The sequence below is a fragment of the Sphingomonas sp. P4_G2 genome, assembly GCF_056401155.1.
The window spans coordinates 345,001-401,562 of record NZ_JBFUJY010000001.1; the positions used below are offsets into that span (position 1 = coordinate 345,001).

49 protein-coding genes and 1 tRNA gene (2 of these 50 cut by a window edge) are annotated in these 56,562 nt (G+C 65.4%); 27 read left to right on the plus strand and 23 right to left on the minus strand.

The window, feature by feature from the left end; all coding sequences use genetic code 11:
• Both AC1DRD_RS01530 and AC1DRD_RS01535 read right to left on the minus strand, forming a co-directional pair.
• Nucleotides 1-608, minus strand: partial view of a glycosyltransferase family 2 protein gene (locus tag AC1DRD_RS01530; RefSeq protein ID WP_478039797.1) — the 5' portion only. Its footprint begins 463 nt before the window's first position; 608 of the gene's 1,071 nt are visible here — the first part of the coding sequence; the start codon lies at nt 606-608; its stop codon lies beyond the left edge, outside the window.
• A complete protein-coding gene (locus AC1DRD_RS01535; RefSeq protein WP_478039799.1) occupies nt 605-3,073 on the minus strand; it encodes a DegT/DnrJ/EryC1/StrS family aminotransferase in 2,469 nt (822 codons plus the stop codon). The genes AC1DRD_RS01530 and AC1DRD_RS01535 overlap by 4 nt, the downstream gene beginning before the upstream one ends.
• 100 nt (nt 3,074-3,173) lie before the next feature.
• Between AC1DRD_RS01535 and AC1DRD_RS01540 the strand changes: the two genes are divergently transcribed.
• From AC1DRD_RS01540 to AC1DRD_RS01570, 7 genes are all read left to right on the plus strand, one after another.
• Complete coding sequence (locus tag AC1DRD_RS01540; RefSeq protein WP_478039800.1) at nt 3,174-3,641, plus strand: (2Fe-2S)-binding protein; 468 nt, start codon at nt 3,174-3,176, stop codon at nt 3,639-3,641.
• Complete coding sequence (locus AC1DRD_RS01545) at nt 3,638-5,791, plus strand: xanthine dehydrogenase family protein molybdopterin-binding subunit (RefSeq protein WP_478039801.1); 2,154 nt, start codon at nt 3,638-3,640, stop codon at nt 5,789-5,791. Before AC1DRD_RS01540 ends, AC1DRD_RS01545 begins: the two co-directional genes overlap by 4 nt.
• Nucleotides 5,788-6,420 (plus strand): Isoquinoline 1-oxidoreductase subunit, encoded by a 633-nt coding sequence (locus AC1DRD_RS01550; protein ID WP_478039803.1) that lies wholly within the window; start codon nt 5,788-5,790, stop codon nt 6,418-6,420. Before AC1DRD_RS01545 ends, AC1DRD_RS01550 begins: the two co-directional genes overlap by 4 nt.
• 177 nt (nt 6,421-6,597) lie before the next feature.
• A complete protein-coding gene (locus tag AC1DRD_RS01555) occupies nt 6,598-6,945 on the plus strand; it encodes a poly(R)-hydroxyalkanoic acid synthase subunit PhaE (protein ID WP_478039804.1) in 348 nt (115 codons plus the stop codon).
• Between the two features lie 98 nt (nt 6,946-7,043).
• Entirely contained in the window at nt 7,044-8,120 is a 1,077-nt protein-coding gene (locus AC1DRD_RS01560; protein ID WP_478039806.1) for a PHA/PHB synthase family protein, read from the plus strand.
• On the plus strand, nt 8,117-8,650 hold the full coding sequence (locus AC1DRD_RS01565; protein ID WP_478039808.1) for an N-acetyltransferase family protein: 534 nt from the start codon (nt 8,117-8,119) through the stop codon (nt 8,648-8,650). The genes AC1DRD_RS01560 and AC1DRD_RS01565 overlap by 4 nt, the downstream gene beginning before the upstream one ends.
• A 35-nt stretch (nt 8,651-8,685) precedes the next feature.
• Nucleotides 8,686-9,471, plus strand: a complete 786-nt coding sequence (locus AC1DRD_RS01570) for an esterase/lipase family protein (protein WP_478039810.1) — start codon at nt 8,686-8,688, stop codon at nt 9,469-9,471.
• Between the two features lie 87 nt (nt 9,472-9,558).
• On the opposite strand, the gene AC1DRD_RS01575 is transcribed toward AC1DRD_RS01570, so the two are convergent.
• The 4 genes from AC1DRD_RS01575 to AC1DRD_RS01590 form a co-directional block, all read right to left on the minus strand.
• Nucleotides 9,559-10,266, minus strand: a complete 708-nt coding sequence (locus tag AC1DRD_RS01575) for a hypothetical protein (protein WP_478039812.1) — start codon at nt 10,264-10,266, stop codon at nt 9,559-9,561.
• Between the two features lie 8 nt (nt 10,267-10,274).
• Nucleotides 10,275-10,739 carry a phasin family protein gene (locus AC1DRD_RS01580; RefSeq protein WP_478039814.1) on the minus strand — a complete coding sequence of 155 codons (465 nt, stop codon included), beginning with the start codon at nt 10,737-10,739 and terminating at the stop codon, nt 10,275-10,277.
• Nucleotides 10,739-12,292, minus strand: a complete 1,554-nt coding sequence (locus tag AC1DRD_RS01585; protein WP_478039816.1) for a WS/DGAT/MGAT family O-acyltransferase — start codon at nt 12,290-12,292, stop codon at nt 10,739-10,741. The genes AC1DRD_RS01580 and AC1DRD_RS01585 overlap by 1 nt, the downstream gene beginning before the upstream one ends.
• A 282-nt stretch (nt 12,293-12,574) precedes the next feature.
• On the minus strand, nt 12,575-14,446 hold the full coding sequence (locus AC1DRD_RS01590) for an ABC-F family ATP-binding cassette domain-containing protein (protein WP_478039817.1): 1,872 nt from the start codon (nt 14,444-14,446) through the stop codon (nt 12,575-12,577).
• A 199-nt stretch (nt 14,447-14,645) separates the two neighbouring features.
• On the opposite strand from AC1DRD_RS01590, the gene AC1DRD_RS01595 reads away from it, so the two are divergent.
• Together AC1DRD_RS01595 and AC1DRD_RS01600 are read left to right on the plus strand one after the other, a co-directional pair.
• Nucleotides 14,646-15,551: an ATP-grasp domain-containing protein gene (locus tag AC1DRD_RS01595; protein ID WP_478039819.1), complete on the plus strand. Its 906-nt coding sequence runs from the start codon at nt 14,646-14,648 to the stop codon at nt 15,549-15,551.
• Entirely contained in the window at nt 15,551-16,567 is a 1,017-nt protein-coding gene (locus tag AC1DRD_RS01600; protein WP_478039821.1) for an LLM class flavin-dependent oxidoreductase, read from the plus strand. The genes AC1DRD_RS01595 and AC1DRD_RS01600 overlap by 1 nt, the downstream gene beginning before the upstream one ends.
• A 139-nt stretch (nt 16,568-16,706) precedes the next feature.
• On the opposite strand, the gene AC1DRD_RS01605 is transcribed toward AC1DRD_RS01600, so the two are convergent.
• Complete coding sequence (locus AC1DRD_RS01605) at nt 16,707-17,297, minus strand: bifunctional transcriptional activator/DNA repair enzyme AdaA (protein ID WP_478039823.1); 591 nt, start codon at nt 17,295-17,297, stop codon at nt 16,707-16,709.
• Nucleotides 17,298-17,423: 126 nt separating this feature from the next.
• On the opposite strand from AC1DRD_RS01605, the gene AC1DRD_RS01610 reads away from it, so the two are divergent.
• Nucleotides 17,424-17,825 (plus strand): SRPBCC family protein, encoded by a 402-nt coding sequence (locus tag AC1DRD_RS01610; protein ID WP_478039825.1) that lies wholly within the window; start codon nt 17,424-17,426, stop codon nt 17,823-17,825.
• Nucleotides 17,826-17,938: 113 nt separating this feature from the next.
• A complete protein-coding gene (locus tag AC1DRD_RS01615) occupies nt 17,939-19,000 on the plus strand; it encodes a class I SAM-dependent methyltransferase (protein WP_478039827.1) in 1,062 nt (353 codons plus the stop codon).
• A gap of 33 nt (nt 19,001-19,033) precedes the next feature.
• Here AC1DRD_RS01615 and AC1DRD_RS01620 read toward each other — a convergent pair whose 3' ends face one another.
• From AC1DRD_RS01620 to AC1DRD_RS01635, 4 genes are all read right to left on the minus strand, one after another.
• On the minus strand, nt 19,034-20,617 hold the full coding sequence (locus AC1DRD_RS01620) for a sodium:solute symporter (RefSeq protein ID WP_478039829.1): 1,584 nt from the start codon (nt 20,615-20,617) through the stop codon (nt 19,034-19,036).
• Nucleotides 20,617-21,861, minus strand: a complete 1,245-nt coding sequence (locus tag AC1DRD_RS01625) for an exo-beta-N-acetylmuramidase NamZ family protein (RefSeq protein ID WP_478039831.1) — start codon at nt 21,859-21,861, stop codon at nt 20,617-20,619. The genes AC1DRD_RS01620 and AC1DRD_RS01625 overlap by 1 nt, the downstream gene beginning before the upstream one ends.
• On the minus strand, nt 21,858-23,060 hold the full coding sequence (locus AC1DRD_RS01630) for a serine hydrolase domain-containing protein (protein WP_478039833.1): 1,203 nt from the start codon (nt 23,058-23,060) through the stop codon (nt 21,858-21,860). Before AC1DRD_RS01630 ends, AC1DRD_RS01625 begins: the two co-directional genes overlap by 4 nt.
• Nucleotides 23,061-23,251: 191 nt before the next feature.
• Nucleotides 23,252-24,124, minus strand: coding sequence for a glucosamine kinase nucleotide-binding domain-containing protein (locus AC1DRD_RS01635; RefSeq protein ID WP_478039834.1), 873 nt, complete (start codon nt 24,122-24,124; stop codon nt 23,252-23,254).
• Nucleotides 24,125-24,362: 238 nt separating this feature from the next.
• On the opposite strand from AC1DRD_RS01635, the gene AC1DRD_RS01640 reads away from it, so the two are divergent.
• Nucleotides 24,363-25,259, plus strand: a complete 897-nt coding sequence (locus AC1DRD_RS01640; protein ID WP_478039836.1) for an N-acetylmuramic acid 6-phosphate etherase — start codon at nt 24,363-24,365, stop codon at nt 25,257-25,259.
• Nucleotides 25,260-25,427: 168 nt separating this feature from the next.
• On the opposite strand, the gene AC1DRD_RS01645 is transcribed toward AC1DRD_RS01640, so the two are convergent.
• Complete coding sequence (locus AC1DRD_RS01645) at nt 25,428-26,801, minus strand: FAD-containing oxidoreductase (protein WP_478039838.1); 1,374 nt, start codon at nt 26,799-26,801, stop codon at nt 25,428-25,430.
• Nucleotides 26,802-26,892: 91 nt separating this feature from the next.
• Here AC1DRD_RS01645 and AC1DRD_RS01650 point away from each other — a divergent pair, with 91 nt between their 5' ends.
• Complete coding sequence (locus AC1DRD_RS01650) at nt 26,893-27,255, plus strand: UBP-type zinc finger domain-containing protein (protein ID WP_478039840.1); 363 nt, start codon at nt 26,893-26,895, stop codon at nt 27,253-27,255.
• A gap of 41 nt (nt 27,256-27,296) precedes the next feature.
• A complete protein-coding gene (locus AC1DRD_RS01655) occupies nt 27,297-28,913 on the plus strand; it encodes an FAD-dependent oxidoreductase (RefSeq protein ID WP_478028227.1) in 1,617 nt (538 codons plus the stop codon).
• A gap of 94 nt (nt 28,914-29,007) precedes the next feature.
• Here AC1DRD_RS01655 and AC1DRD_RS01660 read toward each other — a convergent pair whose 3' ends face one another.
• From AC1DRD_RS01660 to AC1DRD_RS01670, 3 genes are all read right to left on the minus strand, one after another.
• Complete coding sequence (locus tag AC1DRD_RS01660; RefSeq protein ID WP_478027633.1) at nt 29,008-29,388, minus strand: nuclear transport factor 2 family protein; 381 nt, start codon at nt 29,386-29,388, stop codon at nt 29,008-29,010.
• A 164-nt stretch (nt 29,389-29,552) separates the two neighbouring features.
• The gene (locus AC1DRD_RS01665) at nt 29,553-30,122 is read right to left on the minus strand and encodes a cation efflux transmembrane domain-containing protein (protein ID WP_478027634.1); all 570 of its coding nucleotides are present in this window, start codon (nt 30,120-30,122) and stop codon (nt 29,553-29,555) included.
• 559 nt (nt 30,123-30,681) lie between these two features.
• Nucleotides 30,682-30,758, minus strand: a tRNA-Pro gene (locus tag AC1DRD_RS01670).
• Nucleotides 30,759-31,144: 386 nt separating this feature from the next.
• Between AC1DRD_RS01670 and yajC the strand changes: the two genes are divergently transcribed.
• Genes yajC through AC1DRD_RS01695 form a run of 5 tightly spaced genes read left to right on the plus strand, consistent with a single transcriptional unit; the run spans nt 31,145 to nt 35,780 of the window.
• Complete coding sequence (gene yajC / locus AC1DRD_RS01675) at nt 31,145-31,489, plus strand: preprotein translocase subunit YajC (protein ID WP_478027635.1); 345 nt, start codon at nt 31,145-31,147, stop codon at nt 31,487-31,489.
• Nucleotides 31,489-33,114: a protein translocase subunit SecD gene (gene secD / locus AC1DRD_RS01680; protein ID WP_478039842.1), complete on the plus strand. Its 1,626-nt coding sequence runs from the start codon at nt 31,489-31,491 to the stop codon at nt 33,112-33,114. Before yajC ends, secD begins: the two co-directional genes overlap by 1 nt.
• A gap of 13 nt (nt 33,115-33,127) precedes the next feature.
• Nucleotides 33,128-34,102, plus strand: a complete 975-nt coding sequence (secF, locus tag AC1DRD_RS01685; RefSeq protein ID WP_478027637.1) for a protein translocase subunit SecF — start codon at nt 33,128-33,130, stop codon at nt 34,100-34,102.
• On the plus strand, nt 34,102-34,473 hold the full coding sequence (locus tag AC1DRD_RS01690; protein ID WP_478039843.1) for an Mth938-like domain-containing protein: 372 nt from the start codon (nt 34,102-34,104) through the stop codon (nt 34,471-34,473). Before secF ends, AC1DRD_RS01690 begins: the two co-directional genes overlap by 1 nt.
• Before the next feature lie 56 nt (nt 34,474-34,529).
• Complete coding sequence (locus tag AC1DRD_RS01695) at nt 34,530-35,780, plus strand: DUF3089 domain-containing protein (protein ID WP_478039845.1); 1,251 nt, start codon at nt 34,530-34,532, stop codon at nt 35,778-35,780.
• Here AC1DRD_RS01695 and AC1DRD_RS01700 read toward each other — a convergent pair.
• Both AC1DRD_RS01700 and AC1DRD_RS01705 read right to left on the minus strand, forming a co-directional pair.
• Complete coding sequence (locus AC1DRD_RS01700; protein WP_478039847.1) at nt 35,767-36,936, minus strand: glycosyltransferase; 1,170 nt, start codon at nt 36,934-36,936, stop codon at nt 35,767-35,769. The two genes, AC1DRD_RS01695 and AC1DRD_RS01700, sit on opposite strands and share 14 nt — an antisense overlap.
• A 50-nt stretch (nt 36,937-36,986) precedes the next feature.
• Nucleotides 36,987-37,811, minus strand: a complete 825-nt coding sequence (locus AC1DRD_RS01705; protein ID WP_478039849.1) for a class I mannose-6-phosphate isomerase — start codon at nt 37,809-37,811, stop codon at nt 36,987-36,989.
• A 165-nt stretch (nt 37,812-37,976) separates the two neighbouring features.
• Here AC1DRD_RS01705 and AC1DRD_RS01710 point away from each other — a divergent pair, with 165 nt between their 5' ends.
• The 3 genes from AC1DRD_RS01710 (at nt 37,977) to AC1DRD_RS01720 (ending at nt 41,425) form a co-directional block, all read left to right on the plus strand.
• Complete coding sequence (locus tag AC1DRD_RS01710; protein WP_478027642.1) at nt 37,977-38,927, plus strand: outer membrane protein assembly factor BamD; 951 nt, start codon at nt 37,977-37,979, stop codon at nt 38,925-38,927.
• 238 nt (nt 38,928-39,165) lie between these two features.
• Complete coding sequence (gene recN / locus AC1DRD_RS01715) at nt 39,166-40,830, plus strand: DNA repair protein RecN (protein ID WP_478039851.1); 1,665 nt, start codon at nt 39,166-39,168, stop codon at nt 40,828-40,830.
• Nucleotides 40,831-40,876: 46 nt separating this feature from the next.
• Nucleotides 40,877-41,425 carry a hypothetical protein gene (locus AC1DRD_RS01720; protein ID WP_478039853.1) on the plus strand — a complete coding sequence of 183 codons (549 nt, stop codon included), beginning with the start codon at nt 40,877-40,879 and terminating at the stop codon, nt 41,423-41,425.
• A 44-nt stretch (nt 41,426-41,469) separates the two neighbouring features.
• Here AC1DRD_RS01720 and AC1DRD_RS01725 read toward each other — a convergent pair whose 3' ends face one another.
• Nucleotides 41,470-41,874, minus strand: coding sequence for a hypothetical protein (locus AC1DRD_RS01725; protein WP_478039855.1), 405 nt, complete (start codon nt 41,872-41,874; stop codon nt 41,470-41,472).
• A gap of 20 nt (nt 41,875-41,894) precedes the next feature.
• Here AC1DRD_RS01725 and ligA point away from each other — a divergent pair, with 20 nt between their 5' ends.
• Together ligA and AC1DRD_RS01735 are read left to right on the plus strand one after the other, a co-directional pair.
• Nucleotides 41,895-44,033, plus strand: coding sequence for an NAD-dependent DNA ligase LigA (ligA, locus tag AC1DRD_RS01730; protein ID WP_478039857.1), 2,139 nt, complete (start codon nt 41,895-41,897; stop codon nt 44,031-44,033).
• A gap of 150 nt (nt 44,034-44,183) precedes the next feature.
• Nucleotides 44,184-46,760, plus strand: a complete 2,577-nt coding sequence (locus tag AC1DRD_RS01735; RefSeq protein ID WP_478039858.1) for a TonB-dependent receptor — start codon at nt 44,184-44,186, stop codon at nt 46,758-46,760.
• A 145-nt stretch (nt 46,761-46,905) separates the two neighbouring features.
• On the opposite strand, the gene AC1DRD_RS01740 is transcribed toward AC1DRD_RS01735, so the two are convergent.
• Genes AC1DRD_RS01740 through AC1DRD_RS01750 form a run of 3 tightly spaced genes read right to left on the minus strand, consistent with a single transcriptional unit; the run spans nt 46,906 to nt 50,924 of the window.
• Nucleotides 46,906-48,222 (minus strand): PepSY-associated TM helix domain-containing protein, encoded by a 1,317-nt coding sequence (locus AC1DRD_RS01740; protein WP_478039860.1) that lies wholly within the window; start codon nt 48,220-48,222, stop codon nt 46,906-46,908.
• Nucleotides 48,219-50,465 (minus strand): TonB-dependent receptor, encoded by a 2,247-nt coding sequence (locus AC1DRD_RS01745; protein ID WP_478039862.1) that lies wholly within the window; start codon nt 50,463-50,465, stop codon nt 48,219-48,221. Before AC1DRD_RS01745 ends, AC1DRD_RS01740 begins: the two co-directional genes overlap by 4 nt.
• A 48-nt stretch (nt 50,466-50,513) precedes the next feature.
• On the minus strand, nt 50,514-50,924 hold the full coding sequence (locus AC1DRD_RS01750; RefSeq protein ID WP_478039864.1) for a hypothetical protein: 411 nt from the start codon (nt 50,922-50,924) through the stop codon (nt 50,514-50,516).
• A gap of 119 nt (nt 50,925-51,043) precedes the next feature.
• Between AC1DRD_RS01750 and AC1DRD_RS01755 the strand changes: the two genes are divergently transcribed.
• The 3 genes from AC1DRD_RS01755 (at nt 51,044) to AC1DRD_RS01765 (ending at nt 53,861) form a co-directional block, all read left to right on the plus strand.
• A complete protein-coding gene (locus AC1DRD_RS01755; protein WP_478039865.1) occupies nt 51,044-52,204 on the plus strand; it encodes a sensor histidine kinase in 1,161 nt (386 codons plus the stop codon).
• Complete coding sequence (locus tag AC1DRD_RS01760) at nt 52,201-52,998, plus strand: LytR/AlgR family response regulator transcription factor (protein ID WP_066826631.1); 798 nt, start codon at nt 52,201-52,203, stop codon at nt 52,996-52,998. Before AC1DRD_RS01755 ends, AC1DRD_RS01760 begins: the two co-directional genes overlap by 4 nt.
• 113 nt (nt 52,999-53,111) lie before the next feature.
• The gene (locus AC1DRD_RS01765; RefSeq protein WP_478039867.1) at nt 53,112-53,861 is read left to right on the plus strand and encodes an isocitrate lyase/PEP mutase family protein; all 750 of its coding nucleotides are present in this window, start codon (nt 53,112-53,114) and stop codon (nt 53,859-53,861) included.
• Between the two features lie 80 nt (nt 53,862-53,941).
• Here AC1DRD_RS01765 and pyrE read toward each other — a convergent pair whose 3' ends face one another.
• Together pyrE and AC1DRD_RS01775 are read right to left on the minus strand one after the other, a co-directional pair.
• Nucleotides 53,942-54,535 (minus strand): orotate phosphoribosyltransferase, encoded by a 594-nt coding sequence (gene pyrE / locus AC1DRD_RS01770; protein WP_478039869.1) that lies wholly within the window; start codon nt 54,533-54,535, stop codon nt 53,942-53,944.
• Between the two features lie 90 nt (nt 54,536-54,625).
• Nucleotides 54,626-56,562, minus strand: partial view of an alpha/beta hydrolase family protein gene (locus AC1DRD_RS01775; protein ID WP_478039871.1) — the 3' portion only. 82 nt of this gene lie beyond the right edge of the window; 1,937 of the gene's 2,019 nt are visible here — the last part of the coding sequence; its start codon lies off the right edge, out of view; its stop codon occupies nt 54,626-54,628.

Consider the following 56,562-nt stretch of genomic DNA (forward strand, 5'->3'; position numbering starts at 1 on the left):
GGATCGTCGATCCGGGCGATCCCTCCCTGACGTGCCATCCGGTGATAGAGGTCGAAATCCTCGGCATAGAGATAATCGGGCCGGGTGAATTCGTCATTCGACGAAACGCGGTCGCGGCGCAGCATGACGGTTGACCAGACCAGCGGATTCTCGATCCATAACAGCCATTCGACCAGCCGCGGCGTCGTCACCGGCGACTTGATGCTCGACGTAACCGCGCCGTTCTCGAGAATCGCGGCGCTCGCCGCGACCAAGGCGATGCCGGGATGTGAGTCGAGAAAGGCGACCTGGCGCTCGAACCGGCCGGGCAGGCAGATATCGTCCTGGTCGAGCCCGGCGATATAGCGCCCGCGCGCCTCGGCGAAAGCGCGGTTGCGGCTGCGCACCGGGCCGGCATTCCGCTCGGCCGCGATGACGCGGAGGCGAGGGTCGGGACAGGCACGCAGCACCGCGAGGGTGTCATCGGTCGAGCAATCGTCGACCACGATCACTTCGAAATCGGCGAAGCTCTGCGCCCACAGGCTGTCGAGCGTCTCCCCGATCAGCGTCGCGCCGTTATAGGCGGCCATCACCACGCTGACGGTCGGGTCGGTCTGCGGGCCGCTCATGCCACTGCCCTTTGCCGCTCACCCAGCACCTGATCGACGATCATCTGGCCGACATCGTTCTGCCATTGCCACAGGCCATTGGCCTGACCGCGGAAGCTCGCCTCGCCGCCCATCCGACCCCAGGGCACGAACCCGGCCGCGAGCCCGATGCCGAACGCGCCGGGGATCGGCTGGTCGTGGGCGTCGAGGATGCGGCAATAGCGGTCGACCATCGGCCGCCCGGCATGCGCCGCGAGCGCGACCGGCGTTCCGTCGGTGTCGAGCAGAGATAAGGCGCGCGGGCGATAGCCCAAGGCGGCGATCACCAGATCGGCGGTCTCGACGATCGTCCGCGCCTCGACATCGTCCTCCGCGATGCGATGAACCGCCACGCGGGGATCCGGCACACGGCCGTCGACCTGCAACATGCGCAGCACAAGTTCGCGGGCTTCCAGGCGAAAACCGCCGAGGCGATAGACGAACCCCGAGACCGGGCAGATGTCGTCGGAGCCGAAATCGGTGAAATTGTCCGCCCGCGCCGCGGCTTCGCTATGGTAGAACGGCCGCAGCGGCCGGCGATGGAGCAGGGTGATGCCGCCGGCGCCGAAGGCGATCCCGGGACGGCTGCGCAACAGCAACGCGACGCTGGCGAGCGCGCTGGTCGAGCCGCCGATAACGACGACTTTCGGATTGCGTTTGCTGCGCAGCAAATCGGCCGCACGATCGAGCCCGCCCAAGGCGAGCAATTCGTCGGACTGGATCAGCCGGCCGGCCGCGAGGCGGTGCAACGGGGCGCCCGCGACGTCGCACGCCACCAGCCCGTCGAGCGGTTGGTGCCCGCCGGTCGCGATCACGATGTTATGCGATCGCCGCTCGCTCTCGCTGCCGTCGGCCAGCCGCCGCAGCCGCGTCGTCCAGCCGCCCTGCGGCGAGCGCCGCGCTTCGAGCACTTCGTGCCCGGTCGCGACATTGCCGCCATTGGCCGCGACGATCGCACCGAGCCGGTCGCCGGTCACGCGCAGCAACGGACCGGCATCGCTCAGCGGTACTCCGAGCGCGTCGACGAACCTGGCGACCTGCCGTGCCGCCGGATGATCGATCAGCGCGGCGATCTCCGGGTGCGGATTATTCCTGACCGCCGACAAAAAGGTCTCTGCGGTCGAATCCGACGAAATCGCATATTGCCCCAGCCGCCCGCCGCCGAGCGCATCGTCGCGTTCGACGACGGTCAGGCCCGCCCGCGCGAGCGCAACCAGCCGATCCTGTTTCGACGCGGCGGTGAGGAGCGCGGTCCCGGCCGGACCACCACCGACGATCAGCATCGCGTCGACGTCGCGCGCGCTCGCCGGCGTGCCCTGGGCGCGGATCGCAGCATTGACCCGCGCCGCGATGTGGTGCGCGTCGGCCGCGGTCATGCGATCGGAAATGGGGAGCGAGACGATGCGATCGGCGACACGGTCGGCGGCCGGGGTCGGACCGACAACGGCATGATCGCGGATCCACGGCTGCTGGCCGAGATGCGGACTGAAATAGGTGCCGCAGCCGATGCCGTCGGCGGCCAGTGCGGCGACGAAACGGTCGCGATCGATCTGGTCTGGGAGCAAAGCCGGCATGAATTGCAGAGCTCGGCGCGCCCCCTCGACCGCTTGCAACATCATGCCGTCGAGCGTTTGACGATAGCTTGCTTCGATCTCCGCGCGGCGTGCGGCCACATCGTCCAATTGGGCGAGCTTCAGCCGCGCCATCGCCGCGACCAATTCGGACATTTTGGCGTTCATTCCCGGCATCGCCGCCGAGCGGCTGCCGGCGAAACCGAAATTCGCCATCGCGCGCAGTTCGTCGATCAGGGTCGGGTCGCCGCAATGGATCAACCCACCCTCGGCGACCGCGAAGGTCTTGGTGGCGTGCAGCGAATAGACGATTGGAAAGGGTGCGCCCGCGCCGAATCCCTGGCCGCCGGTATCGATCGTGCCGAGTGAGGCGGCGGCATCCACGACCACGCCAACCTGGTGCCGCCGCATCATCCAGGCATAGCGGTCGAGGTCGATCGCATTGCCGAATGTCGCATAGGGTACCACGACCGCGATCTGCCCGGCATGCTTCTGAAGCAGGCGCTCCTCGGCGGCGGCGCACATCGACCAGTCGTCGGGGTCGATATCGGCGAGCAGCGGGGTCAGTGCGCACCATTCGGCGGCTTGCGCGGTCGCGGCGAAGGTGAAGGCGGGCATCAGCGCGAGCTTGCCCGCGCCGCGCTCGCGCCCCATCGCCTGACGGATTGCGAGCATCAGGCCCAAGGTCGCGTTGGCCACGCCGAGGCACGCGCCCTGGCCGCCGAACAGGCGATCGGTCGCTTCCGCCTCGAAGGCGCGAAGTTCCGGCCCGTTGTTCGAATAAATGCCCGATTGCTCGACGCGCGTCAGCACGTCGAGATGCTCGCTGAGACGCGGCGGATTGGGATCGACCAGCGGGTAGCGGAGTTGAACCATCGCCGTCCGGCTTAGCGGCGTGGACCTAAAAACAGGTTACTCTTGGCGGCGGACAGTTGCGTGGCTAACCTTCTCAAGAGAACACCAAGGAGACGCTGGCATGGCGGTCGAATTCCTCCTCAACGGTAAGCACATGTCGTTCGACGGCGATCCCGACACGCCGTTGCTCTGGGTGATCCGCGATCATGCCGGGCTGACCGGTACCAAATATGGCTGCGGCATCGCGCAATGCGGCGCCTGCACCGTCCATCTCGACGGCAAGAACCGGCGGTCGTGCGTGACGCCGATCGATACGGTCGCCGGCAAAACCGTGACAACGATCGAGGGCGTTTCGGGCCCGATCGCCGAGGCGGTGCAAAAGGCCTGGGTCGCGATCGACGTGCCGCAATGCGGCTTCTGCCAATCGGGCCAGGTGATGAGCGCGATCGGGCTGCTCAAGCAGAAGTCAAAGCCAACCGATGCCGATATCGATGCTGGGATGGCGGGCAATATCTGCCGTTGCGCGACCTATGTCCGCATCCGTCAGGCGATCAAGGACGCGGCCGCCGGCCCGAAGGTGTCGGCATGACCGCCGTCGCGACCGACCGCCGCCAGTTCCTCGCCGGGTCCGGCCTGGTGCTCGGCCTGGTGCTGCCGATGCGCGGTGCGAAAGCAATGGCTCCCGCCGGGCCGACCTTCGCGCCCAACGCCTTCGTTCGGGTTCTGCCTGACAACACGGTCAGCGTGGTGATCAAGCATGTCGAGTTCGGCCAGGGGCCGGCGACCGGCCTGACGACGATCGTCGCCGACGAGATGGATGCCGATTGGACCCAGATGCGCGTCGAATTCGCGCCGGCCAACGACCCGCTCTACAAGAACCTTGCCTTCGGCACGATGGGCACTGGCGGCTCGACCGCGATGGCCAATAGCTGGATGCAGATGCGCAATGCTGGCGCCGCGGCGCGCGCGATGCTCGCCGCCGCCGCCGCCAAGACCTGGGGCGTTCCGGTCGGCGAGATCAAGGTTGCCAAGGGCGTCGTCAGCCATGGCGCGAGGAAAGCGAGCTTCGGCGATCTCGCCGCGACTGCCGCGACGATGCCCGTCCCCGACAAGCCAATGCTCAAGACGCCCGAACAATGGACCCTGATCGGCACCGACGTTCCCAAGATCGACAGCCTGATCAAATCGACCGGCGCTGCGCAATTCACGATGGACATCAAGCGCCCGAACATGGTCGTGTCGGTGATCCAGCATCCGCCTGCGTTCGGCGGCAAGGTCAAGTCGGTCGACGACAAGGCGGCGCTGGCGGTGCCCGGAGTGGTCGCGGTCAAGCCGATCCCGCAAGGTGTGGTCGTCTATGCCAAGGACACCTATGCGGCGATGAAGGGCCGCAACGCGCTCACGGTCGACTGGGATCTTAGCCAGGCCGAGACGCGGTCGACCGAGGCGATGCTGCGCGACTATATGGCGCAGGCGGCGAATCCCGGCACGCAATGCGAAGCCAATGGCGACGCCGCCAAGGCGCTGGCCGGCGCCGCCAAGACGATCGAGGCGACCTATGTCTTCCCGTTCCTGGCGCACGCGCCAATGGAACCGATGGACGCTGTGATCGAATCCAAAGCGGGCGGCGCCGATTTCTGGTGCGGCAGCCAGTTCCAGGTCGGCGACACTGCTGCGGTGGCGGGCGTGCTCGGCGTGCCCTTCGCCGGCATGACGCTCCACGAGCAATATGCCGGCGGCAGCTTCGGCCGTCGCGCTACCCCTGACATGGGCCATGCGGTCGAATCCGCCCAAGCGGTCAAGGCGCTTGGCGGCACCCAGGCGGTCAAGCATATGTGGACCCGCGAGAACGACATCACTGGCGGCCGCTATCGCCCGCTGATGGTCCACAAGCTGCGTGGTGGGATCGACGCCAAGGGCGCGATCGTCGCGCTCGACGCGATCACCACCGGCCAGTCATTCATGATTGGCACGCCGTTCTTCGACGCCAAGGAGCCGTTCGACGACGCGATGGTCGAGGGACTGACCAAGTCGGCCTATGGCTTCCCCAATTACCGCGTCGGCGTGAACGTGATGAAGAACGGCGTGCCGACCCTGTGGTGGCGTTCGGTCGGCAACACCCACACGGCCTATGTCATGGAGACCTTCCTCGACCGGCTGATCGAGCTCGGCAAACAGGACCCCATCCAGGCGCGGCTCGCGCTGATGAAGGAAGAGCGCGCCAAGACCGTGCTCAAGCGCGTCGCCGAGCTTGCCGGCGGGCTGACCGCCAAATCCGGCCGCGCCCGCGGCGTCGCGTTCCACAAGAGTTTCGGATCCTTTGTCGCGCAGATCGCCGAAGTGTCGGTCGGCACTGACGGGCTGCCCAAGGTTCACAAGATCTGGGCGGCGATCGATTGCGGCGTGCCGATCAATCCCAACGTCATGCGCGCGCAGGTCGAAGGCGGGATCGGCTATGGCCTGGGTCACGCGCTCTATGCCGAGATCACGCTGGGCGAGGGCGGGGTGGTCCAACAGTCGAACTTCGACACCTATCGATCCATGCGGATCGGCGAGATGCCCGATGTCGAGGTCGCGATCATCAAGTCGACCGCCGATCCGACCGGGATCGGTGAGCCCGGGTTGCCGCCGGCCGCGCCCGCGGTCGCCAATGCCTGGCGCCGGCTGACCGGCAAGGTGGTCGAACGATTGCCGTTTGCTCATCCCTCCAACCTCGCGACCCTGGGAGGCAAGGCATGATCCGGGGTATGATTTCGCTCCCGCGCTTCGGCGTCGTCGCGCTCATCGCCTCGGTGATCATCCTGCCACTGTCGATCGCGCGTGGCGGAGAAGCATCGGGGCTGAAGCCCGCCAGCGCATTCGCCGGCATCGCCGATCGCAACGCGCGCTCGGCGGCGATCTTCACCGAAATGGGCAAGGTGCTGATGTCGCCGCGCTGCCTCAATTGCCATCCGCGCACCGACAGCCCGACCCAGGGCGATGCGATGCTGCTCCATTCGCCGCCGGTGACGCGCGGGCCGGATGGGTTCGGCGCGCCGGGGATGGAATGCGCGACCTGCCACGGTCCGCGCAACGCCGCCTTCGGCAATGGCGGTGGATCGGTGCCGGGCAATCCCAAATGGCATTTGGCACCGCGCAGCATGGCCTGGCAGGGACTGACGCTCGGCCAGATCTGCGCGGTGATCAAGGATACGAAGAAGAATGGCGGGCTCAGCCTCGAGCAATTGATCGACCATAATGGCAAGGATGAGCTGGTCGGCTGGGGCTGGAAACCGGGACCGGGCCGTATCCCCGCGCCGGGGACGCAGGCCGAGTTTGGAGAATTGACGAAAGCCTGGGTGGAAAGCGGGGCTGCCTGTCCGAAGTGAGCTATTCCCCTCCCTTCCAGGGAGGGGTTAGGGGTGGGTGCGACCGAAGGGAGCTCGCTCCGCTCGCCACCCACCCCCGACCCCTCCCTTCCAGGGAGGGGAGTTCGCGGCGCCGCACCTCAACCCGCAGCAAAATGCTCGCTTGACGTAATCGGCACCGAGACTCAGGATGCTCCCATGACAAGCACCGATCCAGCCGCGTTCTTTCGCGAGATGCTGGGCGAATGGGAGAAGATGGCCAACAAGGTCGGCGGCGACTTCGCCCGCTCCGACGAATTCACCCGTGCGATGCACGGCGCCACCGCCGCGACGATGAGCACGCAGGAAGCAATCAGCGCGATGATGACCCGCGCGCTCGCCGCCGCCAACATGCCGAGCCGGACCGAGATCGAGGATCTGTCGGCGCGCCTGGGGCGGATCGAGGATCAGCTCGGGCGGATCGAGGCCAAGCTCGGCGGCAAGCCCGAACGTCCTGCTCGGCCCAAGCCGAGCCGCACGCGCAAGCCTCCGGAGAAAAAGAGCTGACCGCGCCGCCAACCCGTATTCCTGCGACCGCAGGAATCCAGGGTAACGGGCGGGTCGCTTGCGGCCCTGGGCTCCTGCTTTCGCAGGAGCACGACTAAGTGGCGACCGCGACTGCCGCCTTTGACCTCGCCGACGGCGCCGCACGCGAGTTCGAACGCGCGATGCAGCGCAATCTCAAAGGGCTCGATTACTTCCAGACCAGCGGCCCGACGCTCGGCGCCACCCCCAAGGACGTGCTGATCGAGCGCGGCACGATGCGGCTCTATCATTACCATCCGCGCACCGACGATGTGTACCGCGTGCCGCTGCTGCTGGTCATGGCGACGACCAATCGCGGTTATATTTTCGACATGGTGCCGGGGCAGAGCCTGGTCGAATATCTGCTCGACGCCGGGTTCGACGTCTTCATGCTCGACTGGGATGCGCCGCGCGCCGACGAGCGCAACCTCAGCCTCGAAAGCTATGTGCTCGACTTCCTGCCCGCCGCGGTCGCGCGGGTGAAGGAGGAGACGAGCGAGGACGACGTCACCGTCGTCGCTTATTGCTTCGGCGGCGTGTTGTCGCTGTTGTGGGCGTCGCTCCACCCCGATGACGGGCTGGCCAACCTGGTCACCTTCACCACGCCGGTCGATTTCTCCAGGATGGAGATGTTCCAGAGCTGGGCCGATCGCCGCTTCTTCGACGTCGATCGTCTGGTCGACACGTTCGGCAATTGCCCGGGCGACTATCTCTACACCGCGTTCGACATGCTGCGTCCCGGCCAGCGCGCGGCGGGCAATATCCGGCTCTACGACAATCTGTGGAACGACGATTTCGTGAAATCGTATCGCATGTTCGATCGCTGGTCGGCCGACACATTGCCGCTGGCGGGCGAGTATTTCCGCCAGACCACCAAGAAATTGATGTGGGGCAACGAGTTGCTCGAGGGCAACCTCGAGGTCGGCGGGCGCCGCGTCGATCTCGGTAATATCAATGTGCCGTTCCTCCACGTCGCCGCCGAGCACGACCATATCGTCCCGACTGCCGCCTCGGCGCCGCTGATCGGGATGGTCGGATCGAAGGACAAGAACGAGATCGTCCTGAAAGGCGGCCATGTCAGCCTGGTCGCCGGTGGCAATGCGATCAAGCGGCTGTGGCCCAATCTGGTCGAATGGCTGGGAGTGCGATCGATATGAGCCATGCCATCCGCCGCTTCCGTTCCGATGACGCCGAGGCGATGGTCGGCTTTGCCCGGTCGTTGCCCGAACACGATCTGCTGTTCCTCAGCCGCGACGTGCGCGAACCGCGCGTCGTCGCCGCCTGGCTCAAGGCGATTGAGGACGGCGAGATCGACAGCCTGATCGCCGAGGATGGCGGGCAGATCGTCGCCACCGCTGCTTTGGTCCGCGATCCGTTGAGCTGGAGCGCGCATGTCGGCGAAGTGCGGTTGCTGGTCGCGCCCGAACGACGCGGCGCGGGGCTGGGCAGCGATCTGCTCCAGGGCGTTTTCATGATCGCCAAGGATCGTGGGCTCAGCAAGCTGGTCGCGCGGATGACGGTCGACCAGGTCGGGTCGATCGCTTTGTTCGAAGGCGTGGGGTTCCGCGCCGAAGCGATGCTCAAGGATCAGGTGCGCGGCGCGGACGGCCGCAGCCACGACGTCGCGATCCTGAGCTACGACGCCGCGCGCGTCGCCGCGCTGCATGCTGCGACAGGGATCGAATGAGGGGGCGGCGCGTAAGTGCCGGGTAAGGAGCCACAATGCCGCAGACTGACGTACAGACCAAACCACCCTCCGCGCTGCTCGCGCTGACCGAATTGCCCCGCGCGCTGGCCGAACTCGGCGCGCTGCCCTGGGCGGCACCCTTGCTCGCCACCGCGCCGCGCGGCGATGGGCATCCGGTGATGGTCCTGCCGGGATTCGTCACCAGCGATCGCTCGACCACGGTGCTGCGCGCCTTCCTCAAAGGGCTCGGCTATGACGCGCATGCTTGGGAACTTGGCCGCAATCTCGGCCCCAAGGCGATTGGTCACCAAGGCGAGAAACTGATCGCGCGCATTCTCGAAGTGCACGAGGCGACCGGCAAGAAAGTCAGCCTGATTGGCTGGAGCCTGGGCGGGGTGATGGCGCGGCTGGTCGCCAAGCGCATCCCGCACGCGGTGCGCCAGGTCGTCACCCTGGGCTCGCCCTTTTCGGGCAGCCCCAAGGCGTCGAACGTCTGGCGCGCTTATGAGATGCTGACCGGGCAGAAGATCGACGATGCGCATACCAGGTCGCAACTGAACGAGGTTTCCGCACCGCCGTCGGTCCCCTCGACCGCGATCTATTCGCGCTCCGACGGCGTGGTGGCGTGGCAGAATTGCTGCGAGGAAGTCGGCCCGACCAGCGACAATATCGAGGTCTATGGCAGCCATTGCGGCCTGGGGATCAACGCCAGTGTGCTCTACGCAGTGGCGGACCGTCTGGCGCAGCCGGAGGATGACTGGCACCCGTTCGAGCGGACGGGGTTGCGGGCGTTGGTGTATCCGTCGGCGGGGCACGCCTAGACAAGCCCCGCGCGCGGACACTGGCGAAAATGCGCACTCTCGATGCAACCGCCGACTTCTTCACGCCCGCTCGGGTCGTTGCAGAATCTACCAAGGGTCTTCCGTAGCGGGCACCATTTCGCACCGTCTGAGAAAAGCTCTCCACGTCGGATCACGGCCGTCGAAATAGACGCTTCGCAATTCGCCATTTGCTAGCGGTATGAATATCCGCATGGCCCGATGGGTTAGGATGTGACCGATTGACGGAAATGGGAGTTCCGAAAGGTGGCGGGGATAGGCTTCGAGCGCCGCTCGGCCGATCGGTACGATGATCCTGTTGCCGTAGTTCGACATCCTAACTTTCTCGCGGATATCGTCGACACTTAGATCGACTTCCGGGAAGTCAGGGCCGTTATGGTCAACCCCTGGCGCGCGTTGTTCCTCCGCGCGTTGGCCGTATTCGAGATTCTTGAGTTCGGCGACGGTCGGCAAGCCTTTCAGCCTAATGTCGATTGCGAGTTCGCCAAGACTGCCGTCGACGGTGTAAATTTCATCCTCAGCATCAGGAATCTCTCCCTGCGGGCCCTCAACAAAACCCGCGAAGCATATCACCCGTAGCTCCACGCCATGACCGGCATGGTCGAGATCGGAGCGTGTCAACTCGGTCGCCAGGTGAGGCATGCGCCAGTTTTCCGATCCTGTTTCGGACCAATGCCCCGGCGGAAAGTCGTTCAGCGGCGCTTGGGCCTTGATCTGACAAGCACACAAAGGTCCTGCCAGCACCGCTGCCAGCAGGGCTGCCGCTCCACGCCGCATCGCGCTTGCTACTTCTTCCCTTCCCCAACGGCATCACGTCCGAATCGCAGGATCAGTTCACCAATCTCTCGCGCATGCGCCAGTGCCCGGGCGCCCTGTTGCTTGAGATAGTCGCCCTGGATCTTGGCGACTTCCGCCGGGTTCTTCGCGCTCGCCGCCGCGCGCATCGCGGCGAAGGCCTGGTGCGTATTCTCCTCGGCATGCTCGATCATCTTCATGCTGACCGCCGAGCCCTGCTTGGCGATCTTCTCGCTTGAGGCTTTGATCTTTTCGCCTGATTTCTTGAGGGTCGCGCGCGCGCCCTCGACGCGGTCGGCGGCGGCCTTGGCGCTCCCGGCTACCTTGTCGGTGGCGTCCTTGGCGGCCTTCGCCGCGCGGTCGGTTGCCTTCTTGGTCGCCGCGGCGGCCTTGTCCGTCGCGTCCTTGGCGCGCTTCGCACCCTTATCGATCGCGTCCTTGACCTTCTTCGCCATCACTTTGCTCCTTTGGCACGAGGTGCCCGCTTGGCGGCGGGTTTGGCAGGAATTTTGGGTTTAGCGGCCGCGCGCGGTTTCGCCGCGGCGCGGGGTTTTGGCGCAGGCTTGTTCTGGTTGGCGGGCTTGGTGGCCGGTTGCGTCGCCGCGGCCTTCAGCGCCTCGAACGACTCCCGCAGCGCCTGGGCGTAATTGTCCGGATCGGGCAGCATGTCGCGATCGGCGGTGAACGACACCGCGATCGTGTCGCCGTACGAATAGACCGGGTTGATCAGGCCCATCGAGTCGAACACCGGCGCGGTGCCGTACATCGCCAGCATCTTCGCGCCGCAGAAATAGAGCGGCACGCGCGGGCCCGGAATATTGGTGACGACGCAGTTGAATGCCGGCGCGTGCATGTTGGCGGCACCCACCCGCGTGTAGAGGCGAGCGCCAAGCCCGGCGAGGCCCGACGGGATCAGCTTCGAGTAATCCGCCAGGGTCCGCGCGCCGACCGCATTGGTCATCGCCTTCGAATTGACCGCCTCGCCATGGACGAAGCGCAGCCGCTCGAGCGGGTCGGCGATCTGCGTGCCCAGCCCGACCACCATCGCCGAAACGAGATTGCCGAGCGAAGCCTTCTCGCCTTCCTGCCGCACCGAAATCGGCGCCATCGCGGTCAGCGTCTCCTTGGGCAATTCGCCCTTGTCGAGCAGGTAGCTGCGTAGCGCGCCGCCAACCACGGTCAGGATGACGTCGTTGACCGTCGCATCGGGCACCACGTCCTTGACCGCGCGCACCTCGGCCAGCTTGAACGGCACCGCGTCCCACACGCGATGCGCGCCGACCTTGCCGTTGAACCGCGTGTTGGGCGCAGGGCGGGTGTTCTTGAGGGAGACGTCGCCCTTGCCCGCCTGCACCGCGAGCTTGGCCATGCCGGGCAGCGAGCGGCCAATCGTCTCGGCGATGCGCATCGGCTGGAGCAGATTGTTGAAATAACTGCGCGTCAGCAGATCGGCGACGCGCGGCATGTTCTCGGGCTGCCAGGTGTCGGGCTTGTCGGGCGTCGCCATCAACGGGTCGAGGTCGTGGACCGCTGCCGACATCTCGACTCCCGACATGCCGTCGATCGCGGCGTGATGGACCTTGGAGACGAGCGCGAAGCACCCCGGTGGCAGACCGGGGATGTTGTCCAGCCCCTCGACCACGGTGAATTCCCACAAGGGCTTCGACAGATCCAGCGGGCGCGCGTGCAGCCGCGCGACCTGGATGCAGAGCTGGCGCCAGTCGCCGGGCTTGGGCAAAGCGATGTGGCGGACATGGAATTCGAGGTCGAACTCGGGATCCTCGATCCAATAGGGATGGTCGACGTCGAACGGCACGCGGACCAGCCGCTGGCGGAAACTGCGCGCGCCCTGCAGCCGGCTGGCAATGAAGCGGAGGATGTCCTTGAACCGCACGAACCCGCCGGGCGAGGTCGATGGATCGTAGATGCCGACCGATCCGATATGCATCGGCGTGTGCGGAGTTTCGAGATAGACGAACGACGCATCCTGCGCGCTCAATTGCTGCATCAGGCTCTCTCCCCATGCGCCGGCGCAGGCCGGTCGGGGAGGGAGCGTATCATGGGGAGGAGCCGGGAGCGAATCGCCAACAGCCGTCACCCCAGCGAAAGCTGGGGTCTCAAGAGGCGGCGCGATGCGGCCAATTCTCCCTCTCCCCTTGTGGGAGAGGGAGGGAGCGGCGTAGCCGCGGAAGGGTGAGGGGGGAGTTGCGAGCGATACCGCCTGTGAGTCCCCCTCATCCTTCCGGCGCTTCGCGCCTCCCTCCTTCTCCCACAAGGGGAGAAGGAGTTTTTACGCCGCCACTTGCTCCAGCTTCTCGCTCGCTTCCAGCCACGCAGCTTCCGCCGCCTCGATCTTCGCCTCGACCTCGGCACGGTGCTTCATCAGCGCCGTCATCGTCAGCTTGGCGAGATCCGGCGCCGCTGACGACGGATCGAACATCGCGCGATCGATCACGCTGCGCTGCTCGGTCAGCCTCGCCAGCTCGGCCTCGGCTGCCTTGGCCGCCTTGCGCAGCCCCTGGCTCTGTTCGCGCGCTTCGGCGGCGGCGCGGCGGGCGTCCTTGCGGCTGACCTTGGCCTCGGACGACCCTTCGCTCCCGGCATCCTTCGCCAGCACGAACGCGATATAATCGTCCAGATTGCCGTCGAAATCCGACGCGGTGCCGTTGTCGACCAGCACCAGCCGGTCGGCGCTCATCTCGAGCATGTGGCGGTCGTGGCTGACGATCACGACGGCGCCCGAATAAGCGTTGAGCGCCTGGACCAGCGCCTCGCGGGCATCGACGTCGAGGTGGTTGGTCGGCTCGTCGAGGATCAGCAGGTGCGGCGCCTCGCGCGTGATGAGCGCCAGCGCCAGCCGCGCGCGCTCGCCGCCCGACAATTTGCCGACCATCGTCGTCGCCTTGTCGCCCGAGAAACCGAAGCGGCCGAGCTGCGCGCGCACCGCGCCCGGCGTCGCGCCCTTCATGATCCGCGTCATGTGCTGGAGCGGGGTGTCGCCGCTGTCGAGCTCCTCGACCTGATACTGGGTGAAATAGCCGACCTTCATCTTGCCGGTCGCGTTCATCGCGCCTTCCATCGGCGCGAGCTGGGCTGCAAGCAGGCGCGCGAGCGTGGTCTTGCCGTTACCGTTGCGGCCGAGCAGCGCGATGCGATCGTCGGGATCGAGCCGCAAATTGAGCTTCCTGAGCACCGGCGTCTCGCCGTAACCGACCGCCGCCATGTCGAGCGTGATCAGCGGCGGGCGCAATTCGCCGGGATTGGGGAAGTCGAAGCTCAACGACGGATCGTCGACGATTTCGGCGATCGGCTGCATCCGCGCGAGCGCCTTGGCGCGGCTCTGTGCCTGTTTGGCGGTCGACGCGCGTGCCGAATTGCGCGCGATATAATCCTGCAATTTCTCGCGCTCGGCCTGCTGCTTGGCGCGCGCCGAGGCGGCCTGTGCCTGGCGCTCGGCGCGCTGGCGCTCGAACGCGTCGTATCCGCCCGGATAGAGCCAGGTCTTGCCGCGCTCGAGATGCAGGATGTGGTCGACGACGTTGTTGAGGAAGTCGCGCTCGTGGCTGACCAAAACGATCGTCGCGGGATAGGATTTGAGGAAATCCTCCAGCCACAGCACCGCTTCGAGATCGAGGTGATTCGACGGCTCGTCGAGCAGCAGCAGGTCGGGTTGCGAGAAGAGCAGGCTGGCAAGCGCGACGCGCATCCGCCAGCCGCCCGAGAAACTGTCGAGCGGGAGATGCTGCGCTTCCTCGTCGAAGCCCAAGCCAACCAGGATTCGTGCGGCGCGCGACGGTGCGGTATGCGCGTCGATCGCATTCAGCCGCTCGTGGATTTCGCCCAGACGATCGGGGTCGTGGCTGGTTTCGGACTCATGCATCAACGCGGCGCGCTCGACATCGGCGGCGAGCACGGTCTCGAACGGTGTCGCGGCGCCCGCCGGCGCGTCCTGCGCGATATAGCCGAGCCGGCTGCCGCGCGGCATGTCGACCGACCCGGTATCGGGCTCGAGCATCCCGGCGATGACGCGGACGAGCGTCGTCTTGCCGGCGCCGTTGCGCCCGATCAGCCCGACGCGGCTGCGCGGCGGCAGCTTCGCGGTGGCGCCGTCGATGATCGTCCGCCCGCCGAGGCGGACCGTGATGTCGGTCAGATTGAGCATGAGGGCCGCGCCTGTAGCAGGTGGTGACGGGCTTGCCTATCCACAGGCAGGCAGCGCCTTTATTTACTGCGCGCTACCCAAAACCGTCACCCCGGCCTTGTGCCGGGGTCCAACGGGCGGCAAGCGGCGGAGGCGAGGCTCGAGCGAGTCCCAGTTGCGCTTTGGACCCCGGCACAAGGCCGGGGTGACGAGGAATGAAGTGACCGACCTAGCGATTCTCTACGAACATCCTCAGTGGTTCGCCCCGCTGTTCGCCGCACTCGATCGCCGCGGCGTTTCCTACAATTCGTTCGGTCCCGACGGCTATTGGAACCCGGCCAACACCGAAATCCCCGCGCCGGTGGTGCTCAACCGCATCGCGATGTCGAGTTTCCTGCGCGCCGACGAGCATCCGATCTTCCACACTATGGCCTTACTCGATCACTGGCGCCGCTCGGGCGCACGCGTGGTCAACGGCGCCGACGTCATGGCGATCGACGCGTCCAAGGCGCGCCAGCTCGCGCTGATCGCCGGCCTGGGCCTTGGCATTCCCGAAACCCGCGTCGTCCATCGCGCCGCCGATATCGAAGCGGCCGCGGCGACCTTGTCGTTCCCGCTGGTGGTGAAGGCCAATATCGGCGGGTCGGGCGCCGGGATCATGCGCTTCGACAATATGGCCGAGCTGCGCTGGGCGGTGGCCGAGAAGCAATTGCCGGTCAGCGTCGATGGCGTCCTGTTGGTGCAGGATTATGTGCCGGCGCGCGGCGGGACGATCACGCGGATCGAGACGCTGAACCGCAAATACCTTTACGCGATCGAGATTGTTGGCGGCGGCGCGTTCGACCTGTGTCCGGCCGATGCCTGCGTCGCCGATTCGACCATCAGCATGAAGGCGATCGAGCCCGCGCCCGAGCTGATCACGGCGGTAGAGACCATCTCCCGCGCGATGAACCTCGACGTCGGCGGGATCGAAGTGATGATCGACGACCGCGACGGCACGCCGCGCTTCTACGATATCAACGCGCTGTCGAATTTCGTCGCCCAGCCGCTGAACGTGCTCGGCTGGGATCCGCACGAAAAGCTGATCGACTGGCTCGACACTCTCATTGCGGAGGCCGAATCCTGATGCGCTACGGTTACTGGATGCCGGTGTTCGGCGGCTGGCTCAGGAACGTCCCCGATGAGGGGATGCAGGCGAGCTGGGATTATGTGAAGCGGCTGACCCAGCGGTCGGAGCAATGGGGCTATGACCTGTCGCTGATCGCCGAGCTCAATCTGAACGACATCAAGGGTGTGGAGCAGCCCGCGCTCGATGCCTGGTCGACCGCGGCGGCGCTGGCGGCGGTGACCGACAAGATCGAGCTGATGGTCGCGGTACGCCCCAATTTCCACCACCCGGCTTTGTTCGCCAAAGCGGCGGCGAATATCGATCGTATCTCCAACGGGCGGCTCGCGCTCAACGTTGTGTCGTCCTGGTGGGCGGACGAGGCGCGGCAATATGGCTTGCAGTTCGATCAGCATGACGATCGCTACGCGCGGACCGAGGAATGGCTGAAGGTGGTCGACGGGCTGTGGACCAAGGAACGCTTCAGCTTCGACGGCCAGTTCTACAAGACCGAGGATGCGATCTGCTCGCCAAAACCCGCCAAACGCCCGACGGTCTATGCCGGCGGCGAGAGCGAGAAGGCCAAGACGATGATCGCGGCGCAATGCGACGCCTATGTGATGCACGGCGATCCGGCCGAGGCGATCGCGCCCAAGATCGCCGATATGGCGGCACGGCGCGAGGCGGCCGGCGGCGCGCCGATGCACTACGGCATGGCGGCCTATGCGATCGTCCGCGACAGCGAGGCCGAGGCCAAGCGCGAGCTCGACCGCATCACCACGGTCAGCGACCTGCCCGCCGGCTATGCCAATTTCGACCAATGGCTGTCGGGCACCCAGCTTGAACGCGAACTCAAGATCCAGGAATATTCGGTGTCGAACCGTGGACTGCGCCCCAATCTGGTCGGCACGCCCGAACAGCTCAAGGAGCGCATCGCCGAATATGAAGATGCCGGCCTCGACTTGTTGCTGCTCCAGATGAGCCCGCAAACGGAGGAGATGGAGCGGTTCGCGGTGCAGGTGATGGGCACCGCCTGAGCGTCTAGGGTTGTTTCAGCAAAGCTGAAACGGTTGCGGCACCGGCCCGCTCCCCCCACCCGGCCTCCCAATCAGGATATTCTATGGGAAGCCGGGTGGGGGAGCGGGCCGGCACCGATCAGCAAGGCTGAAAACGACCCTAACCGGCTGCGCGTCGCCTGATCGCGGTGGGTGGGCGGCGATAGACCTGTTGGAACGCGGCGTTGAACGATCGCACGCTGCCGAAGCCCGAGGCGAGCGCGATCTCGGTCATGCCGAGGTCGGTGCTGTCGATCAGCCGCTTGGCGCGCTGAATCCTCGCCGTGCGCGCCGCCGCGAGCGGTGTCGTGTCGAGATAGCGCCGGAACAACCGCGACAAATGACGCCCGCCGATCCCCAGGCGCTCGGCCAGGGCCTCGACGCCGGCCTGATCGAGCGCACCCTGCTCGATCAGCCGGAGTGCGCGATCGACGGTGGCGCGCGCACCGCGCCAGGCTGGCGAATGCTGCGCGGTTTCCGGCCGGCAGCGCAGGCATGGCCGGAAGCCGGCTGCTTCCGCCGCGGCGGCGCTTGGGAAATAGCGGACGTTGCGCGACATGGGCTGGCGCACTGGGCAGACCGGCCGGCAATAGATCCGGGTCGAGGTGACGGCGATGAATATCGCGCCGTCGAACGCGGCATCGCGCGCGTAGCGCACACGCTCGCAGAATTCGAAATCGAGTTCGGCTGGCGGGTCGGCGGGCCGTGTCATCACCATCCAACTATAAATGGTCGCGCTCGCCCTGTCGCCCGATCCCGTTGACCGCGTCCGAATCCTGCCAGCCGGATTGGGGCAATGGCGATATCCGATGGTGATCCAACGATCGGAGAGAATGTCATGGCCTCGATTCATCATCAGACTTTCATCGCGGCGAATCCCGACGAGGTGTGGAACGCCGCGCGCGATGTCGGCCGGTTGCACGATCGCCTCGTGCCGGGTTTCGTCACCGCCACCGAGATGCTGCCCTGCGAGGGCGCGCCGGTCCGCCGGGTCACCTTCGTCAATGGGCAGGTGTTCGACGAGACGATCGTCTCGATCGACGATGATGCGCAGCGTCTGGTCTGGACGATCAAGGAGTTCGAGCATCATAACGGCGTCCTGACCGTCACGGCCGCGGCCGATGGCACGCACGTCGCCTGGATCGCCGATCTCCTACCGGACGCGCTGGTCGATCAGGTCTCGCCCGCGATGGCGCATGGATTGGCGATGATGAAGGCGCATTTCGAGGGAAGCCGCTGAGCCGCGCGTCGCCGCTCGACGTTCGATTCGCGGCCGCCTCGGCGCTGTGATAAAACGCCCGTGACTCCGCGAAAGATGGAGTGTCGGGCGCATCACGCATGGGGAGACATGCCATGGCTGCCGCTATCGACGACGCGAAATTTCATGCCTTTGTCGGAAAGATGCTGGGAGATTTGGGTGGCGCGATGAGTGTGCCGACCGTCCGCCTGGGCCTTCGTCTGGGGTTGTTCGACGCTTTGGCCGACGCTCCGGCGACCGCCGCCGAGTTGGCGCATCGCGCGGGCGGCCTGCACGAACGCTATGTGCGCGAATGGGCGCTGGCCCAGACGGCGAACGGCTATGTCGACTACGATCCGGCCAGCGAGCAGTTCAGCCTGTCGCCCGAACAGGCGATGGTGTTCCACCACCGCGACAGCCCGGTCTATCTCGCCGGCGCGTTCGAGCTGGTCGCCGCGATGATCGAGGCCGAGCCCAAGGTCGAGGAATGCTTTCGTGAGGGCAAGGGCGTGCGCTGGGGCGACCATGCCGGGTGCCTGTTCTGCGCGACCGGTGCCTTTTTCCGCCCGGGCTATGTCAACAATATCGTGCAGGCTTGGATTCCCGCGCTCGACGGGGTGGAGGCCAAGCTGCACGCCGGCGCGCGGGTTGCAGATGTCGGGTGCGGTGTCGGATTTTCGACGCTGCTGATGGCTGAGGCCTATCCCGAGAGCAATTTCGTCGGATACGATTTCCACGAGCCGTCGATCGACGAAGCGCGGCGCCATGCCGGCGAGCATGGGCTGGGCGATCGCGTGCGGTTCGAGGTGGCGACCGCGAAGGATATCGCCGAACAGGGCTTCGACCTGATCACGATGTACGATTGCCTGCATGACATGGGCGACCCGCGCGGTTGCGCTGGGCATATGCGGCGCATCCTGGCGCCGGGCGGCAGCTGGATGATCGTCGAGCCGATCGCCGGCGACGCGCCGGCGCAGAATATGAACCCGGTCGGCCGGCTCTATTACAATGCCTCGACGATGATCTGCGTGCCGACCTCGCTCGATCAGGAAGTCGGCGAGGGCCTGGGCGCACAGGCCGGCGAGGCAAAGCTGACCGAGGTCATCCGGCAAGGCGGGTTCGAGTCAGTCCGGCGCGCGGCGGAGGGACCGTTCAACATGGTGCTCGAGGCGCGGTGAGGTCGGAGAATCGGTCGGAGTGGCGGTCGAGGATCAGCCGCCCGCCGTCCCTGCGGTGGAGCCTTCCGGATTTGGCGTGCCGCGAGGCGTGATCGCGATCAGGAAGGCGACCGCCGTCCCGATGCAGAGCTGGAACGGAAAGGCCAGGTGGCATAGCGCCGTCGGCAGGCCGATCGCCGTGGCGATCCCCGGCTGGAGCAGGAGCACCGTGACGAAACCGGCGATCAGCGATGCGATCACCGATCCGCTATTCCCGCGCGGTGTCAGGACGGCGGCGAAATAGACGCCGAGCAATCCGGCATAAGCGAACACCATCACCTGCAGCGCGAACTCGAGCAGGCCGAGCTTGGCATAATGTTGCCAATAGAAGGACAGCACCGCGACCCCGAGCATCGCCACGCCGATCACGCCCATCCCGGCGCGCCCGGCCTGGACATAGTGATATTCGGCGGCCGCGCTTCGCCGCTCGCGCCAGGGCCGGTAGAAATCCTGGATCAGCACCGAGGACATGGCGTTGAGCGCGGAATTGGTGGTGGCGACGGCGGCGGCGACGATGCCCGCAGTGACCAGCCCGCGCAGCCCCGACGGCAATTGCGTCAGGATATAGTGCATGAAGATGCTGATCTTCTCGCCATCGAACGCCTGGCCGGCGATCGCGGTGGTGCCGCCCATCAACTCGGCGCGATCGTAAAAGACGTGGAGCAGCAGCCCGATCGTGATGAAGATCGCCACTACCGGCACCGTGGCGAACACCGACCAATAGAGGCTGCGCGCGCCGGTCTTCGCATCGCGGCACGCGAGCAGCCGCTGCGTCGTGTCCTGGTCGAGCCCCGACGACGCGACGTAGAGCAGCGCGATCCCGGTGACGATCGCGAGCAGCGAAAAGGGCTTGGACGGATCGAGCGAGAAGTCGAACAGACGCAGTTTGTCGACATTGCCTGGCGCGTGCGCGAGGCCCTGAAAGATCTCCGCATTGGTCGCCGGGATCGACAGGCGCAGGAACACCAAAACCGCGATCGCCGAGCCGAGGAAGATCACGAACTGGAAGAGATCGATCCACAGCACCGATCGCAATCCGCCGACGAAGGTCGACAGGAAGCTGGCGACGACCAGCACCGTCGCCGCGATCACGATACCCTGCGCGCTGACCGTCGACGTCATCACCATCGCGACGGCGATCGCCGCGAGATAGAGGCGCGCCCCATTGGCCAGCACGCGTCCGACCAGGAACATCGCGCCCGTGCAGCGCGTCGCCAGCATCCCGTAGCGCAGGGTCAGCAGTTCGTAGACGGTCGTCACGCGTGCGGCATAGAAACGCGGGATCAGGACGCGCGCGACGAAGATCGCGCCGATCAGGCCGCCCAGATTGGTGCCGAGATAAGTGAAGTCGCCATGATAGCCGAAATCGGGCCCGCCCAGGAACGTCGCGGCCGACTGGGTCGCGGACAGAACCGAGATCGCGGCGAGCCAGGCGGGGACGTTGCCGCCGGCGAGGAAATACTCCTTCGCGGTGCCGGTATGTCGAGGCGTGAACCACCAGCCGCCGACGACGAGCAGCGCGATGTAGAAGAGGATCACGACCCAATCGAGCAGGCCGAATGGCAGCGACGTCGCCATCAGTAGAACAGATAGCGCGCGCGGCGCGCCTTGAAGCGGTTGAGGTCGGCCTGCCAGCTCGCCGCGATCGCCCGTGGGTCCTTGCCGGCCTTGATCTGGTCGAACACCGTGCGGTTGCGCAGCAATCGGTCGACGCGATCGATCTGGAACGCCGCGCCGTACAGTTTCCACAAGCTGGCGACGATCTCCACGCCCAGTGCCGGCGCGTCGAGCCGCCTGCGGTCGTGGATCAGGATTTCGACGCCTTCGACGCGTTGCCCGGCGAATGGGTAGAGTTTGTCGGCCGCCGCCACATAGCTCACCGGCAGGAAGCTGACTCCCGGGATCGCGCGCGCGTTTAGATAAGCGGCAAGTTCGGTGCCCTTGATCCATGGCGCGCCGAAGCGGAGAAACGGCGCGTCGCCGGGTCCCTTGATGTTGACGTTGGTCCCTTCGAGCAGAGCGGTGCCGGCGTACGCGGTCGCCTGGTTCACGCTGCGCAGATTGGGCGAGGGGTTGATCCACATAAGCCCGGTATCGTCATACCAGTCGCCGCGCTTCCAGCCGGTCATGCGGATCACGGTGAGCCGCGCGCCGATCCGCTCTTCGCCGTTGAACATCCGCGCCAGTTCGCCGAGCGTCATCCCGGGGCGCATCGGCTCGGGGAACGGCGTGGTATAGTCCTCGATCCCCGCGGTGGAGACCGGTCCCTGCACCGCGATCCCGTTGATCGGATTGGGCCGGTCGAGCACGATTACCTCGACCTTGTTGGCGGCCGCTGCCCGGAGGAAATATTTGGTCAGCGTCTGGAAGGTCCAGTAGCGCACGCCGACATCCTGCAGGTCGATGACGATTGCATCGAGGTTGGTGAGCTGCTGCGCGTTGGGATGCCGCTCGGCGTCGGTTTTGCCGTACAGGCTGACGATCGGCAGCCCGCTGGCTCTGTCCATCTCGTCGTCGATATTGGTGTCGTCGGTCGCGGCGTCGATGCCATGCTCGCCGCTGAACAGTCGCACCACATCGAGCCCCGGCACCGCGGCGTGCGCGTCTTCGCGCAGCACGTCGATCGTGCGGCGCCCCTGGCCGTCCCTGCTCACCGGGTTGGCGAGGATACCGAGTCGCAGATGCCCGCCATGGCGTGCCGCGATCTCACGTAACGGTGCAAACCGCTGGTCCTCCAGCACGTCGATCCCCGTCCGCACACGCGCGGCGGCGGGCGTCGCCGCGACCAGTGCGAGCAGCACGAGGAAGAGCCCGCGCCTCATTGTTTCGGGGCGGTCCCGTCCAGCACCGACAGCACCGCCGTGTGGATCGCCGGTCGCGCCTGACCGATCAACGCATTGTTGCGGGTCGGATTGACCCGGTTGGTCAGCAGGACGACGAACGCGTCGCGATCGGGGTCGATATAGATCGACGTGCCGGTGAAGCCGGTATGGAGGATCGCATGCGGCGAGGCGAGCGGGCCGGCAAAGCCGCCGGGCGTCGGCATGTCCCAGCCGAGCGCACGCGAGCTGCCGGGTGGCAGGTTCTGCGGGGTTTCGAACAAGGCGATCGTGCTCGCCTTGATCAGCCGCTTGCCGCGATAGCTGCCATGGTTGAGGTAGAGTTGCGCGAACGCCGACAGATCCCGCGCGGTCGAGAACAGGCCGGCGTGACCCGCGACGCCGCCCATCATATAGGCATTCTCGTCATGAACCACGCCACGCACCAGCATGTGGCGGAAAGTGTCGTCCTGCTCGGTCGGCGCGATGTGCGGCAGCAGCGCGCGCGACGGGCGGAAGCCGGTATCCTTCATGCCGAGCGGGCCGAAGACTTCGTGCGCGAGGAAACGGTCGAGCGGCTGGCCGGTCAGGCGCTGCACGATCTCTCCCATCAGGATGATGTTGGTGTCCCTATAGGCGAACACCGTCCCTGGCGGCGTGAGCGTCGGCGTAGCGTAGATCTGGCGCAGGAGATCCTTCCGATCCTTGGCGTTCCGCCACAGACCATCCGCCGACTGCAGCCCCGAACTATGGCTGAGCAGGTTGCGCACGGTGATTGTGTCGTGCCCGGGCGTGCCGCCGAACTCAGGCAGATACCGCACGACCGGAACGTCGATGTCGAGCTGGCCGCGATCGTAAAGGATCTCGGCCGCGGTGGTCGTGCCGATCACCTTGGTCAGCGAGGCGAGGTCGAAAATCGCGTCGACCGGCATCGGCGGCGCATCGGCCGAGGAGTCGATCCGGCCGAACGCCTTGAGCGCGAGCAGCCGGCCATGCTGCCCGACCGCGAGCACCGCGCCGGGAAACGCCCTTTTGGCGACCCAGGCGTCCACCTCGGCAAAGGCGGGGGCAAAGCGCGTGTCTTGCGCCGCGGTCGCGACGATCAGCCGGCGCGCCGGGGTGGCGGCCGGGCCGGGCTGGCCCACCAGAAGCAATGCTCCGGCTGCTGCGGCGAGCCAAGCGCGGCTAGGGCGTAGCGACATTCAGTTTCCTAACTCCCCTCCCTGAAAGGGAGGGGTTGGGGGTGGGTGCGCGCGTCCGCGCGCTTCCAGGGCCTCATCGACCGACCGCCAAAACAGCGTCGGACGAGGCATCGAGCCTCGCCCAACGCTCAACCCACCCCTTGATCCCCTCCCTGCGAGCAGGGAGGGGAAATTTGAATGCCACCTTCCGCTCAGTCATGCACCGCCGTTCCTCTCGCCAGCAGCAGCGCGCCCGATACCGGATCGCCGAGCGGCTCGACCAGGCGCTCGGCGGTACGGACGCGGAGCCACGGGCGCAGCCGCGCCGACAATCCGCCGACCAGCGCCAGGCGCGGGGCGCCACGCGCGAAGATCGTTGCGATGAAGCGTTCGACGTGAAGCACCGCATCCTCGACGATCGACAGCGCGATCTCGTCGCCCGCTTCGGCATAATTCATCACGAGCGGGGCAAAGCCGGCATAATCGGCCGGCGTCGCCTGATCCATCCAGGCAATCGCGCGCAATGTGTCGTGCCGGAATTTCCCGGCGATTTCCTTGGACAAAGATGTACGCTTGGTCCGCCCATCCATCGCCCGCAGCGCGTGACGCACGGCGCTCAATCCGAGCGCGGCGCCGCTGCCTTCGTCCGAGATCGGGAAGCCGTAGCCACCCACCGTGAACCGCTCGCCATTGACCTGGGCGAATCCGATCGATCCGGTGCCGAGCACCAGGATCGCGCCGTCCGCCCCGTTATGCGCGCCGAGATTGGCGATTGCGGCGTCGCTGTCGAGCGAGATGCTCGCGAACGGAAAGTCGAGCGCGGCCAACGCCTTCGACATGCCTGGGCGGCGAATGCCGGCAATGCCCATGCCGGCGGCGACTTCGTTCCAGCGCCGCTCGGGGATGCCGGCCGCCTCGAGCGCCTCGCTGGTGACGCTCAGCAACCGGTCGTAGAGCGGGTAGAGCCCCATCCGCGTGTTGGCGGGGCCGCCTTCGGCGCTGCCGAGCACCTGGCCGGCGGCGTCGGTCACGCGGACGCGGCAATGGCTGCCGCCGGCATCGACGCCGAGATAGATTTCAGCCACGCGCCTGCTTTCCCGCGAAGGCCGGATCATGATTGGTTGCCGCTCGAACTGGACTCGTGCCTGGCATGGCTATGGCATTGCGGAAGGGCGCGGCGGTGTCGAGCCTCAATCTGACAGAGGTGTTCGCCGCGGTTATGGCTAGTGTCATGCAGGTTATAGCGCCCGCGCTTTGCGCGCCCGGCCAGTCCCGGTAGTCAGGGTCGCGACAACCAACCGCACTTTGCCTTCGAGGGTCCCGATGCCGACCGAAACCGTTGATCCCCGCTATACCGATGTCGACCGTTGGCCGACTTTGTCGGTGGTGGAAACGATGCTCGAAGGGCAACTTGCCGCGATCGCCGCGCTCAAGGACCAGATCGGTGCGATCGCCGCCGCGGCCGAAGCGGCTGCAGCCCGCATGCACAAGGGAGGGCGTCTGGTCTATGCCGGCGCCGGCACGTCGGGACGGCTGGCGGTGCAGGATGGGGTGGAGCTCACCCCGACCTATAATTGGCCGTCGGACCGGCTCGTCTTCCTGGTCGCCGGCGGTACAGGCGCATTGATGCGCAGCGTCGAAGGCGCCGAGGACAATGTCGAGGCGGCGCGAGAGGAAGTCGCGGCGGCGGAGGTCGGGCCGAACGACGTGCTGATCGCGGTCGCCGCGAGCGGTCGTACGCCTTATGCCGTCGCGGCGCTCGAAGCGGCGCGTGGGCGTGGTGCACTGACCATCGCCATCGCCAACAATCCCGGCACGCCGCTATTGGCTGCCGCCGATCACCCGATCGTCGCCGATACCGGCGCGGAGATCGTCGCGGGCTCGACCCGGATGAAGGCGGGTACCGCGCAAAAGGCCGCGCTCAACATGCTGTCGACCGCGATCATGCTGCGCTGCGGGCTCGTCCATCGCGGGTTGATGGTCAATATGCGCATTTCCAACGAAAAGCTCTTCCGGCGTGCGCGGCGCATGGTGGCGACGCTGGCCGGCATCGATGAAGCCCGGGCCGCGGACGCACTCGAGCTCGCCGGCAACGATCTCAGGCGGGCGGTGTTGATCGCTCGCGGCGTGAGCCCGGAGGAGGCCGCTGAGCGGCTGGCAAGCGCCGGGGGCAATCTAGGCGATGCACTCGCGACTTTGAGGCAAGCCGAAGCCGAGTGACGTCAGCCATCTGTAGTTGAATTCTAACAATCTAAATCGTCACCCCGGCCTTGTGCCGGGGTCCAACTCTCCATCACGGAATCCAGCCGGCGTTGCACGTTGGATGCCGGAACAAGTCCGGCATGACGGCTAAAGGTGATTGAAGGATTCTAACGACGGGTCGATCGATCAACCGCCCTTCGCCTCCAGCCCTAGCAGCAACGTCGGAATGAGCTCCGAAACGGTCGGATGCACCGGCACCGCCCAGCGCAACGTGTCGAACGGCTCGTCCGCCGACATGGCGTCGAGGATGCCGTGGATCGCCTCGTCGCCGCCGGTGCCCAGGATCGCCGCCCCCAGGATGCTGCGCGTGGCGCGGTCGGCGACGACCTTCATCATCCCCTTGGTCTCACCCTTTTCGACCGCGCGGCCGACCCGCGTCATCGGACGTGTCGAGACCAGCACGTCATGGCCTTTGGCGCGGGCTTCGGTCTCGGTCATGCCGGCGCGGCCGAGCGGCGGGTCGATATACAAGGCATAGCCGGGAACGCGCTGGCTGAGTTTGCGGTCGCCGCCGTCGAGCAGATTCGCGGCGACGATCTCGAAATCGTTATAGGCGGTATGGGTGAACGCGCCGCGCCCGTTGCAGTCGCCCAGCGCCCAGATGCCGGGGACGTTGGTCGCGAGCCGGTCATCGACCACGACATAGCCGCGCTGGTCGACCGCGACGCCGGCGGCGTCGAGACCCAGATCGTCGGTATTGGGCCGCCGTCCGACCGCGAGGAGGACATGGCTGCCGATCACCTCGGGCGCGCCGCTGGTGCAGTCGACCGACACCGCGACACCGTCCGGATGCGGACGAAAGCCGATGCAATTGGCGCCGATGCGGACGGCGATACCTTCATCCTCCAGGATCGCCTGGATCGCGGCGGAAATCTCCGGATCCTCGCGCGGCACCAGGCGGTCGGCGCGCTCGACCACCGTGACCGCCGCGCCGAACCGGGCATGCATCTGCGCGAATTCGAGGCCGATATAGCTGCCCCCGATCACGACGAGATGGCGCGGCACGCTGTCGAGCGCGACCATGTCGGTATTGTCGAGATAGGGCACTTCGCCGACGCCGGGCATGTCGGGCACCGACGCGCGCCCGCCGACATTGAGGAAGATGCGTGGGGCGCTGATCTCGACGCCGTCGACCGCGATGCTGGCCGGACCGGTGAACCGGGCATGGCCGCGCAGCAGGGTCAGGCCGTTCATCCCGGCCAGCCAGTTTTCGTTATTGGTCCGGGCGTTGATCGTCACCTGATGCGCGCGCGCCGCCACTGTCGACATGTCGATGGCGACGTCGCCCGTTGTAATCCCGAGGTCGCGGCGCCGCGCGAGGTGCGCGGCATAGGCGCTCGCCACCAATGTCTTGGTCGGCATGCAGCCGGTGTTGACGCAGGTGCCGCCGACCAGCTTGCGCTCGATCAGCGCGACCCGCATCCCCGCGTCGGTCAATCGCCCGGCAAGCGGCGGTCCCGCCTGGCCGGCACCGACGATGATGGCATCGTATCGGGTCATCGGGTCAAATCCATCGCGCGAACGGTAGCCTCCGCGGCCGGAGCGCGCCATGATGGAATCGCCCGAGGAAGAATCGCCCCAGGAGGAATCGATGGCCACGACTTGCGATCATCTCGACACCATCGCCACCGTGACGCCGCAAACGCTGGGCTGCGCCGAATGCCTGCAGAACGGCAGCTGGTGGGTGCATCTGCGGCTATGCCGGACCTGCGGGCATGTCGGCTGCTGCGACGATTCGCCCTTCCGGCATGCGACCGCGCATTTCCATGCCAGCGGGCACCCGATCATCGAGGGCTATGACCCGCCCGAGGGCTGGGGCTGGTGTTTTGTCGATGAGGTCGAGGTCGATTTCGATGGCGCTACTACCGAGCAGCGCGGCCCGATCCCGCGCTTCATCGACGACTATGGTCGGCTGATACCGTCGGCGATCCGCGGGTTGAAACCGCAAGTCTAGCAACCGATAGGGGGCAGGACGACGACGAACGGGGACGAATGATGGAGACGATCGGCCGCGACTTGCGCGAGATGCAGCGGACGCCGCTCGCGCCATCGCATGTGTCGGCACTGCGCGCGGCGGGGCAAGTGGCGAACTATCCGGCGGGCACGATATTGTGCCGCCCGGGTGAGCCGATCGACCGCTTCGTCTATGTCGAGCATGGCGAGATCGAGGTGGTCAACGCCTTCACCGGCGAGCGCCTGGTTCCCTCCACGCTCGGTCCCACTCAGTTCATGGCCGAGATCGCGCTGCTGAGCGGCGGCAATTGGTCGATGCCGATGCGCACGGTCGTCGATACCAGGGTGATCGAAGTGCCGCGCGCCGACATGCTGCGGCTGATGTCGCAGATTCCCGAAATGTCGGACATCATCATCACCGTCCTGTCGGCCCGCCGCCGCCGCCAGCTCGAGGCGCGCGACGCAGCGTTGGTGCTGATCGGCGAGGATGCCAGCCGCGACGTCCGGCGCGTGGCCGAATTCGTCAGCCGCAATCGCCTGCCCTTCACCTCGCTGCCGCTCGGATCGCCCGAGGCCGAGGATGTCGCGCGGAGCAGCGGGATTTCGGCGAGCCAGCCCGCGGTGATCTTCGGCCGCGATACCGTGGTGACCGACCCAACTCCGGGCAAGGTCGCGCGGCTGCTCGGCGTCAATCATGATTTTGCCGAGGATCAGGAATTCGACGTGCTGATCGTCGGTGGCGGCCCCGCCGGCGTTGCCGCCGGCGTCTATGCCGGCGCCGAGGGACTCAATGCGCTGGTGATCGAGGATACCGCGATCGGCGGCCAGGCCGGCACGTCGAGCCGGATCGAGAATTACATGGGTTTCCCCACCGGCATTTCGGGCGCGGACTTGGTGTGGCGCGGCGAGATCCAGGCAATGAAGTTTGGCACGAAGTTCGCGATGCCGCGCCGCGTCGCGAAGCTCGAAACGCTCGAGGGTGGCCGCTTCTGCGCCACGTTCGACAATGGCCGCCGCGTCAGCGCGGGGGCGATCGTCGTCGCTACCGGCGTGCAATATCGCCGCCTGCCGATCGACCGGCTCGCCGAGTTCGAAGGCGCCGGCGTCTATTATGCCGCGACCGAGATGGAAGCACGCTATTGCCGCGAAGCCGAGACCTTCGTCATCGGCGGCGGCAATTCAGCGGGGCAGGCGGCGATGTTCTTGTGCCGCACCGCCGCGCATGTCCGGCTGCTGGTGCGCGGCTCGTCGCTGGCCGCCTCGATGTCCAGCTATCTCTCCAGCCGGCTCGAGGCGGATCCGGCGGTCACCATCGAATATGGCGTCGAAGTCGCCGGCCTGCACGGCGATGAGAAGCTCGAGGCGGTGACGATCCGCAACACCCAGGACGGCACGCATCGCCAGGCACCGGCCTGCGCCGTGTTCGTGATGGTCGGCGCCGCGCCGAATACGGGCTGGCTGTCCGGCCTGGTCGATCTTGACGACAAGGGCTTCGTGCTGACCGGCGATGCGGTCGGCGGGGCCTCGCCTTACGCCACCTCGCGCCCCGGCATCTTCGCGGTCGGCGATGTGCGCGCCGGCTCGGTCAAGCGCGTGGCATCGTCGGTGGGTGAAGGGTCGGTGGTGATTTCGAAGGTGTGGGAGTTTCTGAACCGCTAGGGTTGATCGATATTCAATATCTCCAATTCGTCATGCCGGCCTTGTGCCGGCATCCACCGGGCACCAACGCTGAACGTTGAGCCGTCTAGGCGACTCACACAATTCGTTCGACGAGATGCGCGCGCGAAGGGCCTGGCTCGAAGCGCTCGGCGAAATACTGTGTTTCGTGCGCCACTAGTCCGTCGCGGAACTCCATGATGCTCACGACATAGGACGGCGTGTCGTCATAAGTGAGGGTGAATTCGGTGACCCAAAGGTCGCCGCGACCGATGATCCGCCGAACCGCGAAGCGCTTCTTGCTGGGCTGAACGTAGCGACTCTCCCGGATGTTGTCCCGGCCGCGAATCCGCTCGCCCGATTGCGGATAATCGAGCATGGCGTCGTCGCAATAGATGTCATGTTCCGCCGCGAAATCGCCGGCGTCCGAGGCGTTCCAATGACGCTCCAGCACCGCCAGCGCGGTTCGATCGTCCATCCGGGTCTCCTGTGCTTCTGTAGTGGCGCGGATATAAACTGATGATCGTGACGTTGCGTATTTGAGTTGGCATCCTCGGAGGGAGAGTTTGGGATTGTTGCACGTGGCACCGCAAATCCGGTGGTGATTTAGAAGGGGTCGGAATTCCTCAACCGTTGAGGCGGCTAAGCCGCCGCGCCATGTTCATCGCGAGCGGCATTCCAAACCTCTCGCGCGGCGTCCGCATTCATCGCCGCAATGGCCAGGCCGACAATCAAATCGGGCCATGCCGAATGCCAGGCGAACGCCGTGACCAATCCCGCCGCGATCATGGCGATATTGGCGAGCGCATCGTTGCGAGCGGACAGGAACGCGGCTCGCGTAAGGCTTCCGCTATGATGGCGGTGCTTTGCCAGCAGGAGAGCGCAAAGCAGGTTGATCGCCAGCGCGCCGATCGCGGTGGCCGACAGCGCAAAGGGCGACGGCGCGACCGGTACCTTGAGCTTTTCCCAAGCGGTCCACAAGGTCGCGAGTCCCGGCACCAACAGGATCGCCGCAAGCGCCATTCCGACGCGCGCCCGGTTCTTTGCCGTCCAACCGAGCGCGACAAGGATCAGGACGTTCACCAGTGCGTCTTCGAGAAAATCGACGCTATCGGCGAACAGCGACACCGAACCGATAGTGAGCGCGACCGAGAATTCGACGCCGAAATAGGCGAGGTTGAGAGTCGCGACCCATAAAACGGCACGCCGCAAAAGATGGCTCGAAAGATCGCTTTTCATCGCCAGGCGGTAGCAACGCCGTCAATCGATAGAAAGTAATATGGGGTCGGCGTCGTCGCTATCCGGAGACACTCGAGAGCGGTGATCGGTGCTTACCGGGAGTATATCGGAACCGCGAATATCCGGAACATTACGCATCGTGGCGTGCGCGCTGATCCTGCATGAGGATTGCGGAGGTATGTTCCATGCCGCGCACTATCGATGGCGAACCCAAACGGACTGCTGTTTCAAGGCCGGGGCCTGGCCTCTGCGGATCGGACCGTCGTTTTTGGGACGCCGCCCCTCGATTTTGGCTTCCTCGTCAGAAGCCTGTCGCCGGATCGCCAGATTCAGCTGTGTCGCCGAGGACAGGGAGTCAGCAGAGGTCCGCTGACAATGGCTCCAGCGAGCGCTGGCTCTATTTTGCCACCGCTGTATGTTTCATCGCGACTATCGCCACTTTCGGTATGTTGATCTGGCAGATCGCAAGGGCGTTCAAATAACGGCCAGCGGGCGTGTGGCCGATGGCCGCGTGCTAACTCATGGAAATAATTGGTCGGGGCGACAGGATTCGAACCTGCGACCCCCACACCCCCAGTGTGATGCGCTACCAGGCTGCGCTACGCCCCGACCAGAGCGAACCCGCGCCATCTAGGTGCGGGCCGGAGCGGGCGCCTCTAAGCGCTTGGCGCACGCGATGCAAGCGTGCCGGAGTCGCTCGTTACGAGCCCTGCCGTCGCCCCGGGCTTGTCCCGGGGTCCAACGAGCGGCTGAGGGATCGGCTCGAACCTCTTGCCCAGGACTCGCGGCGCCTTGGATTCCGGCACAAGGCCGGGATGACGCCGGAAGTCACTGGAGCCTAGGCACGCTATGGAAGTAGTCTGAGCAAGCACCCTGGTGCCGGGTGGTGGGACGGTGGCGATGTGTTGCACCGCGCTCCGCATGGTGATAGCGCGCGGCGCTTACGGTAGCGCCCCTGACGGGCGCGTCAGCCATGCCCTTTTTTCAGGATGCTCATGTTCATTCCTTCAGCTTATGCCCAGGTCGCCGGCGGCGCCGCTCCCGGTTCCGACCCCTTCGCCCTGCTGGTCAACTTCGCTCCCTTCATCCTGCTGTTCGTCGGCTTCTATTTCCTGATGATCCGCCCGCAACAGCGGCGCGCGAAGGAACTGCGCAACGCGATCGACGCGCTCAAGAAGAACGATCAAGTGATCACCTCGGGCGGGATCCTGGGCAAGGTCAGCAAGACCACCGACAGTTATGTCGAGTTGGAAATCGCGCCTAACGTCAAGGTTCAGGTCGCGCGCGGCGCGATCACCGAGATCCTGTCGCCGACCACGGCAAAGCCGGCGAACGACTGATGCTCGATTTCCCGCGCTGGAAAGTCCTCTCGATCTTCGGGTTCCTCGCGGTGCTGATGGCGCTCGCGATCCCGAGCTTCTTCCCCGAGGACATGACCAAAGGCTGGCCGGTCCATCCGCGCATCAACCTGGGTCTCGATCTCGCCGGCGGCAGCTATCTGCTGCTCGAAGCGGATACCAGCCAGCTGGTGACCGACCGCGTCAACCTGATGAGCGACAGCGTCGCGACCGCGATGCGCAAGGCGCCCCGGATCGACGTCGGCGATATCACCACCGACGGCGGCAAGGTCAGCTTCATGCTGCGCAATGTCGCCCAGCTGGAGGATGCGCGCCAGCGCCTGTCGCAAATGACCACGGGCGCGCAGATGACCGGGCAGCGCGATTGGGACATCCAGGTCGTCGATTCGACGCGCTTCGTGATTACGCCGACCAAGGCCGGGGTCGACGAGGCGATCGACAGCGCGATGAGCGGCGCGACGGAAGTCGTGCGTCGCCGCATCGACTCGCTCGGCACACGCGAACCGACCATCATCCGCCAAGGCGCGACACGTATCGTCGTCCAGGTGCCGGGCTTGCAGGATCCGACCGCGCTGAAGGCGCTGCTCGGCAAGACCGCCAAGCTCGAGTTCAAGCTGGTCGACACCACCGCCGATACCGCCAAGCTCGCGGTCGGCCAATCGCCGATCGGTGACCAGATCCTGCCCTATCCCAGCGCCGCGGGCCGCGGGTTCCCTTATGTCGGTTATCCGGCGAACAAGCCGCCGGTCATCGCCGTGCGCCGCGCCGCGATCATCACCGGTCAGGACCTGACCGACGCACGCGTCCAGAACGATTCGCAGACCAACGCGCCGGTCGTGGCGTTCCAGTTCAATACCGAAGGCGGCAAGCGCTTCGCCAGGACCACGCAGGAGAACGTCAACAAGCCGTTCGCGATCATCCTCGACGGCTCGGTGATTTCGGCCCCCAATATCGAAGGGCCGATCCTGGGCGGCAGCGGCGTCATCCAGGGCGGCTTCACCTTCCAGAGCGCCAATGATCTCGCGATCCAGCTCAAGTCGGGCGCGCTGCCTGTCGCGCTCAAGGTGATCGAGGAACGCACTGTCGGTCCCGAACTCGGCAAGGACTCGATCGATGCCGGTATCAAGGCGTCAATCATCGCCGTGATCCTGGTCGTCCTGTTCATGCTGGTGACCTATGGTCGGTTCGGCCTCTACGCCAATTACGCCGTGGTCATCAACGTGCTCGTCATCATGGGCGTGCTCGCGGTGCTCAACGGTACGCTGACCTTGCCCGGTATCGCCGGTTTCGTGTTGACGATCGGCACCGCGGTCGACGCCAACGTGCTGATCAACGAACGTATCCGCGAAGAACGACGGCGCGGGCGAAGCGTCATGCAGTCGGTCGAGCTGGGGTATAAGGAAGCCAGCCGCACCATTTTCGAGGCGAACATGACTCACGCCATTTCGGGCGTTGTCATGCTGTTGCTGGGATCGGGCCCGGTGAAGGGCTTCGCGGTCGTGCTGCTGATCGGCATCGCGACCTCGGTGTTCACCGCGGTGACCTTCACCCGCATGCTCGTCGTCCTCTGGCTGCGGAAGCATCGTCCGCAGACCATCAACATTTAAGGGGCCGCTCACCATGCGCCTGCTCAAGATCGTCCCCGACGATACCAATATCGATTTCGTCCGCCTGCGTTATTGGGCGTTCGGGCTGACCACCTTGCTGACCATCGCAGCGGTGGCGCTGGTGTTCATCCACCGCCTCAACATGGGCGTCGACTTCGTCGGCGGCATCATGATCGAAGAGAAGTTCATGGTCGCGCCGAGCGTCGACAAGGTGCGCAAGGTGGTCGACGACCTGAAGGTCGGCGAGGCGTCGCTGCAACAGGTCGGGGGTCCGACCACGCTGTCGATCCGCCTGCCGCGTCCGGAAAGCAGCGATCCGGCGGCGACCAACCAGGTGGTCGAGAAGGTCAAGGCGGCGTTGGCGGCGAACTTCGCCGGCGCGCAATTCTCCAAGCAGGACGCGGTGTCAGGCAAGGTGTCGGGCGAACTCGTGTGGAACGGCATTCTCGCGGTGGTCGTCGCGGTGCTGCTGATCGGGCTGTTCGCGATCTTCCGCTTCGAATGGCAATTCGGCGTCTCGACCGTGGTCGCGATCATGCACGACGTGCTGATGACCCTGGGCTTCTTCGCGCTGACCCAGCTCGAATTCGACCTCAACATCGTCGCCGCGGTGCTGACGATCATCGGTTATTCGATCAACGACAAGATCGTCATCGACGACCGCATCCGCGAGAATATGCGCCGCTATCGCAAGATGGACATGCGCGAGATCATCAACCTGTCGGTCAACGAGACGCTGCCGCGGACCGTGATGACCTCGTTGACCATCCTGCTCGCGCTGGTCGCGCTGCTGATCTTCGGCGGACACGTGCTGCGGGGCTTCACCGCGGCGATGATCCTGGGCGTGATCGTCGGGACCTATTCGTCGATCTACGTGTCGTCGTCTCTGCTCATCACGCTTGGCCTGCGTGCCGAGCCGACGCCTGACAAGCCGGGCAAGCCCAATGCGGCGACCGGGGCGGAGCGCGTCGGACCGGGTAACAACTGATGCGGATGGACCGTGCCCGTAGCGACGGGCCGGTCGTCTCGGGACTGAGCGCGGCCGGCTTTCGCGTCGACGACAATGTCTATCACGCGCTGGCGATCACGCCCGAGCGTGCCGATGGCTGGACGCCACCCCCGCTCGCGGTACTCGATCAGGGCGATTTAGAGCTGGTGCTTGCGCTCGACCCGCGCCCCGAATTCCTGTTGCTCGGAACCGGCCCGACTTTGGTTCGGCCACCGGTGACGCTGGTTCGCGCGCTTGAGGCGCGGGGTATCGGCATCGAGGCGATGGACAGCCGCGCGGCGGCGCGCGCCTGGGGCATGTTGCGCGGCGAGGGACGCTGGGTCGTCGGCGCCTTCTATCCGGTGGCTTGATCCCGGCGCGCGCTCGGCTAGGCTCAGCCCGGGCATAAAGCTAGGGGAGTCGGGACATGAAGAGGTTGCTGTTCGTGGGCGCGCTGATGACGGCGTTCGCCGCACCCGCCTTGGCGCAAACCGCGCCGACGGTATCGCCGGCGGCGGCACCACCCGCGCCGATCGTCGTGCCGGCACCGCCCCCACCGCAATTCGCCGCCATTCCTGCGCCCGATTACAATACCGACGCCGGCTGGCTCTGCCTGCCCGGCCGCCAGGACGCTTGCGCGGTCGACCAGAACGTCACCGTCATCACCGGCGACGGCAAGCGCAAGGTGGTCAAGTTCAAGGCCGACCCTGCGCCCAAATACGATTGCTTCTACGTCTATCCGACCGTGTCGCTCGACCCGACGCCCAACAGCGATCTCAATATCGGGCCGGAGGAAAAGCAGGTCGCGGCATCGCAGGCGGCACGCTTCACCGCCAAGTGCCGCGTCTATGCGCCGCTCTATCGCCAGGTCACGCTGACCGCGCTGCGCGACATCATGGCCGGCAAGGCGAGCGCCGCCGACCGCAAGCTCGCCTATCTCGATGTCGAGGCGGCGTGGCGCGCCTATCGCGACAAATATCAGGCCGGCCGCGGCGTTGTGCTGATCGGGCACAGCCAGGGGGCAGGTATCCTCAAGCAACTGCTCGCCGAGGTGATCGAGAATGACCCCAGCCAGCGCCGCTTGCTGATCGCTGCCTATCTGCTTGGCACCAATGTCGCGGTGCCGGCAGGCGGCGATGTCGGGGGCGACTTCAAGCGGACCAGACTGTGCAAGGCGATGGATCAATATGGCTGCGTCGTCAGCTACGTGACCTTCCGCGCCGATTCGCCCCCACCCGAGAATAGCCGCTTCGGCAAGGTGCCGCAGCCCGGCATGGTCGCGGCCTGCGTCAATCCAGCGGCGCTGGGTGGCGGCAAGGCAGTGACCGATGCGGTCCTGGGGGCCAAGGGCGCGGGGCTCGCCAGCGCGCCGATGGGACCGTGGACCAGCGACAATGCGCCGGTCACCACCCCGTTCGTCTCGGTGCCCGGGTTGATCTCCGCCGAGTGCGTGTCGAACGGCGGGTTCAATTATCTGGCGGTGACGGTGAACGCCAATCCCCAGGACCCGCGCACCGATACGATCGTCGGCGATGTCGTCGTCAACGGCGCGACGCTCAAGGATTGGGGGCTCCATCTGATCGACATGCCGGTCGAGATGGGCAATCTGGTCAGCCTCAGCGAATATCAGGCGGCATCCTGGCGCGGGACGCCGTTGGACCTGCCTAAGAAGAAGTGACCAGCGCTTTCAGATGATCGTACAGGCCGGCGGTGTTCGCTTCCCAAGTGAAGCGCTCGGCGCCGGCCCTGACGGTCATTGGCGGCGTGTGGTCCGACAGCACCGCGGCGATGCCCGAGGCGAACCCGGCCGGGGTGCGACCGACGATCCGGCCATAAGCGCGTTCGGTCACGACTTCGGGCGCGCCGCCGACATCGGGAATCACTACCGGGACGCCGCTGGCGAGTGCCTCGACCCAGGCATTGGCCAGGCCCTCATTCTCGGACGCTAGCGCCATGACGTCGGCGGCAGCGAGTAAGGCCGCCATGTCGCCGTGCGGCACCGCGCCAAGCAGCCGGACGCGATCGGTTAGTCCCAGCGCCGCGATCTTGGCTTCGAGGGCGCCGCGACAGGCACCTTCGCCGGCGATCAGCAGATGCACGTTGGGCAGCGCTGCGATCGCCTCGATGACGATGTCGTGGCCCTTGCGCTCGATCAGCGCGCCGGTCGACACCACCAGCGGTCCGCGAACGTTCAACGCCGCCTTGGCTTCGCCACGATCGCGCGGCGCGAATTGGCCAAGATCGACCCCGGTACGATGGACGCGGATATGGTCGGCGGGCATCCCCATCGCCACCATGTCGCGCTTCATCGCGTCCGACACGGCGAGCAGCCCGGCGGCGCCCTTGCCCGCGGCGCGGACTTGGCCGGCGGTCGCGGCGGCAGTGCCCCAGTGATGAATGTCGCTGCCCCGCGCCTTGATCGAGACGGGGACGCCGAATCGCCGCCCGAGCGCGACCGCGGCGGGGCCGTCGGGAAAGAAGAACGAAGCGTCGATCACGTCGAAGGGGAACTCGCGCCGCAAATCGGCGAGCAAGGGGGTCAGCGCGCGGATCAGGAAATGGACATGGAGCCGACCGGCGGTAGCCGGCATCGCGAGGAAGCGCGGCCGATAGACGTCCACGCCTTTCCATTGCTCGCCCAGCGGAAGCGCCGCCAATTGGGCATGGCGGCCGCGCAACGCGAGCGGGAAGGGTGGCAGTCCGATCGGCGCCACGACGCGCAACTCGACATCGGGATGCGCGGCCAGCCCCAATGTCTGGCGCTCGACGAACACCCCGAAATTGCGCCGGCCGGCGTCGGGAAACAGGGTCGAAAGCGTGAGGACGCGCAGCATCCGTCTGTTCTAAACCCGATATGGTTAATGAGGGCTAGACCGGCCCAAGTTCAAACGCGCGTATCGCCGGGATAAGCGAACAGGACGTCGCTTCCTATCGCGGCGTGGACGTGCGCCGTCCCGCTGACCGTCACGCATTCGCCGGCACGCCACGCGACGCCGTCAGCGACGCCTTCGCCCTTGAGCGGGGTGAGCCAGCCGGTGACGCCGTCGGGCAGGGTGACCGTCCGGTCGCCGCCGGTCCAGCGTTCGAGCACGAACTTGGGTCCCTCGCACAGGATCGTGCGGCCTTCCTCCACTTCGCCGACGATCGGCTTGGGTACGAACGGATTGGGATCGGCGACCTTCAACCCCGCATCGAGATGGAGTTCGCGGTCGCTGCCATAATCGTACAGGCGATAGGTCAGATCGACATTCTGCTGGACCTCGACCAAGGTGATGCCGCCGCCGATCGCATGGACGGTGCCGGCCGGCGAATAGAGGAAGTCGCCGGCCTTAACCGGCTTCCAGTCGAGCATGTCGACGATCGATCCGTCGAGCGCGCCCGCGCGCAGCTTCTCGCGCGTGGTCGGCTCCTTGGTGCCGAGCGCGATCGTTGCGTCCGGTTCGGCGTCGAGAATCACCCAGCATTCGTCCTTGCCGCGCGGATAGCCCGCGGCGCGCGCCGCTTCGTCATCGGGATGGTCCTGGACCGACAGCCGGTCGCTGGTGAACAGATATTTGATCAGCAGATCGGGTGTGCCCGCGTCCGGAGTCTGGAACCATATCTCGCCGACCGGGTCGCCGCCGGGCGCCGGGTCGCTGAAGCCGGGCCATAAAGTGTGCCGCCCCCACGGCTTTTCGACGCGTTTGGTGGCAAGCAAAGTGGCGGTCATTGGTCAAAACCCTCCCGGTAGTTGGTCTCGGGCAGCGAACGCACGGAGCCCGCGACCGATCCCAAAGGATGCAGACGGGCCCGTACCCTCGCCAACATGGCAACGCGACGGGTCGCGTAAAAGGATAGTTTGCGCCCCGCGCGCGCTGCGCTAAGACCACGCGCCATGCGTATTGCCAAGTCCCGTCCCGTCGCGTTCGCGCTCATCGCTCTCCTCGCTTTGCCAATGGCGGGCTGCGCCGGCCGCGGCGGCGGCCTGAAGAAGGGCGACGTGCCCTATATCGCGCGCGATGTCGGCACGCTCTACACGCTCGCCAAGACGCGGCTCGACCAGGGCCGCTACAAGGAAGCGGCTGTGCTGTTCGACGAAGTCGAGCGCCAGCATCCTTACTCGATCTGGGCGCGCCGCGCGCAGCTGATGAGTTCGTTCAGCTATTATATGGACACCGACTACACGCAGTCGATCCAGTCGGCGCAGCGCTTCCTGGCGGTCCATCCCGGCAATCGCGACGCGCCTTATGCTTATTACCTGGTGGCGCTCGGCTATTACGAGCAGATCGCCGACGTCACCCGCGACCAGAAGATCACCCAGCAGGCGCTCGACGCGCTGGGCGAATTGGTCCGCCGTTATCCCAACACCAAATATGCCGCCGATGCCCGGCTCAAGATCGATCTGGTCCGCGACCACCTCGCGGGCAAGGAAATGGAGATCGGCCGTTTCTACGAAACGCGCGGCCAGTGGCTGGCGGCGACGCTCCGCTTCCGCGCGGTGGTCGACGGCTATCAGACCACGACTCACGTGCCCGAAGCGCTGATGCGCCTGACCGAAACCTATCTCGCGCTCGGCGTGCCCGAGGAAGCGCAGAAATCGGCCGCCGTGCTCGGCGCCAATTATCCCGGCACCGACTGGTACAAGCGCGCCTATAAATTGATGGAAGACCATCCCTACAAGCCGACGGCGCCACTGGCGGCGGGCGAATTGCCGATCCCGGTCGGCTTCAAGGATGCCCAGCCGATCGCGCCGGGCACGCCGGGCGTCGCTGCCAAGGACGAAGGTCGCGGTTCGACCGGCACCAGCAACACCGGCGGCGCGGGCAACGGTCCGATCCCGAAGTAAACCGAAGTCCTCTCCCTCTTTAATAGCCCTCTCCCGCGTGCGGGAGAGGGTTGGGTGAGGGTCTTCTTTCTTCTTCCAAGCGTGTGCCGAAACAGAAGAAGAAAGAAGACCCTCACCCTCCCACCGCCTGCGGCGGCGGGCCCCTCCCTCTCCCGCAAGCGGGAGAGGGAATAAGCGGCACGCGCGCGACAAATTAGCATGATGACCCGGCATCATTTTTGCCGCTAAGGATGGCGCGATGCTGACCTCGCTCGCCATTCGGGACGTTGTGCTGATCGAAGCGCTCGAACTCGATTTCGGGGCCGGGCTGGGCGTGCTGACCGGAGAGACCGGCGCGGGCAAGTCGATCCTGCTCGATGCGCTGGGGCTCGCACTTGGCGCGCGCGCCGATAGCGGGCTGGTCCGCCAGGGCGCGGCGCAAGCGGTGGTCACCGCCAGCTTCGACACGCCGCATGATGGCGGTCCGATCGCCTCTTTGCTCGCCGAGAATGCGCTCGAGATCGATCCGGGCGAGCCGCTGATCATCCGCCGTATCGTCAAGGCCGATGGCGGCAGCCGCGGTTTCGTCAACGACCAGCCGGCCTCGGCCGGGTTGCTGCGCGAACTCGCGCAATATCTGGTCGAGGTTCACGGCCAGCATGACGATCGCGGGCTGCTCAACCCGCGCGGTCACCGTGCCTTGCTCGACGCGTTCGGGCGTTGTCATGCCGGCTTGGTGGCGCAAGCCTATCGCGCCTGGCGCGACGCCGAGGATGCACTGGCAGTGGCGCGCGCGGAGATCGATGCCGCCGCCCGTGACCGCGACTATCTCGCGCATGCCGTCGCCGAATTGCGGCAACTGGCACCCGAACCCGGCGAGGAGGAAACGCTGGCCGAGCGCCGCCGCTCGATGCAGCGCGCCGAGAAGATCGCCGAAGATATGGTGGCGCTCGACGACTATCTGGCCGGTTCCGACGGCGGCCTTGCCCGGCTGCGTCAAGCCGCGCGCGTGCTCGAGCGTATCGCCGATGCGCATCCTGCGCTGGGCGAGGCACTGGCGGCGCTCGATCGCGCGATCAACGAAGGCGCGCTGGCCGAGGATCAACTCGCGGCCGCGCGCGCCGCGTTGATGTTCGATCCGCGTGCGCTTGAAGAAGATGAGGCGCGGCTGTTCGATCTCCGCGCGATGGCGCGCAAGCATCGCGTCCAGCCCGACGATCTCGCGCAACTCGCCGAGGACATGGCCGGGCGACTCGCGACGATCGAGGCGGGGGAGGAAGGGCTCGCCCAACTCGATCGCCGGGTGCCCGAAACGCGCGCTGCCTATGAAGCGGCTGCGGACGCTTTGTCCGCCGAACGCCACGCAGCTGCGACACGGCTCGATGCCGCGGTGGCGGGCGAGCTCGCCCCGCTCAAGCTCGATGCCGCGCGCTTCCGCACGATGATCGAGACCTTGCCCGACGAGCAATGGGGGCCGGGCGGCAAGGATCGCGTCGAATTCGAGATCGCGACCAATCCCGGCGCGCCGTTCGCGCCGCTGACCAAGATCGCCTCGGGTGGCGAATTGTCGCGCTTCATCCTCGCACTCAAGGTCAGTCTGGCCGAGGAAGGCGGGGCGGCGACGATGATCTTTGACGAGATCGATCGCGGCGTCGGCGGCGCAGTCGCCTCCGCGATCGGCGAACGGCTCGCGCGATTGGCCGATCGCACGCAATTGCTGGTGGTCACACACAGCCCGCAAGTCGCGGCGCGCGGCGGGCAGCATTATTTCATCGCCAAGTCCTCCGATGGCCTGGTGACACGCACCGGCGTGAGCGCGCTCGACAGCGCGGCGCGGCGCGAGGAGATTGCCCGCATGTTGTCGGGCGCGACCATCACCGACGAGGCGCGGGCGCAAGCCGAACGCTTGCTCGAAGCAGCATGACCGCGTCGCGTTCCTCGCGCGCCGCCTGGACGGTCGGCGGACTATAATGGGAACGTTCGACCTGATCTTCGTCACGGTGCTGATCGTTGCCGCGATCTGGGCGATGACGTGGTTTCCCGACATTCCCGGCGGCACCGAAGGGCATCACGAAGCGCTGACGGCGCGATACGAAAAAAGCGATGACGGTGCGATCGACGATCATCCGAGTTATGGCGATGCGGCGGTTGCTTATGTCGATCGCATCGTCGACCGGCAGCTGACCAAGGCGCGGGGAATCCTTTCGTTCGACGGCTTGATCCTGGCCTTTCTCGGCCTGATCGCGCGTAACACGGCAAAGCTGGACATCGCGACCGCGCATATGGTGCCCGTCCTGCTGCTGATGGGGTTGCTGGCCGGATCGAGCGCGATCTGTCTGTTCCTGTTTCGCGCGCGCTGGGGCTATGTCGCCAACTTCACGACCTTTTCGCGCGAAATCGCGGCCACGCTCGCGCTCACGCGGCGGCGCTCATACTGGATCGAGCGAACGGTGCGGCTGTCGCTGCTGTCGTTGGCCGGGATCGTCGTGCTCGTGGTCGCGACGGTAGTCGGGCACTAGAACTAGATCGCAGCCGAACTCCCCTCCCTCGCTGGGAAGGAAATTCAGAAAGGGATCTTCACTTTCGCCATGATGGCTTTCGAGGTGAATCCGCCGACATCGCGCGAGGTTGTGCCGAGGCCGGCCTTGGCGCCTCCGGGAAGATCGACGACCGAGCGGACCGGTTTTTCGGCGAAATCGGGCATCCGGCTGGTGTCGATATCCATCATCTTGCGGCGCGCACAGACGACGATATCGTCGCCGGGGTTGTCGATGCCGCATGCATTGTCGGTGTCTTTGGGCTTGGCCTTGGCCAGGTCGAACCCGTTGAGATCGTTGCCGGAATGGATTGTCCGCTCGCCGGTGACGGGCGCCGCCTGCATCGCGAGGAGGACGATCAGCATCGCCGTCGAACTTGCCGAACGCGCATGGCGCAATTGCGGCGAGCGGCGCGGTTTCCTGCGCCGCATTGGCTGCTAAAGAAAGGCGCATGACGATTCCGCTGCCCGCCAACGACACCGCCGCCGCCGCTGAACTCGAACAGCTCGCGGCGGAGATCGCGCACCATAACCGGCTTTATCATGCCGATGACGCGCCCGAGATTTCGGACGCCGATTATGACGCGCTGATGCGCCGCAACAGCGCGATCGAGGCGGCATTCCCGCATCTGATCCGCGACGATTCGCCCAGCCGCAAGGTCGGTGCCGCGCCTGCGGGGCACCTTGCCAAGGCTGCGCACGCGCGCCCGATGTTCAGCCTGGACAATGCCTTCGATGACGAGGAAGTTGGCGATTTCGTCGGCCGCGTCCGCCGCTTCCTCAATCTGGGCGAAGGCGAAGCGATCGCGCTGACCGCCGAACCCAAGATCGACGGACTGAGCTGCTCGCTACGCTACGAAAAGGGCCGGCTGGTCCAGGCGTTGACGCGTGGCGACGGTCAGATTGGCGAGGACGTCACCGCCAATGTCCGCACGATCAGTGACGACATCCCCGCAACGCTCCCCGCCGGTGCTCCTGATGTGTTCGAGGTCCGCGGCGAAGTCTATATGGAGAAACAGGCCTTCGCCGCGCTCAACGCGCGCCTGCTCGCCGAAGCCGAGGACAGCGGCAAGGACGCGCGCCAATTCGCCAATCCTCGCAACGCCGCGGCCGGGTCGCTGCGCCAGAAGGACGCGGCCGTCACCGCATCACGTCCCCTGCGCTTCTTTGCCTGGGGTTGGGGGGATGCCAGCGCGCTACCGGGCGACACGCAATCGGCGGTGATCGCTGCGATCCGCGCCTGGGGTTTCCCCGTCACGCGCCAGTTCCAGCCGGGCGGCACGCTCGACCAGGCGCTGGCGACATACAAGGCAATCGAGGCCGAGCGCGCCGATCTGCCGTTCGATATCGACGGCGTGGTCTACAAGGTCGACCGGCTCGACTGGCAGGCGCGGTTGGGATTCGTCGGCCGCGCGCCGCGCTGGGGGCTGGCGCACAAATTCCCCGCCGAGCGCGCCCAGACGACGCTCGAGCGAATCGACATCCAGGTCGGGCGGACCGGCAAGCTGACTCCGGTCGCGCGGCTCGAGCCGGTGACGGTCGGCGGCGTCGTCGTCACCAACGCGACGTTGCACAATGCCGACGAGATCGCGCGGCTGGGCGTGCGGCCGGGCGACCGCGTCGTGCTCCAGCGCGCGGGCGACGTCATCCCGCAGATCGTCGAGAATCTGACTCGCGACGAACCGCGCGATCCCTGGATCTTTCCGACCCATTGCCCGGAATGCGGCTCGGAAGCTCTGGCCGAGGAAGGCGAGGTCGATATCCGCTGCACCGGCGGGTTGATTTGTCCTGCGCAACGCCAGGAGCGGCTGCGCCATTTCGTCAGCCGAGGCGCGCTCGACATCGAAGGGCTGGGCGACAAGACGATTCGCGAATTCCTCGATCTCGGCCGGATTGCCGAGCCCGCTGACATCTTCCGCCTCGCCGCGTATCGCGAGGAACTGCTCGGGCGAGAGGGGTGGAAAGAGAAGTCGGTCGACAATCTGCTCGACGCGATCGAAGCGAAGCGGGCGCCCGATCCGGTGCGGCTGTTGTTCGGGCTGGGCATCCGGCATGTCGGCGTGGTCACCGCGCGTGACTTGCTGAAGCGCCATGCCACCCTGCCGGAGATCAAGGCGCTGGCCGACGAGATCATCGCACTCCGCGACAGCATCGTCCCCGCGCTGGCGGAAGACGAGCAGAAATTCCGCGCGCGGCGCGACAAGGCGATCGCCGAGCATATCGGCGTCGACAATGTCGGTGCCGCGGTCGGCAATGCGCTGGCGGATTTCTTCCACGAGCCGCATAACCGCGCGGTGTGGGATGACCTGCTGGCGGAAGTCAGCCCGCCCGCCTTTGTCTTCAAGGCGCGCGAATCACGCGTCAGCGGCAAGACCGTCGTGTTCACCGGAAGTCTCGAGACGATGAGCCGCGACGAGGCCAAGGCGCAGGCCGAAGCGCTCGGCGCGCGCGTGTCGGGATCGGTCTCGGCGAAGACCGATCTGGTCGTCGCGGGCCCCGGTGCTGGCTCAAAGCTCAAGAAAGCGGCCGAACTCAATATTGAAGTCATGGATGAGGCCGGATGGGCCGCAATCGTGGCGAATGCGGGATGATGCTTTTTTGCAACGCAGCATGAGTTAATCCACAGTAATCTCATCGCCCTCTTGCGTTGTCATTGAACCGAAATATTCAGTCTCCATGGGCCCTCGCGACGGTGAAGCAACGCCGCGCTCAACAGCGACTCGCGCCCAAAGGGGAATATAATGCGGACTCAATTTCTAATTGGCGTGGCTGCGGCCGCGATCATGCTCCCGGGCGCTGCTTATGCGCAGTCGACCGGTACGGCGGACTTCGAAGGCGACATCGTCATCACCGCCACCAAGACCAGGGGTGTCGGCGGGGTCGTGATTCCCGACACGCCGAAGACCAAGGTTCAGCTCGATCAGGCATTCATCGCGCGCCAGACTCCCGGCCAGTCGATCGACGAAGTGATCAACTCGCTTCCGGGAGTCAGCTTCCAGAGCCAGGATCCGTACGGTTCGTCGGGCGGCCGCCTGACCATCCGCGGCTTCGGTCCGGACCGCATTTCGCAAACCGTCGACGGCATCCCGCTCAACGATACCGGCAACTATGCGATCTATTCGAACCAGCAGATCGATCCCGAACTGATCGACAGCGTCAACGTCAGCCTCGGCTCGACCGACGTCGACAGCCCGACCGCCTCGGCTTCCGGTTCGACCGTCAATTACCGCACCATCACGCCGACCGACAAGTTCGGTGTCCGTTTGGTCGGCTCGATCGGCGATCTCAATTATTTCCGCGTTTTCGGCCTGGTCAACACGGGTACCTTCACCTCGTTCGGCACCAAGGCGTGGTTCTCGGCCACCAGCGCGACCAACAACGTCCTGTTCAGCAATTTCGGCCAGATCAATAAGAACGCCTATAACTTCAAGATCTATCAGCCGCTGGGCAGCAATGGCGACTTCATCGCGGTGGCCGGCAACTGGAACGTCAACCGCAACACCAATACGCCGGACTATCCGCTGCGTAATACCTGCTCGGTTACGACTGGTTGTATCGTCGGTAGCGGCACGACCAATCGCTTCCCGCGCAACTTCGACGAAGCGTTCTTGCGTACGTCACCGTGCCAGACGGCCGCTGCGCGCCCGAACCTCGCGGATACGCCGAATACTTGCGGTACGCTGTTCGAACAGAACGTCAATCCGTCGAACACCGGCAGCTTGCGTTTCAGCTCGCGCTTCACGCTGGCCCACGGACTGGTTCTGACCGTCGATCCGACGATTCAATATGTGAAAGCGAACGGTGGTCTTTACGCGGTGAACGGTCGTGAGGTCGCCGGCCCGGCTGGCCGTTACGGCTTCATCGGCAACACCTATTATACCGGTGTAGACCTCAATGGCGACGGCGACACGCTCGATACCGTGAAGCTCGACGGCACCAGCCAGACGGTCACGCATCGTTACACGATCCTGAGCTCGCTGCGTTGGGATATCACCGACACGCAGACCTTTCGCCTGACCTACACGCACGATTATGGTCGCCACCGGCAGTCGGGCGAGCTCATTCGTCTCCAGGCCAATGGCCAGCCGTTCGACGTCTTCCCGATCAACTCGCCGATCTTCGCGCCGAACGGGGCTCCGCTCGAAAAGCGCAACCGCAAATCGTACGCGGTGCTCGACCAGGTGTCGGGTGAATATCGTGGCGAATTCGGTGGGCTGACGGTGAACCTCGGTGTTCGCGCTCCGTGGTTCAAGCGCAACCTGCATCAATATTGCTTCACCACCAGCGCTGCCGGTTTTCTCGACTGCGTCGCCGGCAGCAGCGCCGATATTGCCGGTTATGCAGCAGCGAATCCGTACACGTACAATCCAACGACGAATGTGGTGACCGGCTATCAGGCGCCGCAATTCCGTCAGTTCACCTATAACCGTGTGCTGCCCAGCGCCGGTTTGACCTACAAGCTTGGCGGCGGCCTGTCGGTCTATGCCAGCTATTCGAAGGGTCTGCAGGTTCCGGGCACCGACAATCTGTATCAGCAGTTCTACTATCCGGTCGGTGTGGGCACGCCGAAGCCGGAGACGACTGACAATTTCGACGCCGGCTTCCGCTATTCGACCAGCAAGGTTCAGGCGTTTGTCGGTGGCTGGTACACGATCTTCACCAACCGCCTGGCATCGTCCTACGACCCCGAGCTGGACCAGACGGTCTATCGGAACCTCGGCAAGGTCGACAAATACGGTATCGATGCCAGCATTTCGTATCGGCCGATCGATCAGCTGACGCTCTATGCATTCGGTTCGTATCTGAAGTCGAAGATCAAGGATAATGTCGTTGGTGGTACCTGCTCCACGGCGAACGTGACCAATCATACGCTGGGGTGCACGACCGTTAATGCCGACTATTACCTGCTGACCGCGGGCAAGCGTGAGGCCGGTGCGCCCACCTACACGCTTGGCGCGCGCGCGCAGGTTGACGTCGATCCGTTCGAGCTCGGCATGCAGGTGAAGCGCACTGGTCCGCGCTACGTCAACGATCAGAATGTGCCGATCTACAGCTCGATCGACACGAGTGCTGCGACGACGACGATTCTCTACGGTGCAAAGACGCCAGCCTATACCGTCGTTGATCTGGATGCGCGCGTGAACCTGGGCTTCCTCGGCCTGAACAAGACGACCTACTTCCAGGTCAACGTGACCAACCTGTTCAACCAGTTCTACGTCGGCAATCTGGGCAACCCGAATAGCTCATACACCAGCGTGCCGTTCGCGTATCTCGGTTCGCCGCGTACCGCGTCGGTTTCGTTGAACGTGCAGTTCTGATCCAAAGGATCGGCTGACTAAAGAGCGCCGCTCCTGCCTCCGGGCAGGGGCGGCGTTTTCTTTTTGCAGGCGACGGGCAGGCTGGGAGTCGATGCCGCGTTGCGCGGTGGCTGAAGCGTCAGGATCGGGCAGTTCGAAATCCCAGCTAGCGGGCGACGCTCGACCAGCGTTTCAGTCCGCGCTCAACCGCGAGCACCACCAGCAGCGACGCGCCGAACAGCGGCATCGCCAGCCCAAGCGCGACAATCACTGCGATCAACACGGCGTGGAAGCGCGGGCGCGAGAGCGGCAAAGGTGCGCCAAGTCGCCCCGAAGGACGCCGCCGCCACCATGAGATTACTCCCGATACGCTCAGCGTCATCAGCATCAGCGCGCCAAGCGTGATCAGCATTTGATTGGCAATGCCGAACAACTGGCCCTCATGCGTCGCGATGCCGTAGCCAACAGCACGGTCGATCCAGTGGCGTTCGGCGAAGTCCTTGCGGGCGAGCACGGCGCCCGCCGCGCCGTCGACCACTGCTTGTGCGCGCAATGGCCGGTCGGCGGCATCGGAGGAGACTGTCCAGCCGTGCGGTCGCTTGCCCGGCGGCGAGACGAGCACCGGCGGCGCGAAGTGGAGTGCTGTCGCCATGGCGACCGCGCGATTCAGCTCTCCCGGCTGGACGCCTTGGTGCGCCATCGCCATGCCGATATGTCCGGCATGATCGCCGAGCATCGGGTCGTCGGCGGGTTTGCGGCCGCCAATCGTCCAGTCGACCGGCCCGTCGAGCGTGCCGGTCACCGTCCGTATCTCCTTGAAATAGCTTCCCCATGCCTTTGCCCAAGGCAGACCGGTGGCGATCACGAACAGCGCGAGCAGCGATACCCAGATGCCGGTCACGGCGTGCAAGTCGCGCCAGAACAATCGGCGCCCGCCCGACAGACGGGGATAGAGCACGCCCGCATATCTCTCTCGTCCCCGCGGCCACCAGAGATACAGGCCGGTCAGGATCATCACCAGGGTCCAACAGGCCGCGATCTCGACGATATAACTGCCCCAGGCGCCCGCGAGCAACTCGCCGTGTAGGCGCGACACGATTTGCATCGGTCGATTGTCTTCGGCCACGACCTTGAGCGGTATCAGTCTGTAAGGATCGACATAGACACGCCGATCCCCGCTATCGGTGCCGACCAGGACTCGCACCGCTGCCCTATCCGATTGCGGCAGCTCATATTTGTGCAGCCGCGATCCTGGCACTGCCGCCACCGCAGCCGCGGCGATCGCCTCGGGCGTCGCGCGCGTAGCGATGGGGACGAGCGAGTCGTAAGGCCGGTCGAGCCACGCCTCGATCTGCGGCCGCCAGGCGTAGATGCTGCCGGTGATCGCCAGCCACAAAACGAACGGGACGCAGAACATCCCCGCATAGAAATGCCAGCGCCAGACCGCATTGTACCAGCGCGAGCCGGGCGGCCGGACGCTCATAGCTTGATCGTCAGGTCGGCGTGGAACGTCCGCTGCGGAAAGGGGTGGAACAGGAAGTATTTGTCATTGTTGACATTATCCACGCCGAGCCCGAGCGCATACTTCTTCGCGACGACAAATTGCGCGCGCAGGTCGACGACGAAGAATTTGTAGAAGCCCTGATAGGTGTTGCCGACCACGTCTTTATTGTCGAGCTGGCCGTACATCCGGCTCGAATAGCGCGCCGCCGCCGACAGCGAGACGCCATCGACCGGCCGCCAGGTCGCGACCGCATTTGCCTTCCAGCGCGGTACGGTCGGGATCAGCTTGCCGATCGCCGCCGGAAGACCGGGATCGGCGCGCGTCGTGGCGTCGGCATAAGTCACGCTCCCCGACAGATCGATGCGCGGGATCAGGTCGTTGCGGACGACGGCCAGTTCCACGCCACGCGCTCGCGTGCGGTCGACATTCTGGACGAAGCTCGCGGTGAGCGTCCCGCCGCTGACCGCCGTGAGGGTGCCGGTCTGCGATATGAGTGCATCGGTCACGACCTCGTTGAACAGGGACAAGCGAATCGATCCCTTCGCATCCACGCGTTCGATGGCGAGCTCGGCCGAACGAGCATGTTCCGGCTTGAGGTCGGGATTGGGGATTGCGCCGAGCACGCCGGTGGAGACGAGTTGATAGAGTTCGCCGACCGTGGGGAAGCGCCAGGCATCGCCATAGGACAGCTGCACCTTCCACTTGTCGGCGGGTTTCCAGGCCAGTGACGCTTTGGGCGAGAAGCGGGCGGCGGAACGCTCGGGCTGGATATTGGATACAATCGGCGAGGCCGAGAAATTGACCCCGTCATAGGCGCGCCACCATTCGTAGCGGCCGCCGAGCGTCAGCGTCAGCCTGGGCAGAAGGTCGAGCGCGTCCTGCGCCCACAAGGCAGCGGTGCGCGTCTTCCCCAGCGACTGCTGGTTCAGCGCGCCGTCGGTGCCCTTGATCCAGTCGGTCGTCGCATAGCGATTGCTAGCCAGTACGAACCGGTCCCAATGCGCACCGGCGCTCAGCACATTGCCGCCGCGACTCCAGGCCGCCTTGGCATCGAGCGTGTCCCATCCGGTGCCGTCGAGCCGGGTGACGTTGCCGGCACCGCCCGACAAAGCGGCGGGTAGGGAGCCCGTCGGCACCCGCTGCTCGTCATCGGCGAAGCGGTAGCGCGTTCCGATCACTTGCCAATCGACGGCGCCGGCCGATCCCCCGAGCGACACGGCGTGCGACCAGTGGCGCTGGCGCGATAGGTAGGTGCCGCTGGCGAACGATGCCGAGGGATAGGCGGGGAGGCCGGTCGCGGTCGCCGTCAGATAGCTCTCGGCGCTGGCATTGGTGCGGTTGAGGAACAGCCCGCCGACATAGGTCAGGCGAATATCGCTGCTCAGGTCGAGCGCGGCCTTGAGCTTGACGCGATCCTGCCCCTGACGCTCGATCCCGCTCGACCCCAGGATAGTGATCGGCTGTCCCGTCCGGTTGCGATCAGGGATCGCCCCGACCACGCCCGGGCCCGCGGCGCCGGTGACATAGCCGATCGGCTGCGAACGACTCGTGACGTGATCGTAGCTCGCGAACAGCGCCAGCGGGCCGAAGCGATCACCGATCGTCAGCCCCGCCTGATAGGCCGGATAGGTATCGCGCCGCCCATAGAGGTCATAGGTCTGGACGCTGACCCCCGCGGTCGCGGTCGCCTCGAGTTCGTCGGGTAGGCGCGTCGTGATATTGACCACCGCGCCGATAGAATTGCCCGGATAGGCCGCTGAGAACGGCCCATAGAGCACGTCGATCCGCGCCACCTCCTGCGGGCTGACCGCGCTCCACCGCGGGCTGGCCGAGGTGTTGTTGTTGCCGATCAATGCCGACAGCAACGCGCCATCGGCATAGATCAGGCTGCGTGCGCTGGCGCCCAGGCCGGCGGTGCGCGTCGCCAGCGGCGCCTGGGTGTCGCCGATATGGCGTTTGCGCACGATCAGGCTGGGCAGATATTTGAGCGTGTCTTCGACGTTCATCGCGTTGACCGTCCGCGCGATCGTGTCGGCGTCGACCGACGCGCGTGTCGAGGGTGCGTTCTCGATCGTCTGTTGCTGGCGTTGCGCGGTGATCAATATGTCGTCGCGGCGGTCGTCGCCTGGCGCGGGGTCATCGGCGGCATGCGCGGGCAGCGCGATGGCGCTCGCCATCGCGGCGAGCGACGCGCACCACAGGGTGCGCTTGGCAATAGTCACAATCATTCCCCTTACTGAATCGCTCAAGCTGCCGGAGGCAGCGTCGGTTCAGGCGAGGGAAGGCGGTCCGGTGGCGGGAGGCGGAGGCGCGGCGAGGCCGCGGCCGGGGAAGGCGTCGATCGGATCGAGCGTCGACGCGGCTCCGGGCGCGAAGATCGGCGCGGCTAGCGTAACGAGCGTCGGCGGCACGTCGGCAATGCCGAGCCCCGAAAAGGCGCAAACGTGGTCGCCGGGCTGGCTTTTGCCTGGCGCCTTGTGATGCAGCTTGCCATCGGGCGACAGCACCATGGCGTCGTCGGGGCCGGTGCCGTTGCAGACGGTGATCTCGATCCCGCCGGCAGCGTTGACCACCGGCATCCACCCGTCGGGAGCGACGCTGCGCACCAGCAACGCGGCCACCAGCAACACCAGCCAGCCGAAGCGGCGGCCAAGCATGTCGGGGCGAGTGGCGGGATTCATTGCGGGGCTGCTCCTAAGCAAAAGACCGCGCCGATGCCATTGATATTCCTGTCCATGGACAACCGCCCACAGGCGATGCTTTGCGTGGCCGGTCCGGCCGGTATAAAGGGACCAGCCCGATGGCCACGATTTCCTCTCCCGTGCCGGCGCCGGCCGACACCTCATTGACGGGCCAGAAGCGCCGCTTCTGGACTCCCGCGATCTTTTCGCGTCCGTTCTTCGAGGACAAGAGTCGTGCGTTCTGGATCCTGCAGGGTGTCGGCTGGGGCGGCTATCTGCTGCTTCGCTCGGTGTCGTCGGTGTCCAATGGCGCACCGATGTCGGCGTTGGTCCCCGGGATCATCGAATCGATCGTCGGCTATTGCATCACGTTGCTGCTTTCGACCCTGTACGGTTATTATCGCCGCCTGCCGCGGATCAGCGCGATCCTGCTGACGGTGGTGACGCTGGCCGGCGCGACGTTCCTGGCGGCGGTGCTCAACGGTTTCTCCTACAGCATCATGAAGGACAATCCGGGCCTCAACCTGGGCCTGGTATTCGGCCAGCTGTTCCTCAATTTCACCGTGTTGGCGGGATGGTCGGCGCTCTATTTCGGGATCAATTTCTATCTGATCGTCGAACAGCAGGCCGACCAGCTGCTGGTGCTCGGCAATCAGGCGTCGTCGGCGCAGCTGGCGATGCTGCGCTATCAGCTCAACCCGCATTTCCTGTTCAACACGCTCAATTCGATCTCGACCCTGGTGCTGCTCAAGGAAACCGAGCGCGCCAATGCGATGCTGTCGCGGCTGGCCGACTTCCTGCGCTTCACCTTGATTTACGAGCCGACCGCGAACGTGACGGTCGCGCAGGAGGTACATACGCTCAAACTCTATCTCGAGATCGAGAAGATGCGGTTCGAAAAGCGCCTGCGCCCGGTATTCGAGATCGATCCCCGCGCCGAACGCGCGCGTTTGCCCTCTTTGTTGCTCCAGCCATTGGTCGAAAACGCGATCAAATATGCGGTCACGCCGAGCGAGGAGGGGGCGGAAATCGCAGTTTCGGCACGTCTCGTCGGCGAACGGGTCCGGATTACCGTCTCGGACACTGGCCCCGGCTTGATCGAGAGCAAGTTAGGGCCGAGCCTTTCAACTGGCGTGGGGCTCGCCAATATAAGAGATCGGTTGGCTCAGGCGTACGGACCTGACCACCGTTTCGATGCTCGGTCTGCACCAGGGGGCGGCTTTGCTGTGGAGATCGAGATTCCGTACCAGTTGGAAGATCCGAATAGAGAGGCCGCATGACCATAAGAACCATCCTGGTGGACGACGAAGCGCTCGCGATCCAGGGGCTCGAACTCCGCCTTCAAGCGCATGACGATGTCGAGATCATCGATCGTTGCGCCAACGGGCGCGAGGCGATCCGCAGTATCAAGACAAACAAGCCCGATCTGGTGTTTCTCGATATCCAGATGCCGGGATTCGACGGCTTTTCGGTGATCCAGGGCCTGATGGAAGTCGAACCGCCGCTGTTCGTCTTCGTCACCGCTTATTCCGACCACGCCATTCGCGCCTTCGAGGCACAGGCGACCGATTATCTGGTCAAGCCGGTCGAGGAATCGCGTCTTGCCGACACGCTCGACCGCGTCCGCCAGCGCCTGAGCGAGAAGCGCACCGCCGAGGAAGTCGGCAAATACAAGGAAGCGCTGGCCGAGGTTGCGCCGGAAGCAGCTGAGGAGATCGCCGATGGCGGCGAGGTGTCGTCCAATCGCTTCGAAAAGCTGATCAACATCAAGGATCGTGGAAAGATCTTCCGCGTCGACGTCGACACGATCGAGGTGGTCGAAGCGGCGGGCGACTACATGTGCATCAAGACCGGCGACAACACGCTGATCCTGCGCCAGACGATGAAGGATCTGGAAAAGCGGCTCGACCCGCGCCGCTTCCAGCGCGTGCATCGCTCGACGATCGTCAATCTCGACCTTGTCCGACAGGTCAAGCCGCATACCAATGGCGAATGTTTCCTGGTGCTCGATTCGGGCGGCCAGGTGAAAGTCAGCCGCAGCTATCGCGACGTGGTGGCGCGCTTCGTCCACTAGAGCCGAGCGGGGAGGGTCACGTCGGCTCTCCCCGCTCGCTCCGCCGGATTCCCATCGCTTGACCAGTGCGGAACAAATTGGCAACAAAAGTCGAGCCTTCCAGGAGAATCGTCATGTCCGCCTTTGAAACCTTCACCGCGCTCCACGTCCCTGGCGACCCGCTGATCATCTACAATTGCTGGGATCCGGGTAGCGCGGTGGCGATCGCCAAGGCGGGGGCTAAGGCGATCGCGACCGGCAGCTACGGCGCGGCTGGGTCGCTCGGCTTCGGCGATGGCGAGGAAGTGCCGCTCGATCTCGTCTTCGACAATGCGAAGCGGATCATGAATGTGGTCGACGTCCCCGTCTCGATCGATTTCGAGAGCAGCTATGCCCGGGACGCGGCCGGGATCACCGCCAATCTGGCCGGCCTCGCCGCGACCGGTGCGGTCGGCTGCAATTTCGAGGATTCGGTGATCGGCGGTGAGGGCGTCTATCCGATCGCGACCCAGGCCGACCGCGTCGCGGCGGCGCGCAAGGGCGCGGGTGAGGCGTTCTTCATCAATGCCCGTATCGACCTCTATCTGCGCGCGCCGGCCGACCAGCACGACGCATCGATGCTCGACGAAACCGTCGATCGCGCCGCGGCCTATATGGCGGCAGGTGCGAGCGGCATTTTCGTCCCCGGTCTGCGCGATACGACGGCGATCGCCGAGATCGTCAAGCGTACCGGCGCGCTGATCAACGTCATTCCCGGTCCTGGCGCGCCAACCAAGCCGCTCGCCGATGCCGGCGTCGCGCGCGTCAGTTATGGCGGCAGCCCGTGGTTCGCGGCGATGGCCTGGCTCGAGGAGCAAGCGCGGCCGGCAATCAACTGGAAATAACCGTCATCCCGGCGAAGGCCGGTATCGCAGGAGAGTCGCGGTACGGCCTGAGGCCCCGGCCTCCGCCGGGGCGACGGCTTTCACTCGATCGGCTGCTTGTCCGCCTCGGTCACCCCCAGATCGGTCGCGGTGAACAGCGCGTGCAGCGTGATACCGCGCTCGGCGAGATTGGCGTCCGCCCCCTGTTCGCGATCGAGGATGACGATGGCGTCCTTCATGATCCCGCCCGCCGCTTCGATCTGCTCGGCGGCCTTGAGGATCGATCCGCCGCTGGTCGCGACATCGTCGATCAGCACGACGTGCTTGCCCTGCAGCGTCTCGCCGCCGCTATCGTCGAGCCCCTCGACCATCAGTGAGGTGCCATGCGCCTTCGCCGCCTTGCGCACGAACACCGCGCCGATCGGCCGGCCGACGTCCCAGCTCAAGGCCGCGATCCCGCCGAGCAGCGGCACCGCGCCCATCTCCAGCCCGGCGACATAATCGGCATCGAGCCCATCGAGCACCGACAACAGCCCGCGCGCGCATTGCGCGGCACCCTCGGGCGTCATCATCGTCGCCTTCATATTGAAATAGATGCGGCTGCGCTTGCCCGAGACGAGCAGGAAATCGCCGCGCTTCAGCGTGCGCGTGGCGAGCAGCGTGCGAAGGGCTTCGCGGTCGTACGGGGCGGCCATGGGGTCCTCACGGGGCAAAGGGAAAGGGCGCCACCGCGGCCGGCGGCGCCCCTCCTTCGATCAACCCCGGCGATGCGTCAACCGGCGCGATCAGGTCGCCGGGTTGAAACGGTCGAGGAACTTCCTGACCTCCTGCATCAACTGGACCCGGTCGGATTCGCGCAACAGATTGTGCGTATTGAGCGGTTGCTCGAGGTAGAAGAAGTCCTTGCCCTCCACTTTGCCCGCCTTTTTCAGCCGTCCGACCAGGTCCCGCGCCTGGGCGGGCGGGACTCGGATGTCTTTGGCGCCCTGGACGATCAGGATCGGGATGGAATATTTTTCCGGGTGGAGACCCGGCGATGCGTCTTCCAGGTCGCTGCTGGCCGACCCCATGCCCATCTTGGCGCCGTAGCGGCCGAGATAGGATTTGTCGTAGCGCTGCATCGCGATGAGGTCGTGGACGCCGGCGCCGCTGATCGCGCAGCGATATTTATCGCCGTCGCGTTCGGCCGCGCGCGACGCGGCGTAGCCGCCATAGGACCAGCCGAACATGCAAACGCGCTTGGGATCGGCGATTCCCTGGCCGGCGAGCCAGGGAATGGCGTCGTTCAGATCATCCTGCATCCGATATCCCCAGGCCTTTTCGGACGCCTTTTCCCAGTTGCTGCCATAGCCGGTCGAGCCGCGATAATTGGGCTGGATCACGACATAGCCGAGCTCGGCGAGCGATTGCGCCCAGCCATAGGCATTCCAGTCGGCATCGTCGCGATCCCAGGGACCGCCATGCGGCAACACGATCAAGGGCAAATTCTTCTGGCCGGCGCGATGGCGCGGCATGGTCAGGATCGCCTCGATCTTCTTCCCGTCCGACGCCGGATAGGTGACAACCGAGACCGGATTGAGCATCGCGTCTTTCAGCGTGTCGTTGCCATAAGCGAAGCGTCCGATGCCGCCCGACACCGTGTCGAAAATGTACCAGGTCTCCGCCTGACCCATCTTGGCGACGCGGAACAGGATCGTCTCGCGCTTGGCATCGGCGGTGGCGATCAGCACATTGTCCTTGCCGAAGCTTTCCTCGAGCAGGCTTTGGATTTCCTTCAACCGCGGGTCGAAATAGGTCCAATGCTCGCGGCCGGTCGTATAGGTCACGCCGAGCAAAGCGGAGCGGTCGGGAGTGAGCGCAGCACCCCCGATATCGTATCCCGGCACGCCGAAGACCTTCTTGCCCAGCTTCATCGTGCTGAGGTCGAATTCGTACAGCGAGCGATATCCGTCTTCCTTGCCATAGGCATAGGCTTTGGTGCCGCCCGCCAGGAACAGCGAGGGGATACCGAGTTCGCCATAGCGATCGGGCGTGCCGTCGAAGATTTTCTTCAGCTGCTGGCTCGATACGGTGCGGTAATAGACCTGCACCTTGCCCGAATCCGCGTCGCTCGCGGTACCGATCCGGACGACGCCGTCGGCATCGGCGGTCCAATCCTCGACCGCTGCGTTGTGCGGCATGACGGTGGTCGAATTGCCGGTGTCGAGATCCACGTCGATGACTTCCGGATTGCGCGTCATCTCGGTGTCTGGACCGCGTGTCGAGTTGGCGTCCCACGAAATGCGTTGAAGCAGCATGTGCGGCTTGCCCGAGTTGGAGAGCCACAACATTTCGGTCGAGCCGAGCGACTTGTCCCACCCGAGCGGAAGTATCTTTTTCGTCGTGCGGTTGTACGAAGCATAGCGGACATCATCGATCCACTGTCCGTAGAAATTCTCGCGTGTGTCGAACGTGATGACCAGATGATCGGAATCGGCCCAGCGATAATCGACGATCTGGCGATCGCCTTCCTTGTCTTTGATCGCCTCGCCGTTGCGCGCGATGACTTCTGTCTTGGCTTCCCCCGGCTTCACCGGGACGATCGCGAGCACCTGTTCGCCGCCGGCCCTGATCCGGGTTGCGATCCATTTGCCATCCGGGCTCATACGCGGCTGGGTGATCATCGGAAATTGCGCCAGGACCTCGAGCGGAACGGTCTTGGTCGCCCAATCGCTACTTGTCG

Excerpts from the sequence above, each read along its gene's own strand:
- AC1DRD_RS01535 (WP_478039799.1), bottom strand. The coding sequence starts at position 3,073 with ATGGTTCAACTCCGCTACCCGCTGGTCGATCCCAATCCGCCGCGTCTC.
- AC1DRD_RS01540 (WP_478039800.1), top strand. The coding sequence starts at position 3,174 with ATGGCGGTCGAATTCCTCCTCAACGGTAAGCACATGTCGTTCGACGGC.
- AC1DRD_RS01545 (WP_478039801.1), top strand. The coding sequence starts at position 3,638 with ATGACCGCCGTCGCGACCGACCGCCGCCAGTTCCTCGCCGGGTCCGGC.
- AC1DRD_RS01550 (WP_478039803.1), top strand. The coding sequence starts at position 5,788 with ATGATCCGGGGTATGATTTCGCTCCCGCGCTTCGGCGTCGTCGCGCTC.
- AC1DRD_RS01555 (WP_478039804.1), top strand. The coding sequence starts at position 6,598 with ATGACAAGCACCGATCCAGCCGCGTTCTTTCGCGAGATGCTGGGCGAA.
- AC1DRD_RS01565 (WP_478039808.1), top strand. The coding sequence starts at position 8,117 with ATGAGCCATGCCATCCGCCGCTTCCGTTCCGATGACGCCGAGGCGATG.
- AC1DRD_RS01570 (WP_478039810.1), top strand. The coding sequence starts at position 8,686 with ATGCCGCAGACTGACGTACAGACCAAACCACCCTCCGCGCTGCTCGCG.
- AC1DRD_RS01575 (WP_478039812.1), bottom strand. The coding sequence starts at position 10,266 with ATGCGGCGTGGAGCGGCAGCCCTGCTGGCAGCGGTGCTGGCAGGACCT.
- AC1DRD_RS01580 (WP_478039814.1), bottom strand. The coding sequence starts at position 10,739 with ATGGCGAAGAAGGTCAAGGACGCGATCGATAAGGGTGCGAAGCGCGCC.
- AC1DRD_RS01585 (WP_478039816.1), bottom strand. The coding sequence starts at position 12,292 with ATGCAGCAATTGAGCGCGCAGGATGCGTCGTTCGTCTATCTCGAAACT.
- AC1DRD_RS01590 (WP_478039817.1), bottom strand. The coding sequence starts at position 14,446 with ATGCTCAATCTGACCGACATCACGGTCCGCCTCGGCGGGCGGACGATC.
- AC1DRD_RS01600 (WP_478039821.1), top strand. The coding sequence starts at position 15,551 with ATGCGCTACGGTTACTGGATGCCGGTGTTCGGCGGCTGGCTCAGGAAC.
- AC1DRD_RS01605 (WP_478039823.1), bottom strand. The coding sequence starts at position 17,297 with ATGACACGGCCCGCCGACCCGCCAGCCGAACTCGATTTCGAATTCTGC.
- AC1DRD_RS01610 (WP_478039825.1), top strand. The coding sequence starts at position 17,424 with ATGGCCTCGATTCATCATCAGACTTTCATCGCGGCGAATCCCGACGAG.
- AC1DRD_RS01615 (WP_478039827.1), top strand. The coding sequence starts at position 17,939 with ATGGCTGCCGCTATCGACGACGCGAAATTTCATGCCTTTGTCGGAAAG.
- AC1DRD_RS01620 (WP_478039829.1), bottom strand. The coding sequence starts at position 20,617 with ATGGCGACGTCGCTGCCATTCGGCCTGCTCGATTGGGTCGTGATCCTC.
- AC1DRD_RS01625 (WP_478039831.1), bottom strand. The coding sequence starts at position 21,861 with ATGAGGCGCGGGCTCTTCCTCGTGCTGCTCGCACTGGTCGCGGCGACG.
- AC1DRD_RS01630 (WP_478039833.1), bottom strand. The coding sequence starts at position 23,060 with ATGTCGCTACGCCCTAGCCGCGCTTGGCTCGCCGCAGCAGCCGGAGCA.
- AC1DRD_RS01640 (WP_478039836.1), top strand. The coding sequence starts at position 24,363 with ATGCCGACCGAAACCGTTGATCCCCGCTATACCGATGTCGACCGTTGG.
- AC1DRD_RS01645 (WP_478039838.1), bottom strand. The coding sequence starts at position 26,801 with ATGACCCGATACGATGCCATCATCGTCGGTGCCGGCCAGGCGGGACCG.
- AC1DRD_RS01650 (WP_478039840.1), top strand. The coding sequence starts at position 26,893 with ATGGCCACGACTTGCGATCATCTCGACACCATCGCCACCGTGACGCCG.
- AC1DRD_RS01655 (WP_478028227.1), top strand. The coding sequence starts at position 27,297 with ATGGAGACGATCGGCCGCGACTTGCGCGAGATGCAGCGGACGCCGCTC.
- AC1DRD_RS01660 (WP_478027633.1), bottom strand. The coding sequence starts at position 29,388 with ATGGACGATCGAACCGCGCTGGCGGTGCTGGAGCGTCATTGGAACGCC.
- yajC (WP_478027635.1), top strand. The coding sequence starts at position 31,145 with ATGTTCATTCCTTCAGCTTATGCCCAGGTCGCCGGCGGCGCCGCTCCC.
- secD (WP_478039842.1), top strand. The coding sequence starts at position 31,489 with ATGCTCGATTTCCCGCGCTGGAAAGTCCTCTCGATCTTCGGGTTCCTC.
- secF (WP_478027637.1), top strand. The coding sequence starts at position 33,128 with ATGCGCCTGCTCAAGATCGTCCCCGACGATACCAATATCGATTTCGTC.
- AC1DRD_RS01690 (WP_478039843.1), top strand. The coding sequence starts at position 34,102 with ATGCGGATGGACCGTGCCCGTAGCGACGGGCCGGTCGTCTCGGGACTG.
- AC1DRD_RS01695 (WP_478039845.1), top strand. The coding sequence starts at position 34,530 with ATGAAGAGGTTGCTGTTCGTGGGCGCGCTGATGACGGCGTTCGCCGCA.
- AC1DRD_RS01700 (WP_478039847.1), bottom strand. The coding sequence starts at position 36,936 with ATGCTGCGCGTCCTCACGCTTTCGACCCTGTTTCCCGACGCCGGCCGG.
- AC1DRD_RS01705 (WP_478039849.1), bottom strand. The coding sequence starts at position 37,811 with ATGACCGCCACTTTGCTTGCCACCAAACGCGTCGAAAAGCCGTGGGGG.
- AC1DRD_RS01710 (WP_478027642.1), top strand. The coding sequence starts at position 37,977 with ATGCGTATTGCCAAGTCCCGTCCCGTCGCGTTCGCGCTCATCGCTCTC.
- recN (WP_478039851.1), top strand. The coding sequence starts at position 39,166 with ATGCTGACCTCGCTCGCCATTCGGGACGTTGTGCTGATCGAAGCGCTC.
- AC1DRD_RS01720 (WP_478039853.1), top strand. The coding sequence starts at position 40,877 with ATGGGAACGTTCGACCTGATCTTCGTCACGGTGCTGATCGTTGCCGCG.
- AC1DRD_RS01725 (WP_478039855.1), bottom strand. The coding sequence starts at position 41,874 with ATGCGGCGCAGGAAACCGCGCCGCTCGCCGCAATTGCGCCATGCGCGT.
- ligA (WP_478039857.1), top strand. The coding sequence starts at position 41,895 with ATGACGATTCCGCTGCCCGCCAACGACACCGCCGCCGCCGCTGAACTC.
- AC1DRD_RS01735 (WP_478039858.1), top strand. The coding sequence starts at position 44,184 with ATGCGGACTCAATTTCTAATTGGCGTGGCTGCGGCCGCGATCATGCTC.
- AC1DRD_RS01740 (WP_478039860.1), bottom strand. The coding sequence starts at position 48,222 with ATGAGCGTCCGGCCGCCCGGCTCGCGCTGGTACAATGCGGTCTGGCGC.
- AC1DRD_RS01750 (WP_478039864.1), bottom strand. The coding sequence starts at position 50,924 with ATGAATCCCGCCACTCGCCCCGACATGCTTGGCCGCCGCTTCGGCTGG.
- AC1DRD_RS01755 (WP_478039865.1), top strand. The coding sequence starts at position 51,044 with ATGGCCACGATTTCCTCTCCCGTGCCGGCGCCGGCCGACACCTCATTG.
- AC1DRD_RS01760 (WP_066826631.1), top strand. The coding sequence starts at position 52,201 with ATGACCATAAGAACCATCCTGGTGGACGACGAAGCGCTCGCGATCCAG.
- AC1DRD_RS01765 (WP_478039867.1), top strand. The coding sequence starts at position 53,112 with ATGTCCGCCTTTGAAACCTTCACCGCGCTCCACGTCCCTGGCGACCCG.
- pyrE (WP_478039869.1), bottom strand. The coding sequence starts at position 54,535 with ATGGCCGCCCCGTACGACCGCGAAGCCCTTCGCACGCTGCTCGCCACG.